Annotated in this window: 62 protein-coding genes and 2 pseudogenes (2 of these 64 only partly in view); 26 read left to right on the top strand and 38 right to left on the bottom strand. The window is 67.0% G+C overall.

From position 1 onward, the window contains the following. On the top strand, positions 1-509 hold the 3' portion of the coding sequence (locus tag AC4D2O_RS14535; RefSeq protein WP_490908048.1) for a universal stress protein. 334 nt of this gene lie to the left of the window's left edge; the window shows 509 of its 843 coding nt (coding positions 335-843); the start codon falls outside the window, past its left edge; it ends in the stop codon at positions 507-509. 226 nt (positions 510-735) lie between these two features. Here the strand turns inward: AC4D2O_RS14535 and AC4D2O_RS14530 are convergent, their stop codons facing one another. From AC4D2O_RS14530 to AC4D2O_RS14520, 3 genes are all read right to left on the bottom strand, one after another. Continuing rightward, the gene (locus AC4D2O_RS14530) at positions 736-1,713 is read right to left on the bottom strand and encodes a class I SAM-dependent methyltransferase (protein WP_490908047.1); all 978 of its coding nucleotides are present in this window, start codon (positions 1,711-1,713) and stop codon (positions 736-738) included. Between the two features lie 244 nt (positions 1,714-1,957). After that, a complete protein-coding gene (locus tag AC4D2O_RS14525) occupies positions 1,958-2,527 on the bottom strand; it encodes a hypothetical protein (protein ID WP_490908046.1) in 570 nt (189 codons plus the stop codon). Then, positions 2,527-3,177: a recombinase family protein gene (locus tag AC4D2O_RS14520; RefSeq protein ID WP_490908045.1), complete on the bottom strand. Its 651-nt coding sequence runs from the start codon at positions 3,175-3,177 to the stop codon at positions 2,527-2,529. The genes AC4D2O_RS14525 and AC4D2O_RS14520 overlap by 1 nt, the downstream gene beginning before the upstream one ends. A gap of 247 nt (positions 3,178-3,424) precedes the next feature. On the opposite strand from AC4D2O_RS14520, the gene AC4D2O_RS14515 reads away from it, so the two are divergent. Further along, positions 3,425-3,838 (top strand): ASCH domain-containing protein, encoded by a 414-nt coding sequence (locus AC4D2O_RS14515; protein WP_490908044.1) that lies wholly within the window; start codon positions 3,425-3,427, stop codon positions 3,836-3,838. Between the two features lie 79 nt (positions 3,839-3,917). Next, complete coding sequence (locus AC4D2O_RS14510) at positions 3,918-4,559, top strand: hypothetical protein (protein ID WP_490908043.1); 642 nt, start codon at positions 3,918-3,920, stop codon at positions 4,557-4,559. An 80-nt stretch (positions 4,560-4,639) separates the two neighbouring features. Here the strand turns inward: AC4D2O_RS14510 and AC4D2O_RS14505 are convergent, their stop codons facing one another. Both AC4D2O_RS14505 and AC4D2O_RS14500 read right to left on the bottom strand, forming a co-directional pair. Further along, complete coding sequence (locus AC4D2O_RS14505) at positions 4,640-4,990, bottom strand: VOC family protein (protein WP_490908042.1); 351 nt, start codon at positions 4,988-4,990, stop codon at positions 4,640-4,642. A 132-nt stretch (positions 4,991-5,122) separates the two neighbouring features. Beyond that, on the bottom strand, positions 5,123-5,308 hold the full coding sequence (locus AC4D2O_RS14500) for a hypothetical protein (RefSeq protein ID WP_490908041.1): 186 nt from the start codon (positions 5,306-5,308) through the stop codon (positions 5,123-5,125). Between the two features lie 441 nt (positions 5,309-5,749). Between AC4D2O_RS14500 and AC4D2O_RS14495 the strand changes: the two genes are divergently transcribed. Both AC4D2O_RS14495 and AC4D2O_RS14490 read left to right on the top strand, forming a co-directional pair. Next, complete coding sequence (locus AC4D2O_RS14495) at positions 5,750-6,364, top strand: hypothetical protein (protein WP_490908040.1); 615 nt, start codon at positions 5,750-5,752, stop codon at positions 6,362-6,364. Positions 6,365-6,504: 140 nt separating this feature from the next. Further along, on the top strand, positions 6,505-6,747 hold the full coding sequence (locus AC4D2O_RS14490) for a hypothetical protein (protein ID WP_490908039.1): 243 nt from the start codon (positions 6,505-6,507) through the stop codon (positions 6,745-6,747). Between the two features lie 288 nt (positions 6,748-7,035). Here the strand turns inward: AC4D2O_RS14490 and AC4D2O_RS14485 are convergent, their stop codons facing one another. Then, the gene (locus AC4D2O_RS14485) at positions 7,036-7,632 is read right to left on the bottom strand and encodes a dihydrofolate reductase family protein (RefSeq protein ID WP_490908038.1); all 597 of its coding nucleotides are present in this window, start codon (positions 7,630-7,632) and stop codon (positions 7,036-7,038) included. A 305-nt stretch (positions 7,633-7,937) separates the two neighbouring features. Between AC4D2O_RS14485 and AC4D2O_RS14480 the strand changes: the two genes are divergently transcribed. Together AC4D2O_RS14480 and AC4D2O_RS14475 are read left to right on the top strand one after the other, a co-directional pair. Then, the gene (locus AC4D2O_RS14480; RefSeq protein WP_490908037.1) at positions 7,938-8,462 is read left to right on the top strand and encodes a GNAT family N-acetyltransferase; all 525 of its coding nucleotides are present in this window, start codon (positions 7,938-7,940) and stop codon (positions 8,460-8,462) included. 101 nt (positions 8,463-8,563) lie between these two features. Then, positions 8,564-8,887, top strand: coding sequence for a hypothetical protein (locus AC4D2O_RS14475; RefSeq protein ID WP_490908036.1), 324 nt, complete (start codon positions 8,564-8,566; stop codon positions 8,885-8,887). A gap of 63 nt (positions 8,888-8,950) precedes the next feature. Here AC4D2O_RS14475 and AC4D2O_RS14470 read toward each other — a convergent pair whose 3' ends face one another. After that, positions 8,951-10,081 carry a serine hydrolase domain-containing protein gene (locus AC4D2O_RS14470; protein ID WP_490908035.1) on the bottom strand — a complete coding sequence of 377 codons (1,131 nt, stop codon included), beginning with the start codon at positions 10,079-10,081 and terminating at the stop codon, positions 8,951-8,953. A gap of 289 nt (positions 10,082-10,370) precedes the next feature. Between AC4D2O_RS14470 and AC4D2O_RS14465 the strand changes: the two genes are divergently transcribed. The 6 genes from AC4D2O_RS14465 (at position 10,371) to AC4D2O_RS14440 (ending at position 13,223) form a co-directional block, all read left to right on the top strand. Continuing rightward, positions 10,371-10,670: a dihydrofolate reductase family protein gene (locus AC4D2O_RS14465; RefSeq protein WP_490908034.1), complete on the top strand. Its 300-nt coding sequence runs from the start codon at positions 10,371-10,373 to the stop codon at positions 10,668-10,670. A 26-nt stretch (positions 10,671-10,696) separates the two neighbouring features. Further along, entirely contained in the window at positions 10,697-10,927 is a 231-nt protein-coding gene (locus AC4D2O_RS14460) for a dihydrofolate reductase family protein (protein WP_490908033.1), read from the top strand. Positions 10,928-11,263: 336 nt separating this feature from the next. Beyond that, on the top strand, positions 11,264-11,932 hold the full coding sequence (locus tag AC4D2O_RS14455; RefSeq protein ID WP_490908032.1) for an alpha/beta fold hydrolase: 669 nt from the start codon (positions 11,264-11,266) through the stop codon (positions 11,930-11,932). Between the two features lie 256 nt (positions 11,933-12,188). Next, positions 12,189-12,476, top strand: a complete 288-nt coding sequence (locus tag AC4D2O_RS14450; RefSeq protein ID WP_490908031.1) for an alpha/beta fold hydrolase — start codon at positions 12,189-12,191, stop codon at positions 12,474-12,476. Positions 12,477-12,568: 92 nt separating this feature from the next. Beyond that, on the top strand, positions 12,569-12,976 hold the full coding sequence (locus tag AC4D2O_RS14445) for a winged helix-turn-helix transcriptional regulator (protein ID WP_490908030.1): 408 nt from the start codon (positions 12,569-12,571) through the stop codon (positions 12,974-12,976). Then, entirely contained in the window at positions 12,858-13,223 is a 366-nt protein-coding gene (locus AC4D2O_RS14440) for a DNA/RNA non-specific endonuclease (protein WP_490908155.1), read from the top strand. The genes AC4D2O_RS14445 and AC4D2O_RS14440 overlap by 119 nt, the downstream gene beginning before the upstream one ends. On the opposite strand, the pseudogene AC4D2O_RS14435 reads toward AC4D2O_RS14440, so the two are convergent. Then, positions 13,195-13,686 (bottom strand): annotated as a pseudogene (locus tag AC4D2O_RS14435) (molybdopterin-dependent oxidoreductase); the annotation flags it as partial. The gene AC4D2O_RS14440 and the pseudogene AC4D2O_RS14435 overlap by 29 nt on opposite strands. Positions 13,687-13,710: 24 nt before the next feature. On the opposite strand from AC4D2O_RS14435, the gene AC4D2O_RS14430 reads away from it, so the two are divergent. Together AC4D2O_RS14430 and AC4D2O_RS14425 are read left to right on the top strand one after the other, a co-directional pair. Then, a complete protein-coding gene (locus AC4D2O_RS14430; protein WP_490908162.1) occupies positions 13,711-13,974 on the top strand; it encodes a hypothetical protein in 264 nt (87 codons plus the stop codon). A 94-nt stretch (positions 13,975-14,068) separates the two neighbouring features. After that, positions 14,069-14,443 (top strand): histone-like nucleoid-structuring protein Lsr2, encoded by a 375-nt coding sequence (locus tag AC4D2O_RS14425; RefSeq protein WP_490908029.1) that lies wholly within the window; start codon positions 14,069-14,071, stop codon positions 14,441-14,443. Between the two features lie 192 nt (positions 14,444-14,635). Here the strand turns inward: AC4D2O_RS14425 and AC4D2O_RS14420 are convergent, their stop codons facing one another. The 3 genes and pseudogenes from AC4D2O_RS14420 to AC4D2O_RS14410 all read right to left on the bottom strand — a co-directional run bounded on the left by AC4D2O_RS14420 (position 14,636) and on the right by AC4D2O_RS14410 (position 16,607). Then, positions 14,636-15,205, bottom strand: coding sequence for a DapH/DapD/GlmU-related protein (locus tag AC4D2O_RS14420; RefSeq protein WP_490908028.1), 570 nt, complete (start codon positions 15,203-15,205; stop codon positions 14,636-14,638). A 176-nt stretch (positions 15,206-15,381) separates the two neighbouring features. Beyond that, a pseudogene (locus tag AC4D2O_RS14415) lies at positions 15,382-15,537 on the bottom strand (cupin domain-containing protein); the annotation flags it as partial. A gap of 44 nt (positions 15,538-15,581) precedes the next feature. After that, a complete protein-coding gene (locus AC4D2O_RS14410) occupies positions 15,582-16,607 on the bottom strand; it encodes a zinc-dependent alcohol dehydrogenase family protein (protein WP_490908027.1) in 1,026 nt (341 codons plus the stop codon). Positions 16,608-16,760: 153 nt separating this feature from the next. Between AC4D2O_RS14410 and AC4D2O_RS14405 the strand changes: the two genes are divergently transcribed. Then, positions 16,761-17,654 carry a helix-turn-helix transcriptional regulator gene (locus AC4D2O_RS14405; RefSeq protein ID WP_490908026.1) on the top strand — a complete coding sequence of 298 codons (894 nt, stop codon included), beginning with the start codon at positions 16,761-16,763 and terminating at the stop codon, positions 17,652-17,654. On the opposite strand, the gene AC4D2O_RS14400 is transcribed toward AC4D2O_RS14405, so the two are convergent. Then, positions 17,631-18,176 carry a GNAT family N-acetyltransferase gene (locus AC4D2O_RS14400; RefSeq protein ID WP_490908025.1) on the bottom strand — a complete coding sequence of 182 codons (546 nt, stop codon included), beginning with the start codon at positions 18,174-18,176 and terminating at the stop codon, positions 17,631-17,633. The genes AC4D2O_RS14405 and AC4D2O_RS14400 overlap by 24 nt on opposite strands. Positions 18,177-18,510: 334 nt before the next feature. Between AC4D2O_RS14400 and AC4D2O_RS14395 the strand changes: the two genes are divergently transcribed. Further along, entirely contained in the window at positions 18,511-19,011 is a 501-nt protein-coding gene (locus tag AC4D2O_RS14395; protein WP_490908024.1) for a tetratricopeptide repeat protein, read from the top strand. Between the two features lie 112 nt (positions 19,012-19,123). Here the strand turns inward: AC4D2O_RS14395 and AC4D2O_RS14390 are convergent, their stop codons facing one another. Then, entirely contained in the window at positions 19,124-19,717 is a 594-nt protein-coding gene (locus tag AC4D2O_RS14390) for an SGNH/GDSL hydrolase family protein (RefSeq protein ID WP_490908023.1), read from the bottom strand. Positions 19,718-19,808: 91 nt separating this feature from the next. Between AC4D2O_RS14390 and AC4D2O_RS14385 the strand changes: the two genes are divergently transcribed. From AC4D2O_RS14385 to AC4D2O_RS14360, 6 genes are all read left to right on the top strand, one after another. Continuing rightward, on the top strand, positions 19,809-20,390 hold the full coding sequence (locus AC4D2O_RS14385; protein WP_490908022.1) for an NUDIX hydrolase: 582 nt from the start codon (positions 19,809-19,811) through the stop codon (positions 20,388-20,390). A gap of 101 nt (positions 20,391-20,491) precedes the next feature. Continuing rightward, a complete protein-coding gene (locus tag AC4D2O_RS14380; RefSeq protein ID WP_490908021.1) occupies positions 20,492-21,031 on the top strand; it encodes a putative immunity protein in 540 nt (179 codons plus the stop codon). A gap of 132 nt (positions 21,032-21,163) precedes the next feature. Beyond that, complete coding sequence (locus tag AC4D2O_RS14375; protein ID WP_490908020.1) at positions 21,164-22,120, top strand: hypothetical protein; 957 nt, start codon at positions 21,164-21,166, stop codon at positions 22,118-22,120. Positions 22,121-22,163: 43 nt separating this feature from the next. Then, complete coding sequence (locus AC4D2O_RS14370; RefSeq protein WP_490908019.1) at positions 22,164-22,751, top strand: DUF7010 family protein; 588 nt, start codon at positions 22,164-22,166, stop codon at positions 22,749-22,751. A 174-nt stretch (positions 22,752-22,925) separates the two neighbouring features. Beyond that, positions 22,926-23,423, top strand: a complete 498-nt coding sequence (locus tag AC4D2O_RS14365; RefSeq protein WP_490908018.1) for a tetratricopeptide repeat protein — start codon at positions 22,926-22,928, stop codon at positions 23,421-23,423. Between the two features lie 76 nt (positions 23,424-23,499). Beyond that, on the top strand, positions 23,500-23,961 hold the full coding sequence (locus AC4D2O_RS14360; RefSeq protein ID WP_490908017.1) for a GNAT family N-acetyltransferase: 462 nt from the start codon (positions 23,500-23,502) through the stop codon (positions 23,959-23,961). Positions 23,962-24,030: 69 nt separating this feature from the next. On the opposite strand, the gene AC4D2O_RS14355 is transcribed toward AC4D2O_RS14360, so the two are convergent. Together AC4D2O_RS14355 and AC4D2O_RS14350 are read right to left on the bottom strand one after the other, a co-directional pair. Beyond that, entirely contained in the window at positions 24,031-24,618 is a 588-nt protein-coding gene (locus AC4D2O_RS14355; RefSeq protein WP_490908016.1) for a dihydrofolate reductase family protein, read from the bottom strand. A gap of 184 nt (positions 24,619-24,802) precedes the next feature. After that, positions 24,803-25,720 (bottom strand): MerR family transcriptional regulator, encoded by a 918-nt coding sequence (locus tag AC4D2O_RS14350; protein WP_490908015.1) that lies wholly within the window; start codon positions 25,718-25,720, stop codon positions 24,803-24,805. 282 nt (positions 25,721-26,002) lie between these two features. On the opposite strand from AC4D2O_RS14350, the gene AC4D2O_RS14345 reads away from it, so the two are divergent. Next, positions 26,003-26,839, top strand: a complete 837-nt coding sequence (locus AC4D2O_RS14345; protein ID WP_490908014.1) for an alpha/beta fold hydrolase — start codon at positions 26,003-26,005, stop codon at positions 26,837-26,839. Between the two features lie 135 nt (positions 26,840-26,974). On the opposite strand, the gene AC4D2O_RS14340 is transcribed toward AC4D2O_RS14345, so the two are convergent. Next, positions 26,975-27,562 (bottom strand): NAD(P)H-dependent oxidoreductase, encoded by a 588-nt coding sequence (locus tag AC4D2O_RS14340; protein WP_490908013.1) that lies wholly within the window; start codon positions 27,560-27,562, stop codon positions 26,975-26,977. 107 nt (positions 27,563-27,669) lie between these two features. On the opposite strand from AC4D2O_RS14340, the gene AC4D2O_RS14335 reads away from it, so the two are divergent. Continuing rightward, positions 27,670-27,963 carry a hypothetical protein gene (locus AC4D2O_RS14335; protein WP_490908012.1) on the top strand — a complete coding sequence of 98 codons (294 nt, stop codon included), beginning with the start codon at positions 27,670-27,672 and terminating at the stop codon, positions 27,961-27,963. A 40-nt stretch (positions 27,964-28,003) separates the two neighbouring features. Here the strand turns inward: AC4D2O_RS14335 and AC4D2O_RS14330 are convergent, their stop codons facing one another. The 13 genes from AC4D2O_RS14330 to pyrR form a co-directional block, all read right to left on the bottom strand. Next, positions 28,004-30,190: a primosomal protein N' gene (locus AC4D2O_RS14330; RefSeq protein ID WP_490908011.1), complete on the bottom strand. Its 2,187-nt coding sequence runs from the start codon at positions 30,188-30,190 to the stop codon at positions 28,004-28,006. A gap of 45 nt (positions 30,191-30,235) precedes the next feature. Continuing rightward, the gene (metK, locus tag AC4D2O_RS14325; RefSeq protein ID WP_490908010.1) at positions 30,236-31,447 is read right to left on the bottom strand and encodes a methionine adenosyltransferase; all 1,212 of its coding nucleotides are present in this window, start codon (positions 31,445-31,447) and stop codon (positions 30,236-30,238) included. A gap of 95 nt (positions 31,448-31,542) precedes the next feature. Continuing rightward, positions 31,543-32,775, bottom strand: a complete 1,233-nt coding sequence (gene coaBC, locus AC4D2O_RS14320) for a bifunctional phosphopantothenoylcysteine decarboxylase/phosphopantothenate--cysteine ligase CoaBC (protein ID WP_490908009.1) — start codon at positions 32,773-32,775, stop codon at positions 31,543-31,545. A 31-nt stretch (positions 32,776-32,806) separates the two neighbouring features. After that, a complete protein-coding gene (rpoZ, locus tag AC4D2O_RS14315) occupies positions 32,807-33,067 on the bottom strand; it encodes a DNA-directed RNA polymerase subunit omega (protein WP_334210087.1) in 261 nt (86 codons plus the stop codon). A gap of 43 nt (positions 33,068-33,110) precedes the next feature. After that, positions 33,111-33,680, bottom strand: coding sequence for a guanylate kinase (gene gmk, locus AC4D2O_RS14310; RefSeq protein ID WP_490908008.1), 570 nt, complete (start codon positions 33,678-33,680; stop codon positions 33,111-33,113). Positions 33,681-33,690: 10 nt separating this feature from the next. Beyond that, positions 33,691-34,029, bottom strand: a complete 339-nt coding sequence (mihF, locus tag AC4D2O_RS14305) for an integration host factor, actinobacterial type (RefSeq protein ID WP_104050637.1) — start codon at positions 34,027-34,029, stop codon at positions 33,691-33,693. Positions 34,030-34,218: 189 nt separating this feature from the next. Further along, a complete protein-coding gene (gene pyrF, locus AC4D2O_RS14300) occupies positions 34,219-35,070 on the bottom strand; it encodes an orotidine-5'-phosphate decarboxylase (RefSeq protein ID WP_490908007.1) in 852 nt (283 codons plus the stop codon). Further along, positions 35,060-38,368, bottom strand: a complete 3,309-nt coding sequence (gene carB, locus AC4D2O_RS14295) for a carbamoyl-phosphate synthase large subunit (protein ID WP_490908006.1) — start codon at positions 38,366-38,368, stop codon at positions 35,060-35,062. The genes pyrF and carB overlap by 11 nt, the downstream gene beginning before the upstream one ends. Then, positions 38,368-39,741 (bottom strand): glutamine-hydrolyzing carbamoyl-phosphate synthase small subunit, encoded by a 1,374-nt coding sequence (carA, locus tag AC4D2O_RS14290; protein WP_490908005.1) that lies wholly within the window; start codon positions 39,739-39,741, stop codon positions 38,368-38,370. Before carA ends, carB begins: the two co-directional genes overlap by 1 nt. After that, entirely contained in the window at positions 39,738-40,277 is a 540-nt protein-coding gene (locus tag AC4D2O_RS14285; RefSeq protein ID WP_490908004.1) for a PH-like domain-containing protein, read from the bottom strand. Before AC4D2O_RS14285 ends, carA begins: the two co-directional genes overlap by 4 nt. Continuing rightward, complete coding sequence (locus AC4D2O_RS14280) at positions 40,265-41,653, bottom strand: dihydroorotase (RefSeq protein ID WP_490908003.1); 1,389 nt, start codon at positions 41,651-41,653, stop codon at positions 40,265-40,267. The genes AC4D2O_RS14285 and AC4D2O_RS14280 overlap by 13 nt, the downstream gene beginning before the upstream one ends. Continuing rightward, positions 41,650-42,675, bottom strand: coding sequence for an aspartate carbamoyltransferase catalytic subunit (locus AC4D2O_RS14275; RefSeq protein WP_490908002.1), 1,026 nt, complete (start codon positions 42,673-42,675; stop codon positions 41,650-41,652). The genes AC4D2O_RS14280 and AC4D2O_RS14275 overlap by 4 nt, the downstream gene beginning before the upstream one ends. Next, a complete protein-coding gene (gene pyrR, locus AC4D2O_RS14270; protein WP_490908001.1) occupies positions 42,672-43,259 on the bottom strand; it encodes a bifunctional pyr operon transcriptional regulator/uracil phosphoribosyltransferase PyrR in 588 nt (195 codons plus the stop codon). The genes AC4D2O_RS14275 and pyrR overlap by 4 nt, the downstream gene beginning before the upstream one ends. A 96-nt stretch (positions 43,260-43,355) precedes the next feature. Between pyrR and AC4D2O_RS14265 the strand changes: the two genes are divergently transcribed. Next, a complete protein-coding gene (locus AC4D2O_RS14265; protein WP_490908000.1) occupies positions 43,356-44,648 on the top strand; it encodes a PrsW family intramembrane metalloprotease in 1,293 nt (430 codons plus the stop codon). Positions 44,649-44,822: 174 nt separating this feature from the next. Here AC4D2O_RS14265 and nusB read toward each other — a convergent pair whose 3' ends face one another. From nusB to alaS, 9 genes are all read right to left on the bottom strand, one after another. After that, positions 44,823-45,233 carry a transcription antitermination factor NusB gene (gene nusB, locus AC4D2O_RS14260; RefSeq protein ID WP_490907999.1) on the bottom strand — a complete coding sequence of 137 codons (411 nt, stop codon included), beginning with the start codon at positions 45,231-45,233 and terminating at the stop codon, positions 44,823-44,825. Further along, positions 45,230-45,793 carry an elongation factor P gene (gene efp, locus AC4D2O_RS14255; protein ID WP_104050627.1) on the bottom strand — a complete coding sequence of 188 codons (564 nt, stop codon included), beginning with the start codon at positions 45,791-45,793 and terminating at the stop codon, positions 45,230-45,232. Before efp ends, nusB begins: the two co-directional genes overlap by 4 nt. A 146-nt stretch (positions 45,794-45,939) precedes the next feature. Further along, positions 45,940-47,034 carry a 3-dehydroquinate synthase gene (gene aroB / locus AC4D2O_RS14250; RefSeq protein WP_490907998.1) on the bottom strand — a complete coding sequence of 365 codons (1,095 nt, stop codon included), beginning with the start codon at positions 47,032-47,034 and terminating at the stop codon, positions 45,940-45,942. Then, positions 47,024-47,647, bottom strand: coding sequence for a shikimate kinase (locus tag AC4D2O_RS14245; protein ID WP_490907997.1), 624 nt, complete (start codon positions 47,645-47,647; stop codon positions 47,024-47,026). The genes aroB and AC4D2O_RS14245 overlap by 11 nt, the downstream gene beginning before the upstream one ends. Further along, complete coding sequence (gene aroC, locus AC4D2O_RS14240) at positions 47,647-48,855, bottom strand: chorismate synthase (protein ID WP_490907996.1); 1,209 nt, start codon at positions 48,853-48,855, stop codon at positions 47,647-47,649. The genes AC4D2O_RS14245 and aroC overlap by 1 nt, the downstream gene beginning before the upstream one ends. 32 nt (positions 48,856-48,887) lie before the next feature. After that, on the bottom strand, positions 48,888-49,775 hold the full coding sequence (locus AC4D2O_RS14235) for a shikimate dehydrogenase (RefSeq protein WP_490907995.1): 888 nt from the start codon (positions 49,773-49,775) through the stop codon (positions 48,888-48,890). 12 nt (positions 49,776-49,787) lie between these two features. Next, positions 49,788-51,008 (bottom strand): endolytic transglycosylase MltG, encoded by a 1,221-nt coding sequence (gene mltG, locus AC4D2O_RS14230; RefSeq protein WP_490907994.1) that lies wholly within the window; start codon positions 51,006-51,008, stop codon positions 49,788-49,790. Next, positions 51,005-51,625 carry a Holliday junction resolvase RuvX gene (gene ruvX / locus AC4D2O_RS14225; RefSeq protein WP_490907993.1) on the bottom strand — a complete coding sequence of 207 codons (621 nt, stop codon included), beginning with the start codon at positions 51,623-51,625 and terminating at the stop codon, positions 51,005-51,007. Before ruvX ends, mltG begins: the two co-directional genes overlap by 4 nt. A gap of 5 nt (positions 51,626-51,630) precedes the next feature. Beyond that, positions 51,631-54,098, bottom strand: partial view of an alanine--tRNA ligase gene (alaS, locus tag AC4D2O_RS14220; protein WP_490907992.1) — the 3' portion only. 211 nt of this gene lie beyond the right edge of the window; the window shows 2,468 of its 2,679 coding nt (coding positions 212-2,679); its start codon lies beyond the right edge, outside the window; its stop codon occupies positions 51,631-51,633.

The raw sequence follows: 54,098 nt of genomic DNA, 5'->3' as shown, positions 1-54,098 counted from the left end.
TCGTCACGGGAACCCGCGGCCTGGGCGGTTTCGCAGGATTGCTCGTGGGGTCCGTCAGCCTGCACCTGGCAGCCAGTGCATCCTGCCCCATCATGGTCGTGCGCGAAGACCAGCCCGCCCAGGGCAATGTTCTGGTCGCCGTGGACGGATCACCCGAAAGCGACCGCGCAGTGCTTCGAGCCGCGGACCTGGCGGACACCCTGAACCAGTCCCTCAGCCTTCTCCATGTACTCCCCTACCGCCGTAACTTGGCGGACGTCGCCGCCGACGCAGAGCGGGACCCCATCATCCAGCAATCCTTGAACCTGCTGCCGACCGACACCACGCTCACCATCGCCGAGGAAGCCACGACGGCAACCTCGACACCGGGAGCGATCGTGGAACGAGCCCGCACCGCGTCCTGCGTCGTGCTCGGAGCGAAGGGCCGCAACACTCTCGGAGCCAGACTCGGATCAACAGTCCACGCCGTCCTGCACCACGCCAAGGGCAACGTCCTCATTGTGCGCTGACCCGCGTGGCCCGTCCGTCATCGAGTCATCGCGCTGACTCGTGACGGACCTGCGGAACGTCGACCTGCAATTGAGCGCCTGTCGACAGCTAACGACCTGCAGCAAAACACCCACCGATACTTCCCGTTCCCGCACCCCTGCACTCATCAAAGGCTCTTCTTGCTCTCCATGAGAACAATCGACATGAGACACATTGAGGAGACGAAGCAGAGCCAGCAACTCCGGGTCAAACGCCCACTGCTCGCCTTAGTGCTGGCGCGCACCACGTGTCGGCGTCGACGGCTGTGAGGGCGATGTCCTGCAGCTGGTCGTGCAGCTGCTCCGGTACGGCGGACAAATCCTCGTTGCGCACGGTGAGCGTCGCTGACCCGTACATGCCATTGCCCACCACGGGCTCACCCAGCACCCGCTGCGGATCCTCAACAAAGTAGGCATTCATCCGGGCCACATCCTGGCCCGGATCGAGCACAACATCCTGCGCGGCGTCCTGGTTGTCACCTACGGACAGGACGCGCGACTCCAGCCACTGCGGGCTGAGCGGTTCCTCTCCCGGGAGTCGTTTGCGGAAGATCAGGACGTCGGTGAGGGCGTCGGTGCCGGCGGCGCGACGGTGCGCACCGGTCGGTAGGCGGACTGCGCCGAGCAGGTCGGCTGTCTCGTGGATTTCACGGCGGGCTGCCGGGTTCTGGGCGTCCATCGTGAACGCAGACGAGATGACGCCGACGACGCCACCGGGTCGGGTGAGGTCGAGGGACTTGATGATGAAGTGGTTGTGCATCGAGTGGTTGCCCGCGTTGTGTCGCGGGTCGTGCAGCCTGGTCTTAGCGAACGGGACGTTGCCGACGGCAGCGTCGAAATGGCCAGTCGGCAGGCGCGTGTCAGCGAAGGACTCAGCGCGGATATCAGCGTCAGGGTAGAGGGCCTGGGAGATACCCGCGGTGATCGGGTCCAGCTCCACACCGGTCATGGTCACGGTCTCAGGCGCGAGGCCGATGAAGGTGCCCGCACCTGATCCCGGTTCGAGCACCCGGCCACCGGTGAAGCCCAAGGTGCCCAGCGTCTGCCACAGTTGCGTGGCCAGGGCGGGGTCGGTGTAGTGGGCGTTGATGATGGTTCGATTCGCGGCCCGGTACTCGCTCTCGCTCAGCAGCTCGCGCAGTTCGGCGCGGTCAGCTTCGTACTCGGTCCGGGTCTCATCGAACACCTCAGCCACACCTGTGGCACCCCAACTCCCCCACCGGGCCAGCACGGAACGCTCCTGTGCGGTGGCCGCACGATCCTGGTCCTGCAGCTCCCGCAGGACACGCAGGGCAGCAACGTTGGCCTGGAAGCGCGCCCGGGTACCGGACGGTGCAAGGTCCTCCTGACGTGCCGGTGGAATACTGGCCCCACCGTATCTAGCACCGACCGATCATCAGGAAGGATTCACGGACATAAGCCTCAGTCCTCTAATCACCACTGGTTTGACCCTTGTATCCGGTGCCGGCGAGTCCATCGGTGCGACGTCGCCGAACAGGTGGGCAATCCTTATAGGTGTAGGTGATATCGGTGACGTCCTCCCGCCTGACCCACACGCCGATGTCCCAGTAGGCGTCCGTCCTGTCGACCTTGATCACCCCTGGTTCCTCGCCACTGAGAGCGCGGGCGTAAAGGTCTTCGCCTACTTGGCCTGTAATCCAGACGTTCCCGTCACTATCGAAGTAGCCCACGTACATGCGCTTCCCGCGCCACATTCCGTAGATGGAGACCTTCACCTGTCCTTCTACGAGGTCCTCGGGGAGCACTTGCTTGCGGTAGTACCCCCATCCGGGTGGTTCGTTGCCGACCTCGTGCATCTCCCAACCCTCGCCTGGGTGCTGATGCCCGAACACCTCCAGATGCGTGAACGTAACTGGTCGCCAGTCCGTGACGGTGTGCAGGCTTCCTTCGAACACGACGTACCGACCTGAGCTGCGGGTGCCGTCAGCGTGCAGTGGCGGACTGAAGGGTACGTGGGCGCGGGGAAGGTTGGGGTTCATCAGTTCGCTTTCTCCTTGGCTTGTTCCTTGTATCCGGTGCCTGCGAGACCATCGGTACGCAGTGCGCGGATGATCGTAGAGCGGTGGACCTTGAACTTCTTAGCGATGGCTTCAACGGTGAGCTTTTCCTGCTCCCTGAGCCGTCGCGCTTCCACGACGTCGTGAGGTTGAAGGCGGGGCGGGCGGCCGCCCTTACCGGTGGCGACGGCGAGGCCGGCCTTGGTCCGTTCCCGGATCAGCTCGCGTTCCATCTCTGCGACGCTGGCGATGATGTTGAACATCAGCCGGCCCGAGGCCGTGGTGGTGTCGATCCCCTCACCGAGGGATCGGAACATGATGCCCCGCTCGTGGAGTGAGTTCAGGAGTTCCACGAGTCCGCGCACTGTCCGGCCGAGCCGGTCGAGCTTGGTCACCACGAGAGTGTTACCTGGCTGCAGTGCCCGCAGGCACTGCTCCAGCTTGGGTCGCGTCATCGTCGCGCCGGACTTCCCGTGGTCCGCGTAGACGTCATAGCAACCGGCGTCGACCAGCTGACGGGTCTGTGCCTCGAGGTTCTGGTCCATGGTGGACACGCGGGCGTATCCGATCAGGACACCATTAGGCACCAGCCGCGGCTCCTCGACGCCTTCGAGACGTTCCGGTCGTTCCATGTGTCCTCCCCCGGTCCGGAGGGTCGCAGAATCCGTTTCACCGTCGCATTATGACAGTACACGTTTCGCACTTGGTTAGAGAGCCAGAAATCGCGCAGGTTCGAGTTGTGACTTTTCCTCGACATGGCGGGCTTCTTGAAGCCTCATTGGCGGGGTAGCCGCGCCAACGCCGTCACCCGGTCGAAGCGTCTAAGGACCGCTACAGCGTGAGGTGAAGCCCGGTTGGGTGAAGTGCGAGAGTGGGAGCATGACTGAGCCATCGCTACCTCACGCCGAGTTCGCGTTTCCTGGGCCGCTCCGAGACTCGCTCGTCGCGTCCATCCTCTCGGGCACAAAGACCACAACGACATCGCTGCTTGTCGAGCACGCCGTCGAAGACGATCCGCTACCAGCAGTGGGAAGGAGACAGGCAGTGATTGACTCGACAGGACGGCCCGTCGCGATCATCGAAACAGTGCATGTCGACCAGGTGCGATTGGATCAGGTGCCCCTCATCCACGTCGTTGATGAGGGAGAGGGACATGTCACCATCGCTCAGTGGCGCGCAGCTCACGAGCGGTACTGGCAGAGCGAAGAGATGCGCTCTTACCTAACGGATCCTGCGTTTACGGTCCGCGATGAGACTGCAGTGATTCTCGAACGCTTCCAACTCGTCAACTAGAAACTGCGAAGCAACCGCCCCGTAAGACGATGGCCGCGCGTGCACGGGCGGATGGACGTGATCTGCGAGGATTTGCACCATGCACAGTGGTGGCAACGAATGGGTCATGCCGTGGTTGAAGCGGAATCGTGGATGGCCGTGGCCCGAAAGCTCCTACGGGTTGAGTCCGATGTACGGCGACGATGGGTGGTGCCGTACATGCGGCATCCCTCTTCGGGAGCAGACGGGCGACCTCGTTCTGCAGCGTAACGGGATCTCCTCGGCGCAGGGCGCGTGGATGCCGTACTGGAGGTATGACGTCATCTGCGTCGAGACGACCTTGGCAAAGCAGATCGAGGAGTACTTCGGCGTAGCTCACCGCCCAATCCTTTGGTCTCGGGGGGAGTCCAGCCATGCTTCCCAGCTGGTCATCCCCGTCGTTGGTGACAAGTGGCATGAGAGCGAGTCACTACGCGAGCTCGCGATGGCGGAACACGGTGAGGTCGGAGGCGGTTGCCCGACTTGTGGGGCGTGGCGGTGGGCGCCGGTTTTTGTGAATGAGTTGACCGGCTTGGATCAAGGTGTCATGCAGTATGAGGGGGCGATTATGGTGAGCCCGGAATGGTTTGGTGGCGGCCTGCAGTCCTTCCGGCAGGTTGTCCTCCGGCGTGAACTGGCCGAATTGATCGTCGCCAGTAGCCCACGCGACTTCCGGATCGAACCCATCCCTAGTCCGTCCTGATCGCCGTACCCGATGGGAGCTGAGCACCCAGCTGTCCCTGTGAGGGATCGACATCCGGGCACTAAGAGAGAGCTTCTATATCAGGTCAGTTCTGTGACGAAGCCGATCTTATTGCCGTCCATATCCGTGAGTTCGAAGAAGTCGACGACATCTTCAATCCGCTGCAGCTCGCTGACGTGAAGGCCAAGCTTCGTGAACCTCGCGTGCTCTTTGGCGGCGTCTTCGATGCTGATGTTGACGGACAAACCCTCTTGACCAGCAAGTTGCGGAGCTAGCGCAAGCTGAAGCCAGAAAGGGCCGAGGTCGAATTCGATTAGACCTTCGAGGGGGATCTGCGCGGGCTCCCCAAGCTTGAAAGCTGATGTGTACCAGGCAACTGCTGTTTCCAAATCATGGACTGGCACCGCAATCGTCACTGCTTTCGCTCTCATTCGAGCAACCTAGCAATTCGCCCACGAAGTGGGAAGGGCCATCGTGGGCTTCAGCTGAAGGACGTGACCATGCGTGCCCGTAAGCGGGTCGCCCAGCGCGCAGCCGGACAAGATTCTTCCCTCGGCACCCTATCAATACGGTGTGTAGGTCGAGAGCTGGTATAGGACGAGTCCTACGAGGGCGGCGACTGTCAGCTGCAGGGCCGACATGAGGACGATGATGATTGTGGTCCAGAAACTACCGAATCGGTACCTGCGCCGTGTCGTCAGCCAGACGACTAGGTAGATCAACGAGATCAGGAGCATGAAAGGAAGCACGTATGGGATATATATGACGATGATGTAACCGGGGTAGTTACCCGACACTGCGCCCGCCAACAGGCAGAGCGGGGGCAGCAGGTAGGAGAGCAGAAGCGCGAGCCTCAACCAGCGAATTAGCCGGGGCGGGCGCGGCTTCTCTCCCTGGATCAGTGTCGCCGGAACGACAGGAGTCGCAGTAACGCCGCCTGGTTCAGGTAGGTTCTCGCGAGTTGTCATAATGACTGCTTCCAGGTTGTGTAGTTGGGCTTGCTGCCCGCGGCCTATTGAGCCGGCAGGAACATCTTCCGTTGAGCGATCCCCCAACGGGTGTTGGTTGTTGTGCGGATGGCTCTCTCGCCACGGTGGAATGATCAGCCTATGGGGCTGACTTCGCTGCACGCATCGGATGGAACACCGCAACGGCGGTTGCCTATCAGTGCGGCTGCTGAGGACATAAAGGTGCGCGTCATAGGCGCAACAATCATCCAGAGCATCGGCCTGCTATTGCTGATACATATAGGTGAAGTCGGCGGCCCCGACACCGACGTGCGGCTCGGCCTGGTCTACGGCGCCCTCCATATCGCAGTCGGTGCTGCCGTCCTTGGCATCCGGCCGTCCCTCCCAGCCGTGGGAATGTTCCTTGTGCCCGGAAGCGTCCTCGCCCTCATCGCCGCACTCGAAGGAGGGTACTGGGCCGGCGCATGGGCCTTTGGGCTCACCGCATGGGCCTTCCTATGCAGCGAACTAACCATGAGCTCACGGCCGCACCGTCTCGTCTCCCGACTACTCAGGCTGATCCTCGGCATCATCCCGGCGGCACCACTGATTGGCCTGGCCCTCTTCTGGCCCAACCCTGTCGCCTACCTGCTGGCCTTCAGCCCCTGGTGCCTGCTGCTCCTCGGCCACTACTCCCACATGCCCTGGCGCGCAGCCGCGGACTGCGCACTAGGGACCGGACTACTCGTCGTCCTCATCACCGTGCCGCAATATTGGCTTTCACCGGAAGGTTCCATTGCCGGGATATCCGCCATTAGCGGCTTCGGCATCACCTGGCTGACACGCCGACGAAGCTGATCCCTGTCCCGCGGAGGGATCCTCATGCGGGCGGACAGTGAGGCATCTTGGTCCACGTCGATCGGATTATGGTCCATCCAGTAAGGCGTAGCATCCATGTCTACGGGCTGCATTTGATTCGCCAGAGAGAGTCTCGCACCATGAATGATAAGTCGAGTAAGAGATTCCCGCAAAAGCGGTTCTTTCCCTCCAAGGGCGGCGTAATCCTTGGACTCATCTTCGGAGTCTCAGCTCTCCTCAACCTAACTGAACATACTTCGCCGTTCTGGATCACCTTTGACGTCATCCTATGCGTGATGACGTTCGGGTTCGCGGCCGCCAACATCGTGGGACTGGCCGTCGTCAAACGCCGCAAGTCGCCAAGGACCAAAGACTTCACCTAGTAGCGGATGAGGATCGGCGTGCGTGCACCCAGACACACTGACACTAACGCGGCCACAATCCATTCCGGCGACCTGCAGGTTTGTGCAGAGGAGTCCGAGAAACCGGATACTCACACTCCTCTGCACGAACCCAGAACGGCGCGGCAAGCTGTGCAAACGACTGCGAGAAATGACATTCCTCGGTGATCAAAGGCTTGTGTAGCGAATATTGTCCTTTGCGCACCATCACCAACGCAGTGAGGCCCATCTCCGCGCCCGTTGATGGCGGTCGAGGTCGTCGGGATCCACTCAGGCGTACTCGGGGCGGCCCGCTACACCGTACGTGAGGCCCAGGACGCCGGTGCCGAACACTTTCGACTCCAGCAACTGCAACCCGAAGTCCAGGCCGCTCAGTGGGAACAGGTGCTCACCTTCACCGACGATCACCGGGAACTGGACGAGGTTGATCTCGTCCACCAGTTCCTGCGCGAGTAGCCAGCGCGCCAGCGCAGCGCTGCCGACCACGAGAAGTTCCCCTCCCGGTTGCGACTTGAGGTCGCGGATTGCCGCGGCGACATCGCCGGAGATCACGGTGGAATGCTCCCAGGCCGGATTGGTCAGGGTGTTCGAGACCACGTACTTCGGCTTCGAACTGATCGCCTCTCCGAATCCGCCGTCGTCGGCGCGAGCCCCCCAGTAGCCCTCGAACATACCGAAGGTCTTGCGGCCAAGCAGGAACGCGTCGGGCCGCTGCCAGGTTTCGAGGATGTATTGCACGCCCTCGTCGTCGCCGAGTGGAAGCGCCCAACCGCCGCGCGTAAACCCGGGATCCAACTCCTGGTTATTGCCGCCGTTCGCCTGAGCGACTCCGTCGAGGGTGATCTGCAAGCTGATGGTGAGTTTCATAATGCATTCCTTCCTTTTGTCATCGCCACGAACAGGCGGCGACGATGTCGTCACCCCTGAGAATTCTCCACACCTTTATGACGATTCATCGTGAACCTCGAAGAAGCGTCGGCACCATTGCCCGCGATCTATTGGACCTTGTAACGCTCCTCGGTCCGCTCACAATCATCCTCGCCGGAACACCGGCACGTATGGCATACCTTATGTTCAGCCCCCACCTTCGGGAATGAACTCATCTACTGACCCCGTTCCGGTGAGGGATGGCCCTGCGGGCTGCCGCGTAGTCGTGTGGAACGATGATTTGCATGCCTTGGCTCCGCGCGGTCCAGCTCGACACATCCCGGCTCATCCTCGAACCGTTGGAACCTCGACACGCCACCGAGATGGTCCCAGTTCTCGCCGCACCCGAGCTCTACTCCTTCACCGGCGGCGAACCACCAACTGACCACGCTCTTCGCGCCCGGTATCAACGCCAATCGCTCGGGCACTCCCCTGCCCACGACGCCGGTTGGTTGAACTGGATCATGCGCACGAAGGAAACGGGAGTTGCGATCGGCAATGTGCAGGCAACTCTCACGGTCGACGACGACGTCCTTACGGCGGACATCGCATGGCTCGTTGCCCCACCAGCACAGCACCAGGGGTTCGGCACCGAAGCCACCAGCACCATGCTCGCCTGGCTCTTCGATCAACACGTCATGAAGGTAAGGGCCCTCATCCATTCGGGCCACGATGCCTCAGCTCATATCGCTCAGCGCCTCGGCCTCACCTCGACCTCGGTCGTGGTTGATGACGAGTTGCTATGGGTACGGACTAAGAACATCCACTAGCCCTCTCGAGAGATGCCTGTAGAAGGATCAGTGAACGAAAGGTCTTGTTGAAGAGGGAGTAGCTCTGGTCCTCCTTCGGCATCTCGGGCACGCTGGGGTCCATGCGGAACTATCCCGAGTTTGTGCAAGGCATGCAGGCCGCTCTGGTGTGGTGTGGCACTCTTCGTGTTGATACGGAGGCGCCGACGGGCCGTGCGTGGATTCAGGCAGCCGATGGCCGTCAGTTCTCCTTCAAGGAACCGCTGGCCGGTATCTGCGGTGTACTGACAACCTACGACTCAGAGGTCATGTCTGAGCCGGACGATGAGACGGCCCTCAGTGGGCAGCTTCGATTGTTCGCGATACACGTCCGGGAAGCCGTTGATACTTCAGTGGTCGATGGCCTCGTCTTAGTGTTCACCGCATGGGGCGTCGAAACGGAGTGAACGCGGACTGGTCAGCCAGGTTGTCCCGCAGCGGGATCCTCGTAGGGCATTCGTGCGGCCGTTTCAGGCCGGGTTCAGTGTTGTTTCGGCGGCATTCGTGAATGCGTCAAAGAGTTCGCTCGAGGGCGGTAGTAGCTGGGTCATCAGGACAACGCCAGCGCTGTGATCAGGCCAGCTGTACCAGAGTGTGCCGAGTCCACCTCCCCACCCGTACCGGCGCCCACACTGTCCATTGGTCACTCCAACGCCGTACCCCCATCCGCCTCCATTGAGGAAGGCTTGGGCCGAGGGGCCTGATCGTTGGTCCGCGGTGAGGTGATCGGACGTCATCGACGCCACGGATCCAGGTGATAGCAACCCGCCGCCGTCATCGAGCAGCATGCCCGCGAAGCGCAGCAGGTCACTCGCAGTGGACACCAGACCGCCGCGGGCGTCCGGGAAGGCCGGTGGTCTCGACCACCGGCTCTCCAGCGCGCTGTCGAAGAGGACCAAACCGTCCTCACTTCGAGCGAAGGACGGCACAAGGTGTTGCGGCGAGGCGACGAATCCGGTCTGCGACATGGCAAGGGGTGTGAACAGTCGCTCACGCAGGACCACATCGAGGGATGTTCCCGTCGCGCGTGCGAGCACGACTCCCAGCACCGCAAACGCCATCTCGTATCTCCAGACCGTACCTGGCTGCTCCAGCAGAGGAAGTGAGGCGAAGCCGGCCACCCATTCATCAGGCGACAGTATCGCCGCAGGGTCAGGCGGCCCGAGCCCCAGACCGGCGGCCTCGGCTTCCTGCACTGCGGGGCACGTGCTTTCGAACGCGAATCCGAAGCCCATCCGCATGGTCAGCAGGTCCTGGATCGTCATTGGCCGTCGAGCTGGGACGGTGTCTTCGAGTGGACCAGCAAGGTGCCGCAGGACACGGCGGTCGGTCAATTCCGGGATGAATCTCTCGACGGCATCATCGAGGCTCAGCACCCCGTCCTGATCGAGGAGCAGCGCTGCAGCAGCAATCAGTGGCTTCGTGTTGGAGCTGATGCGCATGACTGCATCAACGGGCATCGGGGTTGCCCCACCGGGTTCGGTTCCCCCCGCAGTGGCCAGCGATGTCCGGCCCTGGTGCACAACGCCCACGACAGCGCCCGGAACCTCGCCCATATCTACCAGCGGACGGATTGCCTCGATGAGCTGCTCGGCATTCATCGCTTGATGGTAGCAGCGGTCAACTCGAAGCATATTGAACCATAGAGGTGTGCTCAGCGCGTTGTAAATTTCGGGTCACTCGAGCTACTAGCCGCAGGTTCGGGCGACATGTGTTGTTCAAAGCACACCCGCTAGTGGGGTATGCGGAAATAGAGCATCCAATCGAAGACTGTGGATCACTCGATGTTCTCGACGTCCGATATGCGGGACAGTGGAACCGATGAGATCGACCTCCTGGGCGCGCCTACGTGAACGAAGGCAACGCCAACGAGAGAAGGAAGCAACGCACATGAAACTGACGAGCATGACACAAGTCACCGTGGATGGAGTGATGCAGGGAAACGGGCACGCGACTGATGAGGATCGCAAGAACGGATTCGAGCGCGCCGGATGGGCTATGGGCAGATTCGATGGCGAGACCGGAGCATTTATCACTCACGCCTACCAATGCGCCGATGCGTTCCTGTTCGGACGGAAGACATACGAGATGTTTGCCGGCACCTGGGGCACGATCGAAAATATGCGCACCCACCCCATTGGCGTGGCCTTGAATAACGCGACGGCTCGGCTGCGGCCATCCGCGAGCTGAAGGCAAACCCGGGAGGCGAACTGCAGGTGCACGGCAGCGGTGCCTTGCTCCGATGGTTGCTAGCGAAGGATCTTGTCGATGAGATAACTTTGCTTGTCGTTCCGGTCATCCTCGGTCAGGGAGCACGACTGTTCCCTAATGACGGCCCAGCCGTTGCGCTCGACTTGGTCGAATCACGATCCGATTCGAAGGGCGTAGCGATCCAGGTCTACCGGCCCGCTGGTCGCCCGCAGTATGCGCCGAACTTCGCTACCTGACAGCAGGAAAGCCCTCGATCACGAACGAGCGCAGCCTGGCCCACCTCGACAGCCTCCGGCCGATCCCCGACGAAGCGCCCCCTCCTTCGCCCACCGCCACCGGTGCACCTCCCGACGAGACCGGATCGCCTTGGTCCGGGTACGGACTACCGACCAACGACTGCACGCCGGCAGTCGATGGCAAAGAGTCACGCGAAAGCGACGATCAGTCACTTGATCTGCGGAGTGCCTTGATGCTTCCTGAGCGGTTGGGCCACCGATGACTCCCGGTGCCGAATTCCGTCTCCATGGGTATGACGTTGATCCGAGACGGCATGACCAGAGGAGTTGGGAAGCATGGCGACTTTCGTACTGATTCATGGAGGCGGATCAACGAGCTGGGACTGGCACCTGGTTACTCCGTTGCTGGAAAACTCGGGTCATGATGCCTTGGCAGTCGATCTGCCGATCGAGGACGAAGAAGCCAGCCTCAGCGATTACAGCGCCGTGGTGAGCGCTGCTGCCGGCGGCGCTCACCACCCCATCATTGTCGGCCACTCGTTGGGGGGTTTCACGGCACCGCTTGCGTGCGAGGAACTACAAGCAGGGGGCCTCGTGTACCTGGCAGGAATGATTCCCTTCCCCGGAGAGTCATTCAGCGAGTGGTGGACGAACACAGGCTACGACCGCGAAAGCGTCGATCAGAACGAGGATGCTGCTTTCTACAACGGTGTTCCCGATCATCTCGCCCGCGAAGCTCGTGCACGGACCCGCGACCAAAAAGGCGCATGGATGTCGATGGCCTGGCCCGCGAAAAGCCACCCCAATGTCCCCACCACCGCCATTCTCTGCCAGGACGACCGGTTCTTCCCCGCGCCCTTCATGAGGCGCCACATCATCGAGCGGCTCGGGACCGAACCAGAAGAGATTGCTGGTGGGCACTATGTCACTTTGAGTAACCCAACCGGTGTCGCTTCAGCGCTCGACGGTTTCGCTCGAGACGTCAGCATGCGGTGGAGTCGATAAGCTCCTGCACCTCCTGCACGTACAGGTATCAGCTGCTGGAACGGAGGAAGAGCGCGTAGCAGCGTCAGCATGGCGAAGGAGCTGATGGCGGACATCGTCGTGAAGGCCACCGATCCCGTTGGAACCCTCCCGGAGATAATGAGCGACGGATGCCGCGGAATTCCTCGCCGGCCTAAGGCAGCACACGAACAGCGGGGATCATGTTCGTGTCGTCGAGTATTTTATGCACGGGATGCCGAGGGAGTGGCTTGATTCCGTGCTGCAGAATCCCGCGATCGTTGCCAATGCTCCTAGCCTCGCAGCTGACTCGGAAGCCCTCGCCTGGACCCTGTCAGCACCAAGGACTGCCCTGTGGGGAGACATCGCCCAACCGATCGTGGTCATCCTTGGCGAGGAGACACTGCCGATGATGCCCGCCGCCGCAGAGGCGATCCTCACCGCGGTCCCGAACTCCCGCAAGGAGATCATCGGCGCCAGTGGCCACGGGTGGGAAGCTAGCGTCATGACCCGAACACTCAGCTCATTCCTGCACGATGAGAGCTAAATCTAAGCGACTTCCTCGCCTTGAGGGCAGCGCTAGCCCTCACCTTGTCGGTGCTAGGAAGCGAACCCGCCTGCGATGGAGAGCCTGCGCCGATGCGGTACTCAGGGCTCGCCCGAGTTCTTGCCGGGGTCAGCCCGAAGATGCTTACCCAGACGCTGAGGCCCCTCGAACACGACAGGATCGTCAATCGGACCGTAACGCCGATTGTCCCCGTCACAGTGACGTATGACCTCACAGACCTGGGACGGTCGCCGCATACGACGGTCCGCCTCATAAAGACCTGGGCCAGAACCATATGGACGACGTCTTCGCCGCCCGCGATAATCACGACAACCGACCCGAGGTCTGAACGATCCGCCCGCGGCCGTGAGTCAGTCCGGCATCCACTGGCGACTCGATCCGAGGATTGCCGAGGACCAGCAACCCGGCGAGAGGGTGTACGTCCGCAACGACACCGAACGCGGGCACCTCGTGCGCCGGGCCTCTGCCGTCGGGGGTAACACCCGGGTCGAAGCGGCCCGGGCGAACAAGGACACCTTCCATGACACCAACGCCGCCCCACAGGCCGCGAAGTTCAGCCAGGGCCTCGAGCTGCGGCTCGGCCTGGAAACCTATCTGCTGGAGAACGCCGCCAACAACGACCGGCGCCTGATCGTGTTCACCGGGCCCATCTTCAGCGCCGGACTGTTTCCGCTTCAATCGAAGTCACCGCTCGTCAGTTTTCCGGCCGTTGTGAATGCTGAGTGATCGGCATCCACCCCATACGGGTGGATTTGGCGATGACGTCGGCGGTATGGAGCCCTGCCAGGTGACCCTCCGCCAACGGGGGTTGCAGTGAGTCGGAGGAGTATCCGTCGGAACGGAACTGGTCGGTGTGCGTGAACCAGAACGCTGTACCGATCATGAACCGGGGTGGGCGGGTCCAATCAGTCGCACCAGCCATAGCCGCCCATCCAGTAATAGGACGTGCCTTTTCCTGGCCGAGGTAGCGCGCCCATCCGCCGCCGTTGCGCCCCTGGCACCCACAGAGAATCAACATCGCAAGGATGGCCCGGTAGGTGACGTCCCCGTGGTACCACTGACAGATTCCGGCATTCAGGATGATCATTGATCGGCCCTTTGACTTCCCCGCGTTGGCGGCAAACTCTCGAGCGATGCGGGTAACTGCTTGAGCCGGTACCGAGGTTGTTTCTTCCTGCCATGCAGGGGTGTACGGGGTGACGGTGGTGACGAGGTGGCCTGCTACCTCGATTATCGGCTCGACTTCGAGAACTGCCGTCCCATTTATTTCGCGGAGCCCCGGCGGGTGTACGCATGGGTCCGCTACCCCTCCAAAGCAGTACGTATCCAGGCCCAAGGAATCGCCCACGCCAGGATTTCAGTAAAGGTCCCTTTCCTGGAATCTCACATTCAGATTCAGCGTGAGGGCTGGGTGTGGCTCGACTGGGTCACGCCCGAGTTCGACTGCAATCAGCACGATGACGGCGACAAAAAGTAGAACAACAGGTTCGGTGAATGAAACCGGGACACTTCGCGGGTGTACACCACATTTTTCCGACACGATAGAGTGGAAGGCTGGGGATCATTGATTCATGTCCAATAACTCAGGAGTTGAAATGGCGCAGCGCGTACAGGTGGAATTGGTAGACGACCTCAACGGTGAGGTGGCACAGGAAACGGTCCGTTTCGGTATTGATGGCGACGAGTACGAGATCGACCTGACAACGGAGAACGCGCAGAAGCTGCGCTCAACCCTGTCCGACTACGCGGACAAAGCCCGCAAAGCCAAAACCGGCCGCAAAGCCCAGGGCGGACAGAAGTCCACCTCGCCGTCTTCCTCGACAGACCGGTCCAAGCGCGAGAACACTCAGCAGATCCGCCAGTGGGCGCAGGACAACGGCTACAACCCCAGCTCCCGGGGGCGCATCACCCAATCGATCATCGACGCCTACAACGAAGCCCACTAGCGGGGTCGCCCGCTAGCCAGAGTCCCCGCCCGTGGCGCTCAACCGCAGACTACGGCGGGCGGGGCCTGGCGCTCTCGCATAAGCCTGGAGGATTGCCGCGTAAGCGCCACGTGAATCTGATTTCCACGTTGGAGGAGCAGGTCGATGTCTGGACTTGCACCTCGTCCTCCACCTCGTGGTATCACCGCCGCATCAGTCGGAGACGTACCGAACGATTCTGGCCGGTGACCCGACGACGACCGCGTTGTCAGGCACATCCTTCGTCACGACCGCTGCCGCTGCCACCACTGCATTTCGTCCGATGGCGACCCCTGGGAGGATCGTCGCATTAGCTCCGATCCAGACATTGGTTCCGAGGAGGATCGGGGCCGGGAGGAGGTCCGTGCGGCGACTCGGAGCGAGATCGTGGTTGAGTGTTGCGAGCACCGCGTTGTGCCCGATGAGGCAGTCATCCCCGATGATGATGCCACCCTGGTCCTGGAACATGCACCCGGCGTTGATGAAGACCCGTCGTCCGATGGTGATGTTCCTGCCGAAGTCGGAATGGAACGGCGGGAAGACTGTCACCGAGTCGTCGACCGGCGTACCGATCAGCCGGGAGAGGAGCTGGCGGACCTCCGCCGGGTCCTTCCATCCGCTGTTCAACTCCCACGTGATGCGCAGGGCTTCCTGACTCGTTTCGTGCATGACCGCATGGAGTGGGGAGCCTCCCGGGATGGTCCTGCCGGCATTCAGTTCATCGAGCAGATCATTCAGTGTCATCTGATTCACTTTCGGCTGTGGCTGTGGCTGTGGACAGTCGTAGGGTCACTCGTCGACCCGGGTGGCGAGGGTGGTTCCGTCGGGGAGGCCCTCGATGGCCGGCGCGTCGTCGACATTGATGGTGTGTCCGACGGCGAAGGCACTCAGTCGCGGATTCATGGTGCACTTTTCGTTCGTCAGGACACGGCACCGTGCCATTGCCACTCCCCTGCCGGCGTGTAGACGGTGTCGCCCGGGTGCAGTTCGATGAGTTCCTCGCCGCGTGACTGGACATGGCCGCGGCCTTCGGTGACGTGGAGGGTCTGACCGACAGCGTGCTTGTGCCAGGCGGTGTGTGCGCCAGGAGAACCGCCTCAGAATGCCGACGGGGGTGCGATCAGCCGAGGGTCAGCAGGACCTTGGTGGCTCGGCGTTCAGCCATGGCCTTGTAGCCTTCTGCGGCGTCCTCGAGGGGCAGGGTGAGGTCGAAGACCCGGCCGGGGTCGATGGTTCGGTTCCAGATCAGCTCGATCAGGTGCGGCAGGTAGCGGCGCACAGGTGCGGGTCCGCCGAGGGTGTGGATGCCGGCGAAGAACAGTTCCATACCGGGGATCTGGACGTCATGGTTCACGCCGACGTAGCCGAGATGCCCGCCGCCGCGGGTAGCGCCGACGGCCTGCATGAATGACTCCTGGGTTCCGACGGCTTCGACGACCGAGTGGGCGCCCAGTCCCCCGGTGAGTTCCTTGATCCGTGCGACCCCTTCATCGCCGCGCTCCTCGACGATGTCGGTGGCACCGTAGAAGCGGGCGAGTTCCTGCCGGTCCGCATGCCGGGACATGGCGATGATGCGCTCGGCGCCGAACTGCTTGGCAGCGAGTATGGCCATGATTCCGACAGCGCCGTCGCCGACGACGGCGACAGTCTTGCCCGGGCCGGCCTGGGCGGCCTCTGCCGCGAACCAGCCCGTGCCCAGGACGTCGGAGGCTGCCAGCAGTGACGGGATCAGGTCGGCGTCAGGATGCCCTGGCGTGGCGACCAGTGTCCCGTCGGCGTAGGGGATGCGGGCCTTCTGGGCCTGGGTGCCGATTCCACCGGCCACGAAGGAGGCGTGCACGCACTTGGACTGGAACCCGGCCTGGCAGATCTCGCAGGTGTTGTCGGAGATGACGAAGGACCCGACGACGAAGTCGCCGACCGTAAGGGTCTTCACTTCCGCGCCGATTTCTTCGACGATGCCTACGTACTCGTGACCCATCAGGGTGTGGTCCACCGGCTCGATCCCGCGGTAGGGCCACAGGTCGGACCCGCAGATGCAGGTCGCGGTGAGGCGGACGATCGCGTCCGTGGGCTCGATGATGGTCGGGTCCTCGCGGTCCTCGACCCGGACGTCGCCCGGGGCGTGCATGATGACTCCACGCATGGTGGTACTCCTTTGCTAGCGCGACTACTTCTGGTTCGACTGGATGGTCATTGCATCCAGTCAAACCCCGATCCGTGAGGCGAGGGAGTCCCTGTCGAAGGGTGTACTGGCAGGGCACCCCACGCGCGGAAGCAGCGATCTACGCTGGATGGCATGGACAATCGAGCCGAGGTCCGCGCCTTCCTGATGTCGCGGCGCGCGAAGGTGACACCCAAGGAAGCAGGGCTGATCGCAGGCCTCAACCGGCGTGTGCCCGGGCTTCGCCGCAGCGAGGTGGCAACCCTGGCCGGTGTCAGCGTCGAGTACTACTCCAAGCTCGAACGCGGCGCCATCGCCGGTGCGTCGTCCTCTGTCCTGGACGCTCTAGCCCGGGCTCTTCAGCTCGATGATGCCGAGCGCACGCACCTGTTCGATCTCGCCCGCGCAGCCGACGGCATACCTACCTCCGGCCGCCCCCGCCAGCGCACTCCCAGAAAAGTACCAACGCGGGCGAGTCTGTTCTGGGCGCTGGAATCCATCACGGACGGCATCGCGTTCGTCCGCAACCAGGGTCAGGACCTCCTTGCCGCGAACGCCCTCGGTCGTGCCTTCTACTCCCCCATGATCGGGGACGGCGGAATGGTCCCGAACCTCGCACGCTTCCAGTTCCTCGACCCCGCATCCCGCGATTTCTACCCGGACTGGGACACCTTCGCCGGCATGTGTGTCGCCATCATGCGGGCTGAGGCCGGAAGGGACCCCCACAACCGCGCGCTGCAGGACCTCGTGGGGGAACTCTCTACCCGCAGCGATACCTTCCGCACCCTCTGGGGCGCCCACGACGTCCGCCAGCACGCCACGGGAACCAAGCGCTACAACCATCCCATCGTCGGCGAACTCACCCTGGCCTATGAGGAACTGCTCCCTACTGCCGAGCCGGGACTGGTCTTCATGATCTACACGGCCGAGCCCGGATCGCCGTCGGCGGAGCGACTACGACTGCTCGCTTCATGGGCTGCAGAACACCGGTCGCCGCGGACGATGTCAGGTGCTCGCATCACGGAATGACCGTTGCAGCGATATCACATCGGTGAACATGGATGTCTTCGACGTCACCCTGACCGGCTTTCTCATCTGCACGGCAGTGGTCTCATACCCTAGAGACTCATAGAGATTGCGGGCGACGGCGTTGTAGCCGAACACATTGAGCCCCAAAGTCGCGGCGCCATGCTCCGCCGCAGCGACCTCTGCAAGCTGCATCGCGGCACGACCATAGCCCTCGCCCCGGTAATTCTCATCGATCCTGAGGTCGGACACCCACCACGCGTCACCTCCGTCGAGTTGTGAGATCCAGAGATACCCGACAACGACGCTCCCGGCGTCCTTGTCCGTAGCCACCACGTCGTACACGAACTGCCCTGATCCAGCGACTCCATCGGGGAACGACGTGTCAGTCGACGCTCGGGCCCTCTCAGTAGCCGCCTCAACGGAATCACCTGAGCTGATACGGGACTGCTCATAGTCACGACGCACCGCCTCGATCCATGCTGGAAAGCTTTCGGCCGGCATCGGACGTAACTCGATAGTCATCCGCTCCCTGTAAGCGGCCCTCAACCTGGCGTCCTCACTTCGGGCCCGTCATTTGATCCCCGGACCGCCACCACTGATGGCGACCCTTGACCGAGCCGCTTGTGGCCATCGCCCTCCATGACGTGATCAACCGACGAGGTGCCGAATAACTGTGCCTCGGCGGTCGCGGAGCTGGACGTCCACAAGGGCGCCATGGACTAGAAGGTCGGCTTGGGAACGACGCCGCTGACCACGTCTTTTCGGCATAGCGACACCGTAGTGCCGCTGTGAAGGACCGCCCCGTAGCAGGATCTGCCTGCGAGCGCTGAAGTGCTTCACGTGCGAGGGTGTCGCCATGACTCTGAACGATGAGCTCGACCTGATCGTCGAGCGCCGCGACCGCGATGACATGCAACCGACCATCGATGCTTTGCTGCCGTTGTACGCGGCGCATCCTGAGAACGCGCGGGTGCTCTATGAAGTCGGCGGTGCTTACGACACTGCGGGACAGGAAGACATCGCGAGAGGCTTTTATGAGGAGGCTCTTGCTGCCGGGCTCGAAGGTGACTTGTTGCGCCGATGCTATCTCCAGTACGGGTCGACACTGAGGAACCTGGGCGCGTATGACAAGTCGTTGGAGGTCTTCCGAGCAGCTCGTACTGCGTTTCCTGACTCGCTGGCACTCGGCGCATTCGAAGCCATCACCCTGCATGCAGCGGGCCGATCAGACGAATCGGTCGCGTCCTTGCTTGACCTGGTGGTGAGCTTCGCCAGCACTCCCGACATCGAGCGATACAAGCCGGCGCTCAGCGGCAATGCGGCCTACATCCGCACACTGGCAGGCCAACTCGAGTGAACGGCTGTCTCCGCCAGGGACTCCCGTGCGCTGATGGACCCGACGCTACCTGTGCCTCGCCGCGCTCCTACCCACAGCTAGCGACCAGATCCTCGGCCCGCTAGCCGATCCTTCAGTGGGAGGATTTGGCTTGTTGGACGTAGGGCGACAGAGCGGCTGTCATGACGGCGGCCAGGACGGCGTGCCCTTGATCGTTGGGGTGAAGCTGGCCCTCTTCGGGGCAGAGGTACGGCAGGTAATCCCTTCCGAAAACGCCCCGTTGCCCTTTGATGAACGGCAATCCAGCTTCCAGTGCACATTCACCGTGCAGGTCGAAGATGCGCCGGCCCTTCGGCGGTTCCTGAAGCGTGGAGGGCCAGTACGGCTCCGCGACGAGCACCTGGGACTCCGGCAAGGCATCCCGCAGCGTGATCATGTCCTGCATCATCACGCGGCGAAGTTCATTCTCCCGATCGGGGATGCACTCGTAGTCGTTCTGCCCCAAGGCAATCAGGGCTATCTGAGGCTGCACGTCGATAACCATCTGCAACGGATGCAGGGGGAACGCGTCGGTATCGCGTCTACGGACGAAGCCCAGACCGTCCACCGAGAAGTTGTGCTCCTCCAGGTTGAGATTGGCACACGTGATGCTCGTCCAACGCCTACTGCGGTTCGAAATCCCTCGCCAGCCCGTGCCGATGCTGTCTCCGTAGATCCCCAACTTCATAGTCACAGGCTCACGGTAGCAATGCCCCAGTCGTTCCTCGGGCTCTTCGAAGGATCTTCGACCGGCAGCATGGCTGGCCTAGATTGATCTAATGAGTGCAGATCTGGCAGGAATTGTCTTGGCCGAGGTGGAAGCAGCTCGAACTCGTGAAGCTGACCCTGTGCAGCAGGCCACCCTGCAACGGGTGTCGCTGCACCTCGAGGAGCACGGGGCTGCTGCACTTGCGAAGGCCCGTCACCCGGTCCACCTGACTGCCAGTTGCTTCGTCTTCGAGGAAGGGCTCGAACACACCCTCCTGAGTTTCCATCGCAAGGGCCAGTTCTGGGTTCAGCTGGGTGGTCATATCGAGGTCGACGACCTGTCCCTCCGCGGTGCCGCCCAACGTGAATTGCGCGAAGAATCCGGTATATGTGCCGGCGTGCAGCTGTCCGCCCTTCCACTTGATGCAGACATTCACGATGTCTCCTCAGCCTTCGGAGCTTGTAGGACTCACCTCGATCTGGCATTCGCGGCTGTGGTGCAACGAGGCACGGTAACCGCGCGGAGCGAGGAAAGCGAAGACCTGGGGTGGCATCCCCTCGATGGCCTACCGTCGGGGTCTGTGGCTGGGCTCGCCGAACGTGCTGGACGCATCCGGCGTCAGCTCATGGTCCATAAGTACCACCGGGCTTAGGACCGGCACGGCCCAGGCATCCGATCCGGCACCCTCTACCGCGCGTACAGGCAGGGTGGTGTGTTGCCGTCCGGGTCGGGTGGGGAGTAAGAAACAGTCTTATGATCCTTCCTGCTGTTCGCGATCCTCGTCTCGTGTCCATCCGGCGCGGCGGGCTGCTGGCAGAAGCTGATCATCAGCTCCTGGCATTGTGGGCGGCCACCTGCGCCGAGCACGTTCTAGGGATGTTCGAGAATTCTTGTCCTGCGGATGACCGGCCTCGCGCGGCAATCGAAGCGGCGCGAGCCTGGACGCGTGGCGAAGTGAAGATGATGGTCACCCGGGCAATCGGAGGACACGCGATGGGCGCTGCGCGTCCTTTGCGTGGTGCTCCACGGTTTGCGGCGTACGCCGCCGGCCAGGCGGCCTGTGTCGCGCATGTTCCCGAACACGACCTAGGAGCGGCCGCTTATGCCATCAAGGCTGCTGCAGCTGCAGCACCCCGCGATCAGGAACGGGACGCCGCGCGTGCTGAGCGCGACTGGCAGCGTCAGCAGATTCCCGGCCACCTCCACCCCCTTGTCCTCGAGGACCAAAGCCGCAGGAACAGCATCTGCTGGTCCGTCTTCGAGGACGAAACTCCGCTGAGGAGCAGTCCGTGACCCAACGCCCTGCGGGTACGACCATCAGTGTCTGCGGCAGACGCGGTCGAAGCTCCCGTCCTTTCGATCCATGGCGTCGGTCGGAGGGGCTGACGCGATTTCTCACCGGGCGAATGTCGCTGAGCGTCCTGCGTGCCGGGTCTTCAGGAAGGCGATGAGCCCTGTCAGGAGGAAAGCGGGTATGCCGATGACGCTGAGCAGGATCAAGGTTTCGAGACAGGACCCGGCTCGCTTGGCGACGGCTTCCGGTCCGATAACAAACCTGTGCCCGCTCTCGACGCGGCTTGTCATCCCGGGCAGGGTGAAGACATGCGCGCGATGCGACCGACGGGCGAGTTCCCGATTTCCGGCCAGATGCTACTCGGCGCCATGACCATGTCGATGCTGCTGAGCGGATGCGCCGGCGCCCCTGGCGGTGATACATACGGCAGGGAGGCTGCCGAGGTCGTCGAAGGTTACAACTGTCTCGCCCCGAATCTCAGCGAGTGGGCGCAGCCTGCCGACGCGTTCGGTTCTCCCGATCCCCAGCATTCGAATGCGCCGGATGCCGGCCGGGTACCCGTCGGTTTCACTCCGGCCGCGGCTGTTCGCTGTGATCAAACGGGCAGTATTGAGGACGCCGAGGGGCGATGGAGCGGCGTCACCGCTGTCACTCTCACCGGTGACCTGACACCACTTCTGGCGTCCTTGGCCGAGCCGGATGATGCGGTTGGAGGTGGGCCATGTACAGCGGACATGGAGATCGTGTCGCCGTTATGGCTCGTTGATGCGACCGGCCGTGCGATCCTCGCGCACTACCCCCGGGACACGTGCGCAAAGACGAAGCCTGGTGTGCACGCCGCTCTCGCCGAGTTGTCCGTCGAAAAAACGACGGTACTGAAGCGAATCCTGGACACACCGCGGGCTGCACTGGCAAGTGGATGTGCAGCTACGCGGGCTCTTCCCATCAAGGCAGACACACCGCAGTCGATCCCGTCGGCGGATTCCTCCTCAGGCGTCATCGGGGCGTTGCCGGCTTTACCTGCACCCCTAGCCGACAGCGTACTGGCCGACATGACAGACCTGCTCACCACACGAACCAGCCCGTGACCGCCATCCGACCGCCGAGAACCTCATCGAACAGGACGACACCATGGTGACCGCCGACAGCACGGCCGACGCATCGACGAACGCCGCTCCTCCGCGGTTCGCGGATCCACGACGGACGGGAACCTTGATCGGGCTGGTCGGTGCGTGCGTTTTCGTCTTCTCCTATACGCCCGGGTTCACGGACGTGCTGTCCGTCGCAGCGCGCATCCTTGTCATCGCTGCCGTCAGTGCGACCCTCTGGTTTCTCTTCGTCGCACCCCGCTTCCTCGGCCGCTTCACACCCCCGCGCACGTGGCATATCGGCGTATACGTCCTCTGCGTCGTCGCGGAGTTCGCGCTGATCGCGGCTGGTGCCCGGTGGCTTGAATCCCTCGGGAGACCAGAGCTCCGGCCTGCGTTGATCGCTCTAGTTGTGGGTCTGCATTTCCTCCCGTTCGCCTGGGCCTTCAAGGAGCGGATGTTCTACACGCTAGGCGGAACGATCATCCTTCTCGGTGCTGCGGGCCTGCTCATCGCCACCCCGACCAGCGCCCTCGGAGCAGCCGTTGGATCAGGGGTGGCCATGTCGTTCATCCTGCTCACCTACAGCCTGGGCCTCTTCGCTTCCCGTCGAGAGAGTGCAAGCCCCTGACGACTACGGCAGGAGGCTCGAGCGCGGCAGCACACGAGCGCCGGCGAGCTGGTCGGGTACGTCGATCTTCATGGCTCGAACCTGGGCGTTCCTGGGCGAGGACAGTCCCTACCTGCAATTCAGTATCAGCCGCCCAGCATGGGTGCATGAGGGTGACCGTGCCAAGCTGATGAGATGGCAGATACAGCGTGGCAGCAGAAGATCGATCGCTTCTATGAGCAGGACTTCGACGACGACGACCCGCTGGGTTCCCTGACGAGGATGCGCGAAATCCTTTCCGAGCGCCTTGAGGGGGACCCGGAAGCCATATTCGAGTTGGCCGGCGTGCACGATGCCCTGGGACTCGAGGACGACGCGATCCCGCTGTACAGGCGAGCCATTGAAGCAGGGCTGGAAGGGACGAGCGCCCTGCGCGCGTCCATCCAACTGGCGAGCACTCTACGTAACGTCGGCCGGTCGACCGAGGCCGTGTCGATCCTTGAGTCCATGCCGGACGCCGGTGTCGACGAAGGGGCGCGCAAAGCCTTCCTCGCTCTGGCGCTGCATGACGAAGGTAGGCACGGGGAGGCTCTGAAGACGGCGCTGCTGGCCCTCATTCCGACGCTCAATGGTTACCAGCGATCCCTCCGCGCCTATGCAGCAGAACTGCCGAACCCTGCCGGCAAGCCCTGACCCCCCCCGACAGAGGTGTTGCACCGACCACCGCCCGGAAACGTTCATGAAATAGGGGGCCACTATCCTCCTGCCCATGACCTGCACCATTCAACTCGCCGACTTCGAGGATCCCGCCCTCGAGGCCTTCCTGCGTGCCCACTTGGCGGACATGGCACCGCAGTCCCCGAAGGAGAGCCAGCACGCGCTGGACATGGCGGCCCTGCGGCAGCCGGGTGTCAGGCTTTGGGTCTCCTGGCACGAACGACGCATTGCGGGCACGTGTGCACTAGCGGTGCTGGAGCCAGGGCACGAGGAGCTCAAGAGCATGCGGACGGAACCCGAGTTGCGGGGGCGGGGAATAGCGTCCGAGTTGCTGGATCATGTGCTCGCGGATGCCCGAGCACGTCACGTCACGCGCATCTCCCTGGAGACCGGAAGCATGGAGTTCTTCGCGCCCGCCCGAGCACTCTATGTCAGGCACGGCTTCCATCCGTGCCCACCCTTTGGCTCCTACAAGGAAGATCCACACAGCTCATACATGACGCGCGCAGTATAGACCCCTGGCCATCCAGCTCAGGCATGAAAACATCTACCAGCCGTGACTGGCCCTGATCCTCGCGGCCCCCTAAGCGCGTACGGGGTTCGGTCGAGGATCGCGTTTCGGGTGGTATGTCCGGCCGAAGCTGCGCTCGGCGCCGTCGTATGTCTCCGCAAGTTCCCAGTGGTATCGGTGGCCGCCCGGTACATCGAAGATGCGGATGCCGTCGCCCAGAAATACAGGGGCGACGAAGACCTGCAACTCATCGATCAGGTCATGCTCGAGAGCCTGGCGGGCGATGTCCGCGCTGATGATCTGTATGTCCCGATCACCGGCGATCTGCTGAGCACATTCGATTGCCTCAACTATTCCGCAATTCATCGCGACGATCGAATGATCGTCGGATATCTCGTGGGGCCGGTGAGTGAGGATGATCTCGGTCCCTGACCAGGCGCCGCCGTACGCCTCGGATGTCATCTCGTCCCGCTCGCCGCGTTGGGCTTGTGCGGCGTCGTAGCCGTTTCTGCCGGCGATGATGACGGCGACCTTCCCTGCCAGTCGCTCGGTGAAACCATCGGCTGTCGGCTCTGCAGCAGCCAACCAGCTCATGTCATGATCAGGTCCAGCGATGAAGCCGTCCAGTGAACACGTGAAACCCCAAGCGACTTTGCCCATGATCATCCTCATCGGTATCGGCAACCACTGAGTCGATGCTACCCACCCCGTGATTCGAAGCGGAATGGATGGACCGACAGCGAGGCTCCAGCGGTACCAGTGCTCCATGGACTTCCCCTGATGTGTCGTGAGGTATGGCGCGGGGAATGTGTTCTTCAGCCTGTGTACACCTCGACCTTGGTTGTCATCCACCTGGGAGGAGGTGCTGTGTGTCGGTCCCCACTGGAGGCTGTACATCGAAAATGCTGACCGGCGAGCTGCCGCCGAGCAGCGAAGGGCCGTGCACGACCTGCCGTGCGGTGGGATGGATGGCGGTGAGCCCATGTCGCTCGAGATGGTCATGAAAAGCGAGGGCCTGCAGATAATCGCGGGCGGCTTCTTCAACACCGCCTGGCTCGCTCGGGCGGTCGTTGGTGAAAGTGATTTCGATGCGCCGGGGTAGCGTGTCGTTGGCCACGGTGACCGGCTGCCCGGTCCGTGCGAGCACGTGCGCCGCGATGGCATCGCGGCTTCGCTGGGTCGGGCACAGGGAGGTGGGGCGGGCGATGAGCATCTGGTTCATGCCGCTTCTGGATGCATTGGGGACAGCTGTCCAGACTGTTCCGGCCGGATCCTCGCCGAGCTCCGAGAGCACCTCCACGAAGGCCTGATCGATGGCGGGGACATTCGTCGCCAGTGTGGTGAATGCTTCGGCTCGGCCTTCGAGGTCCAGAGGAATTCCGAGGTCGATGATGACGCCCACCCAGTCCACGGGTGGAACAGGATCGCTGTGAGCGAGGAAGCTCCCGGGGACGAACGCAGCAATGCGCTCGGCGACGCCGAGGTAGAAATCCTCCAGTGCACGCCGCAGTGCAAGCGTTTCCCGCCAACCCTGGAAGTCGAAGGCCTGCGCGGTCGCCAACTCCGTCAACGGAACCTGCGCACGCCGTAGCAGATCGAGGGTGATGCCATGCCTGATCTGCGTGTGGTCATAGGCGCGGTAGCCGGTGAGCGGGTCCACCGAGACCGGCAGAAGGATCCCGCGTTCCCCGTAAAGGCGCAGCGCCTTGGCCGTCAGTCCGGTGACCGCCTCGAATTGTCCAGCAGCCAGTGCATCCCTCATTGCCTTCCCTCCCTCGGCTCATCGAATCGATATCAGCATGGACGGCGTCCTTGGGGCGAGGTCAAATGCGGCTGCGCGAGCCCCGCACCGCTGTCGACGTTACGGCGCACACAATGACCAGCTCGAGGGACCACGAAGTCGGCGTCCCGTGCAGCGGGCCGAGGACCACAGCTGGGCACGGAAGTGCCACTGGCCCCGTCCGTTCAAGGATCAGCTTACGGATGGACTGCAGGGACGAGTGATCTCTGTCATGGGACGCGGGTTTGAAGTAGGTTCGGGCCTATGGACGCTCAGCAACTCATGGTTACGCTCTCCGATGGCAGTCAGCTCGCCGTGACGAGATGGCCCGGGCAGGGGCCAGCGGTGGTCTTCCTGCACGCTGGTGTCGCCGACCGGCGGTCCTGGGTCGCGGTTGCGGAGGCGCTCCACCGCGATGGCTCTGATCTGATCGCGTATGACAGGCGAGGTTACGGAGACACTCCGGCCGCTGCGGAGGCATCCTCGTTCACGCACGTCGATGACCTGCTTCAGGCCATCGACGAACTTGGCCTCGACAGGGTTCTGCTCGTCGGCAATTCGATGGGCGGGGCACTGGCGCTCGATACGGCTCTGCTGCGTCCTGATCGGGTCAGCGGGCTCGTGCTCATCGGTGCTGCGGTATCAGGGATGACCGATGAGGACACGCCGTTCGATTGGCAGCCGGACGAGGCCTCTGCTGCTCTGATGAGACGGGCAGATGACCCGAACGTACCGGACGACGACAGGGTCCGGGCGCTTGCGCACCTGTGGTTGGAGGGCCCGGAATCAACGGAAGGCCGGGTCGCAGGTGAGGCGCGGGAGATGTTCGAGTCGATGAACCGGAGGATTCTCGCGATCGCTGCCCCCGATTCTGCCGGCGATGCCGGTGTTGATGCCTGGACCCGGCTCGGTGACATGAGCGTGCCGGTGCTGTGCACCTGGGGTGAGCTCGATGTACCCTGCGACGTGCCGTTCTATGAAGAGACCGCACGCCGTATAGGACAGGGGTCAGTACGCGTCCTCCCGGGCGCGGCGCATCTGCCGGGCCTCGAACAACCCGCACTCGTCGCAGAGCTGATCCGAAACGCCGCTCACCACTGAGGCATCGGCGTGCCGGCCTGTGGAGTGCGTAGTACCACCTGAGGGATATCCGATCTTGTTGCCCGCGAGGAACGCCTTGTGGGCCGGATTCGGGGCGTGGTACGCGTCGTTTTGCAGATCGCGGGATTCGCGTTCCTATTCGCTGATTGCCTGGCTGACGGCGTTGATGGCACTGAGGATGACGTGCTCACGGGCGCCGGCGTCGTCCCGCTCGGACTCATACACGAATGCCGTGACGCCGCGCCGGCTGCCGCAGTAGTCGATGATGCCGTGCTCGATCTGGGTCCGCAGCGCATGCTCGTACCCGTGCCGGTCGTACACGCCGGCGTCATCACCGGCGATGGGCACCAAATGTGTTGTCAGGCGCCCGAGGTTGCGGTTCATCCCACCCTCGGCGGCGATGTCGAACGCCCAACCATTGACGAACACGCGGTCGACCCACCCCTTGAGCAAGGCCGGCATCGACCACCAATAAACGGGGAACACCAGCACGAGATGGGCGGCCCTGTCGAGCCTGAGTTGCTCCACGGCGACGTCGGGGGCGAAATCGTCCCCGACCCGGTAGGTGTGCCGATCGGCGAGGGTGAACCTCGGATCGAAGCCCTCTGCTGCCAGATCAGCGAGCTCCACGGTCCCGGGCTGCAACACTCGCTCGAGCCGACGCGCTATGTCATGGGTCAGCGAGTTCCGGTCAGGGTGGGCGGTAACGATGAGTGTCTTCACGCTCAATCATGACCACAGCTCGCTGTTCATCATCGCTATCGCCCCGGGCGCGTTGCATCGGGATGCTTTCCGCCTAGACTGGCCACACCACGAGCCAGGAGGCCAGCATGGACGTCAGCGAGACTTCAGGCTGTGGGGCACCGCCCATCCGCTTGATGGCCGTGAGCCCCGCCGGCAGTGACCTTGCCACGTGGATTCCGACGGACGGACCCCACACGGACGAACCCGGTGAGGCAGGTATCGATGCCGGTCCTTTCACCGCCGATGTATCCGATGCTCCTGACTTCGAGAAGAACCTCGCCGTGCTGCGGGCCGGGGACTCGGGGCAGACATCCACCGCAACAGCCGAGCCGGCGCTGGGCCCCCAAGCCCTCGGAGCTGACGGCGCTGACGGCGAGTGACACCACCCCGAGGGAGCGTCGAACCGCCGGCCGAGACGGGTCAGAGCACGTCGAGGGCGTCGAGACGGATGTGCACCGGCTCTCCCGTCCGCCGGGCCGACAGGGCGGCGCGGCGTGCTCGTAGCTGGGCGGTGACGCCGGCAGCTGCCCGATAGGGGAAGAACAGCAGCACGCGGTGGCTCCCCTGGCCCGCGAGGGTATCCGGCGGCCCTGTCGGTGCTGCGCCCTTCACCGCCGCGGCAGCACTACGCGCGGCGAGCATCGCCTCGCGCCGTACGTCGGGCGGCACCGGGGCCGGGCCGACGACGCGCACCGAGCCCTCCGTCTGCACGCCCTCGAGGAAGTGGGTGAGGGCCTCGCGGGTCCCGGTGAGCACCGCGTAGCGCACGGCGGGCGGCAGGCCGAGTTCCTGCCGCTCGGCGAGTTCCCGTGACGCGGCGCCGGCTGGGTCCCACCGCACGAGGTGGCCCACCGCGACGTCGTCGTCGCCGGTGATCACCACCGTGCCGCCCGCCGCGGAGGGGCGCGCGAGGATCGCCGCCGAGAACCAGCGCCGGAGGGCGTCCTCACCCGCGCGCAGCGACTCCCTGCTCAGCAGCGCATTGCCGTCGAGGAGGATGACCGCAGCGTATCCTCCGGGAGCCACCGGTTCCGCGCCCGGCGTTGCGACGACGACCGCGGGTGCATCCCGCACGGCGTCGACGATGTGCTCCCCCGCCGAGGAGATGACGGGCACTCCCGGAAAAGCCCTGCCCAGTTCCTCGGCCGTGCGTGTGGCACCCGCGACCGTGGCGCGGATGCGGGTTCCCCCGCACTCGGCGCAGGACCAGGAGGTCTCGGGGCGCCCGCACCACCGGCATGCGAGCGGCGCCGACCGGCCCGCCTGCGCGAGCGGCCCGGCGCAGGCCGAGCACCGCGCCGGGTGGCGGCACCGGTCGCACGCCAGCGCCGGCGAGAACCCCGTGCGCGCGACCTGCAGCAGCACGGGGCCGTGCTTCAGGCCCGCCTGTGCTGCGGCCCAGGCCGCGTGCGGGATCCGGGCCTGCGCGGCCAGGGGGTCCCGCTCCATCTGGTAGGCGTCTGCAGCATGGACGACGCGCGGCGTGGCCCGGCGGACCTCTGCGCGGTCGGCCTGGATGGCGCGCGCCCAGCCCGTGTCGACGAGGCGCTGCGCCTCCGTGGTCCGCCCGACGGAGGAGAGCAGCATCGCCGTGCCCTCGTGCTCGGCGCGCAGCAGCAGGACGTCCCGGACGTGCTGGTAGGGAGCGCGCTGTTCGACGTGCTGGTCGTCGCCGTCGTCCCACAGGCACACGAGCCCGAGGTTCCGCACCGGAGCATAGGCCGCGGACCGGGTACCGACGGCGACGGTCGCGGTCCCGTGGAGGATACGCAGGAAGTTCCGGTACCGCGGCGTCGCGCCGTCTTCACCGGTAAGCCGTGCGACGGCGGGGGCGCCCAGCCGGGCGACGAGCGCCGCTTCCACGCGCGCAAGATCGCGCTGGTCGGGGACGACGACGACGGAGCCCCGCCCGGAGGCCGCCGTGGCCGTCACGGCGTCGGCGATCTCCTCCGCCCAGGCAGTGGCGCCGTACCCCCCGAGGCTCGTCAGGACGGCGCGCGGTGACTCACCGGCCCGGAGGTGCTGCAGGTAGGTACGCCCGTTGAGGTAGCGGGAGAAGCTGCCGGAGGCACGGGGTTCCACGTACACGGGCAGCGACGGCTCCCCCTCCTCGGCGGGCGCGTCCGGCGCGCCGATCCCATCGGGGAACTCCGTCTCGACGCGGGCCATGCGCGGCGGGACGGCCGAGCGCAGCACGTCACTGACCGTGCCGACGGAACGCGCGGCGACAGCGGTCGCGAGGGCGAGGATCTCGGGCCGGAGCACCTGCTGCGGCGACACGACCTTGCCGAGCGGAAGAAGCGTCGCCGTCGTGCTGGCCTCGTCGACCCGTTCGGCGAGGAATGCGGCCTGCTCGCGTCCGGCGAACCGCACCTTCACCCGGACCCCCGGCTGGGCCTCCGCGTCCATCGCCGCGGGCACCGCGTAGTCGAAGAAACGGTCGAGGTGTGGCAGCTGGGCGTCGAGGATGACCCGCGCGACGGGCAGGGACGACGCCCGCTCGGGGTCGGCCTGCGGCAGTTTCGCGGGTCCGAACCCGTGCAGGAGCGACAGCTGGCCGTCCGTACCCGGGCTCGGCCGCGTTCCGGGCCGTGTCGTCTCGGTCATGATGCTGCAACGGGTGGCCCGTGCCGCCCGCCGTCCCCTCCCGCCTCAGGCGTTGAAGTAGCTCCGCAGCTTGTCCACACGGTCCGTTCGCTCCCAGGTGAAGCCGTCCTCCTCGCGGCCGAAGTGGCCGTGCGCGGCCGTCCGCTGGTAGATCGGACGCTTGAGGTCGAGCGCATTGATGATACCGAGGGGCCGCAGGTCGAAGATCTCACGGATCGCCCTGCCGATGGCCTGCGGGTCGACGGTCTCCGTGCCGAACGTCTCGACGTAGATGCCGACGGGCTGCGCCATGCCGATGGCGTAGGCGATCTGGATCTCGGCGCGGCGGGCGAGCCCTGCGGCGACGACGTTCTTGGCGACCCAGCGCATCGCGTACGCGGCGGACCTGTCCACCTTCGAGGGGTCCTTGCCGCTGAAGGCGCCGCCGCCGTGGCGGGCCATGCCGCCGTAGGTGTCGACGATGATCTTGCGTCCCGTGAGGCCGGCGTCGCCCACGGGCCCGCCGATGATGAAGGCGCCGCCCGGGTTGAGGATGTGCCGCACGCCGGTGGCGTCGAGCTCGGACTCGGCCAGCACCGGGGTGATGACGTGCTCCACGAGGTCCGCGCGGAGCTCGTGGAGGGAGACCTCGGCCGCGTGCTGCGACGAGATGACGACGGAGTCGATGGACACCGGCCGATCGCCGTCGTACCCGATGGTGACCTGGGTCTTGCCGTCGGGGCGCAGGTACGGGAGCGTGCCGTCCTTGCGGACCGTGGTGAGCCGTTCGGAGAGGCGGTGGGAGAGCCAGATGGGCGCCGGCATCAGCACCGAGGTCTCGTCGCTCGCATAGCCGAACATGATCCCCTGGTCCCCCGCGCCCTGCGCGTCGTACGGGTCCACGCCCGTGCCCTCGCGCGTCTCGAGGGAGGTGAAGACGCCGGAAGCGATCTCCGCGCTCTGCTGGCCGATGGACACGGAAACGCCGCAGCGGGCGCCGTCGAAGCCGTTGGCCGAGGAGTCGTAGCCGATGCCGAGGATGGTCTTTCGCACGATGTCGGGGATCTCCACGTACGCCTCGGTGGTGACCTCCCCCGCCACGTGCACGAGGCCCGTCGTGACCAGCGTCTCGACCGCGACGCGGGAATCGGGATCCTGCTCGAGGAGTCCGTCGAGGATCGCGTCACTGATCTGGTCGCAGATCTTGTCCGGATGACCCTCGGTGACCGACTCCGACGTGAAGAGGCGCAACGAGGACTCAGGGCTGGGAGAATTCACGTGCTCACTCTACTTGGTCGGACGGACGGTCCGGCTCGATGCCGGGTCCTGCGCCGCCATGGGACGTTCCCGCGCTGGGCCCTCCGCCGTGCGGCTCAGCGCGAGAGCAGGCCGGCCGCATGGCCGATGACCGCGTCCGCGACGACACGCTTCGACCCTCGCACGGGAGCCGATTCGCTGCCGTCGGCGCCGATGATGGTGACCTCGTTGGAGTCCTCCCCGAAGACCAGGTCCGATCCGACCACATTGAGGACGAGGAAGTCGCATCCCTTCCGCGCGAGCTTCGCACGGGCGTGGGTGAGGGGGTCGGCCGTCGCGTCGCCGGTCTCGGCGGCGAAACCGGCGATGACCAGCGGCCGGGCGTCGTCCGTGCCCGCGGGCACGGCGTCGCGGGTGAGCACCGCCTCACGGAGCACGTCGGGGTTGCGGACGAGCGTGAGCACGGGATCCGTCCCGTCGTCGTTCTTCTTGATCTTGGTGCCGATCACTTCGGCGGGACGGAAGTCCGCCACGGCCGCGGCCATGACGAGCACGTCCGTGCCGGGCAGCGCCGCGAGGACGGCGTCGCGCAGCTGGAGCGCGGACTCGACCCGCACGACGTCGCACCCGCGGGGCGGGGCGACCTCCGCGTGGGCGAGGACGAGGGTCACGTGCGCGCCCTGGGCGAGCGCGGCCTCGGCCAGCGCCATGCCCTGCTTACCGGAGGACCGGTTCCCGAGGAACCGCACGGGGTCGAGGGCTTCGCGGGTGCCGCCGACGGAGATGGTGACCCGCTTGCCGTGCAGTGCTCCGCCGGCATGGGCGGCGGCATGGGCGGCGAGGGCGGCGGCATGGATCTCGGCCGGCTCGGGCAGCCTGCCGGGCCCGGTGTCCGCACCCGTGAGCCGGCCGGACGCGGGTTCGATGACGGTGATTCCGCGCGAGCGGAGGGTCTGGACGTTCGCGCGGGTGGCGGCGTGCTGCCACATCTCGGTGTGCATGGCCGGAGCCATCACGACGGGCCCGCGGGCCATCAGCAGCGTGCCGGTGAGGAGGTCGTCGGCGAGGCCGGCGGCCGCGCGGGCGAGCACGTCGGCCGTGGCCGGCGCGATGACGATGAGATCCGCCTCGTGGCCCAGGCGCACATGGTTCACCTTGTCGACGTCGTCCCAGACGCTGTTGCTGACGGGATGGCCCGAGAGCGCCTCCCAGGTGGCCGTGCCGACGAAGCGCGTGGCGGCCTCCGTGGGGATGACGGTGACGTCATGGCCGGACTCCGTGAAAAGACGGAGGAGGGATGCTGCCTTGTAGGCCGCTATCCCTCCTCCGACACCAAGTACTATGCGCACCGGTTATCTGCCGCCTGCTGGATCGGTCGTGTTATTCGGACTGTTCGATGGGTGAGGAGACGAGCATGCCCTCGTTGATCTCGCGCAGGGCGATGGAGAGGGGCTTCTCGTTCAGCTTGGTGTCGACGAGGGGGCCGACGTACTCGAACAGGCCCTCGTGGAGCTGCGAGTAGTACGCGTTGATCTGGCGGGCGCGCTTGGCACCGTAGATCACGAGGGCGTACTTCGAGTCGGAGGCCTCCAGCAGAGAGTCGATCGGCGGGTTGATGATGCCTTCGGGCTGAGTTGACACAAATTCTCCAAAAAATAAGGCGGAACGGCTGGTGCGGGGCCTCTCAGCGCTGCAGCGGACGCAGTCCCATCAGTGATACGAGCTCGTCTGCCGCATGCTCCACGGAGTCGTTGACGACGGTGTGGTTGAATTCGGGCTCGGCGGCAAGTTCCAGTTTAGCGGTTTCCAGCCGTTGCTGCTGTTCCTCCAGTGTTTCGGTCCCGCGACCCACGAGTCGGCGCACCATCTCGTCCCAGGTGGGCGGAGCGAGGAACACGAAATTGGCCTCCGGCATGCTCTCCTTGACCTGGCGTGCGCCCTGCAGATCGATCTCGAGCAGGACGGTCCGCCCCTCGTCCATCGCGGCCTGGACGGTGCTGCGGAGCGTGCCGTACCGGTTGCGTCCATGGACCACGGCCCATTCCAGCAGCTGCCCGTCGGAGACGAGCCGGTCGAACTCCTCGGGCGAGACGAAGAAGTAGTGCACGCCGTCCACTTCGCCCGGGCGGGGAGGGCGCGTGGTCGCCGAGACGGAGAGCCACACCTCGGGGTAGTTGTCCCGGATGTACGTCGAGACTGTTCCCTTGCCGACCGCGGTGGGGCCGGCGAGGACTGTCAGCCGGGGCTGTGACACTACTGCTTCCTTACTTGCCGGCCGGGCCGGCGTGATGTTGTTCCAGGTACAGGACCAGGGCCTTGCGCTGATGGACGCCGAGGCCGCGGACACGGCGCGTGGCGGCGATGCCGACCTCGGTCATGATCGCCGCTGCGCGCACGTCGCCGACTCCGGGCAGGGCCTTGAGGAGATCCAGGACCTTGAGGCGGCCCACGGCGTCGTCGCCGTCCGGGTTGTCGATGACCTCGGCCACCGAAAGCTTACCGGTCTTCAGCCGGGACTTGATGTCCGCCCGCACCGCACGCGCCGCGGTCGCCTTCTCGCGCGCCGATGTTCGCTCGTCATCCGTCAATGGCTTCAGGCTCACGGGTGCTCCCTGCACTGGGCGGCACCACGGGTGGCGGCGACCGCTCGTCGTCTGGATCGGTCAAGGGTCTCCCCGGGGAGGGGGGTGGGGCTGGAACCGAACCTACCGGGCGCGGGCCTCCTAAATCAATGCACCTGGCACTGCACCTGGCACTGCATCCGGCGCTGCACCCGGTGCCGGGCGGGCGTCTCAGGCGAGCTCGTCGCGCGTCCGTTCCGCGGCGACCCGCAGCGCGGACACGCCGGGGCCGGCCGCGAGGATGGCACGGCTGGAGGTCGGGAGCACGAACGGCAGGGCGTCTCCGAACGCGTCCCGCAGCTCGCGCGGCCCGGCCCCCTGCGCGCCGACGCCGGGGGCGAGGATGGGCCCGTTGAGGCCGGCCAGGCCGAGGCCGAGGGTGTGCGCGGCGTCGCCGACGGTCGCGCCGACCACCAGGCCGACGTGCCCGGGAGCGGGCCCGGCGTTCTCGGTCGCTGCTGCACGGGCGATGGACCGCGCAACCGAGGCGTGCCCGCCGGCGTGCTGCACGGAGCGGCCCTCGGGGTTGGAGGTCAGCGCGAGGACGAACACACCCCGCCCGGTCGCCGCGGCGAGGTCGAGGGCGGGCCGGAGGGACTCGAAGCCCAGATAGGGGTTGAGGGTCACGGCATCCGCCGCGAGCGGCCGCCCCTCCCCCAGCCATGCCTCCGCATAGGCCTGCATCGTCGAACCGATGTCACCGCGCTTCGCATCGGCGATCGTGAGGACACCGGCGTCGGCGGCCCGCGCCAGCAGGCCCTCGAGGACCGCGAGACCCCGGGAGCCGTGCCGCTCGTAGAGGGCGACCTGCGGCTTGAGGGCCGCCGACACGGGCCCGACGGCGTCGAGCACCGCGAGCGAGAAACGCTCGAGTCCCTCCGGCGAGTCCGTGAGCCCCCAGGCGTCGAGCAGTGCAGGGTGCGGATCGATCCCGACGCAGAGGCTCCCCTTCTCCGCGCGTGCCGCCGCGAGGCGCTCCCCGAAGGGAGCCCGCGGCGCGGCGGCCGGCACCTCAGGAGGCATCGCGGGCCTCTGTGGAGGCGCGGAGGTTGGCGGCGTGCTCCTGCAGGCTCGTCACCGACCATTCGTAGGAGCGCATGGCCTCGATGGCCTGCACGGCCGCCCCGACCTCCGGGATGGTGGTGATGACGGGCAGCCCGTAGGACGTCGCCGCCGCCCTGATCTCGTAGCCGTCACCGCGTGCCTGACCGCCAGACGGCGTATTGATGATCATGTCGATGCCGCCCGCGGTGATGAGGTCGACGACGGTGCCCTCGCCCGCGGCGCCGGCGCCCTCGGCGACCTTGCGGACCGTCGTCGCCTGGATGCCGTTGCGGCGCAGCACGTCGGCGGTGCCACCCGTGGAGACGATTTCGAAGCCGAGGTCCACGAGGCGCTTCACCGGCATGACGATGGCGCGCTTGTCCCGGTTGGCGACGGAGACGAAGACCTTGCCCTCGACGGGCAGGGCCGCGTTCGCGGCCGCCTGGCTCTTCGCGAATGCCGTGTCGAAGTACTTGTCGATGCCCATGACCTCGCCGGTGGAGCGCATCTCAGGGCCGAGCAGCGAGTCCACCACGGTGCCCTCCGGTGTGCGGAAGCGGCTGAAGGGCAGCACGGCCTCCTTGACGGACACGGGGGCGTCGAACGGCAGGGACCCGCCGTCGCCCTGCGCCGGCAGCAGCCCGCGCCGGCGCAGTTCGGCGACGGTGACGCCGGTCCCGATCAGCGCGGCTCCCTTGGCCAGCTGGACACCCGTGGCCTTGGAGACGAAGGGCACCGTGCGGGAGGCGCGCGGATTCGCCTCGAGGACGTAGAGCACGTCCGAGGCGAGGGCGAACTGGATGTTGATCAGTCCACGTACCCCGACGCCCTGCGCGATGGTGAGCGTGGCCTCGCGGACGCGCTGCAGGACGTCGGCGCCGAGCGTGATGGGCGGCAGCACGCACGCGGAGTCGCCGGAGTGGATGCCGGCCTCCTCGATGTGCTCCATGATGCCCCCGAGGTACATCTCGGTGCCGTCGAACAGGGCGTCGACGTCGATCTCGATGGCGTCCTCGAGGAACCGGTCGATCAGCACCGGGTGGGCCTCGGTGATCTCCGTGGCGTTGGCGATGTAGCGCGAGAGGTTCGCCTCGTCGTAGACGATCTCCATCCCGCGCCCGCCGAGGACGTAGGAGGGGCGGACGAGCACGGGGTAACCGATCGTGTCGGCGATGCGCTTCGCGTCCTCGAAGGACACCGCGGTGCCGTTCTTCGGGGCGATGAGGCCGCCGGCGTCGAGCACGCGGCTGAAGGCGCCGCGGTGCTCGGCGAGGTCGATCGCCTCCGGCGACGTGCCGAGGATCGGGATGCCGGCGTCGGCGAGCTCCTGCGCGAGCTTCAGCGGGGTCTGCCCGCCGAGCTGCACGAACACCCCGAGCACGCCGCCGGTGCGCTGCTCGGCCGCGATGACCTCGAGGACATCCTCCAGGGTCAGCGGCTCGAAGTAGAGGCGCGTGGAGATGTCGTAGTCCGTGGACACCGTCTCCGGGTTGCAGTTGATCATGACGGTCTCGTAGCCGGCCTCCCGCAGCGCCATGGTGGCGTGCACGCAGGAGTAGTCGAACTCGATGCCCTGCCCGATCCGGTTGGGACCGGACCCGAGGATGATGACGGAGGGCTGCTCGTGCGCCTCCACCTCGTCCTCCTCGTCGTAGGACGAGTAGTGGTAGGGCGTGTAGGCGGCGAACTCCGCGGCGCACGTGTCGACGGTCTTGAACACCGGACGGATGCCGAGGGCGTGGCGGACGCCGCGCACCACGGCGTCGGGGGTGTGGGTGAGTGCACCGATCTGCTCGTCCGAGAAGCCGTGGCGCTTGGCGTGCCGCAGCACCTCCTCGGTGAGGTTCGGCGCTGTGCGCACCTCCTCGGCCACCTCGTTGAGCAGCACCAGCTGGTCGAGGAACCACGGATCGATCCCGGTCGCCTCGTAGAGCCGCTCCACGCTCGCGCCTCCCAGCAGGGCACGCTGCACCTGGGCGAGGCGTTCCGTCGTGGGGCGCCTGGCGGCCTCCACGAGCGCGTCGACCTCGTCGGCGCCGACGGGCGCGAAGGAGAGCTGCGAGCCCTTCTGCTCGAGCGACCGAAGGGCCTTCTGCAGGGCCTCGGTGAAGTTGCGGCCCATCGCCATGGCCTCGCCCACGGACTTCATGGTGGTGGTGAGGGTGGGGTCAGCCGCGGGGAACTTCTCGAACGCGAACCGCGGCACCTTGACCACCACGTAGTCGAGGGTCGGCTCGAAGGACGCCGGGGTCTTCAGGGTGATGTCGTTGGGGATCTCGTCGAGCGTGTAGCCGAGGGACAGCTTCGTGGCGATCTTCGCGATCGCGAAGCCGGTGGCCTTGGACGCCAGCGCCGAGGAGCGGGACACGCGGGGGTTCATCTCGATGACGACGACGCGGCCCGTGCCGGGCTCGACGGCGAACTGGATGTTGCAGCCGCCCGTGTCCACGCCGACCTCGCGGATCACGGCGATCGAGATGTCGCGCAGGCGCTGGTACTCGCGGTCGGTCAGCGTCAGGGCGGGGGCCACGGTGATGGAGTCGCCGGTGTGCACGCCCACGGGGTCGAAGTTCTCGATGGAGCAGACCACCACGACGTTGTCGTTCTTGTCGCGCATCATCTCGAGCTCGTACTCCTTCCACCCGAGGATGCTCTCCTCGAGGAGGACCTCGCTCGTGGGGCTGTACTGCAGGCCCTGGCCCACGATGCGGCGCAGGTCCTGCTCGGTGTACGCGAGCCCGGAGCCGAGGCCGCCCATCGTGAAGGAGGGGCGGACCACCATGGGGTAGCCGAGGTCCTCTGCGGCGGCGAGGGCCTCGTCGATGGTGTGGATGATGGCGGAGCGGGCGGACTCGGCGCCGCAGCGCTCGACGACGCCCTTGAACTTCTCGCGGTCCTCGCCGAGCTCGATGGCGGCGATGTTCGCGCCGATGAGCTCGACCCCGAACTTCTCCAGCACGCCGGCCTTGTCGAGGGCGATCGCCGTGTTGAGCGCCGTCTGGCCTCCGAGGGTGGGCAGGAGCGCGTCGGGGCGCTCCTTCTCGATGATCTTCGCGACGACGTCGGGCGTGATGGGCTCCACGTAGGTGGCGTCGGCGAACTCGGGATCGGTCATGATGGTCGCCGGGTTCGAGTTGACGAGGATGACGCGCAGGCCCTCCTCGCGCAGGACGCGCAGCGCCTGCGTGCCGGAGTAGTCGAATTCGGCGGCCTGCCCGATGACGATCGGGCCGGAGCCGATGACCAGGACGCTCGTGAGGTCGGTTCTGCGGGGCATCAGTTCTCTTCCTGCGTGCTGCCGGTGGATGCGCCGTGGGCGCTGTCGTGGCGGGGCTGCGTGCCCGTCACCTTGGATCCGTGCGTGCCGAGTTCGGCGGCGGCCGCACGGGCGAGCGCCGCCGATTCCGACGGTGCGTCGAGGGCGGAGGCCAGGACGGCGTCGCCCGATCCGGGGTTGGCCTTCTCGGCGGCCATGAGCTCGATGAAGCGGTCGAAGAGGTACGCCGAGTCGTGCGGGCCGGCGGCCGCCTCCGGGTGGTACTGGACCGAGAAGGCGGGCAGGTCCAGGCAGGCGAGGCCCTCGACGACGTCGTCGTTGAGGTTCACGTGGCTCACCTCGACTCGGCCGTACGAGCCCGCAGGCGCTTCGACGGGACCGTCGAGGGGTGCGTCGACGGCGAACCCGTGGTTGTGCGAGGTGATCTCCACCTTGCCGGTGCGGCGGTCGAGGACGGGCTGGTTGATGCCGCGGTGGCCGTAGCGCAGCTTGTAGGTGCCGAAGCCGAGGGCCCGTCCGAGGATCTGGTTGCCGAAGCAGATGCCGAAGAACGGCATCCGCGCGTCGAGGACGCGGCGCAGGAGATCCACCTGGGCGTCCGCGGTCGCCGGGTCACCGGGTCCGTTGGACATGAAGACGCCGTCGGGCTCGGTCCGCACGATGTCCTCGAAGCTGGCTCCCGCGGGCAGGACCACCGTGCGCACGCCGCGCTCCGCGAAGTGCTTGGGCGTCATGGCCTTGATGCCCAGGTCGAGGGCCGCGATGGTGGCCACCGTCCCGCCGGTCCAGCCATGGTCGGCGGGCTCGACGACATAGGCCTCGCCGATGCTGACCTCCTCCGCGAGGCGGGCCCCCGCCATGGACGGCTGGGCGAGGACCTGCTCGAGGAGCCGATCGTCGCCGGGGGCGGCGTCCGCGCCGGAGAAGATCCCGGCCCGCATGGCGCCGCGCTCGCGGAGGTGACGCGTGACGGCGCGCGTGTCGACGCCCTCGATCCCGACGACGCCCTGCTCGCGCAGCTGCTCGTCGAGGCTCTGCTCGGAGCGCCAGTTCGACGGGCGGCGGGCGGCGTCGCGGATGATGTAGCCGGCCACCCAGATGTGGCGCGACTCGGCGTCGTCGGCGTTCACCCCGGTGTTGCCGATGTGCGGAGCGGTCTGCACCACGAGCTGGCGCGCGTAGGACGGGTCGGTGATCGTCTCCTGGTAGCCGGTCATGCCGGTCGCGAAGACGGCCTCGCCGAGCGCGGTACCCTCGGCGCCGTAGGCGCGGCCGCGGAAGGTCCGTCCGTCCTCGAGGACGAGCACCGCGGGTGCCTGCGGTCGGACCGGTGCCGTCGATGGAGCGTGGGCGGTGGATGGAGCGCTGCTCACAGCTGTTCCCTGCCTTCGGGGGTCGGTGGAGTTCGGTTCTCGGGTGGAGCGGAGGGCACGAGCGCGGCGATCGCGGCGACGAGCTGGGCCTTGTGCGCGGCGTGGCGGGTGCGGAAGCCGGTGTCGACGCGCAGCGCGCCGAGGCGCCAGGTCACCACGACGAGGCCTTCCTTCTCGACGAACTTGCCGGTCATGCCGCTCGCCAGCTGCACCGAGACGAGGTCGGTGCGGGGGATGAAGACGGCGCGCGCCCCGGTGCGGGCGAAGAGCACGCCGTCGGGGTGGACGGCGGCGACGGCGTTGCCGCGGAGGCCGAGCCCGTGCACCGCGATGCGGTCCAGCCAGTCCCCCGCCGTCGTCGTCGCGACGTACTGGCCCTCGGCCTCGTAGAGGACGGGCCCGGGGTCGGCGGGCGTCTCCGGCGGTGCCGGGACGTTGGACTGCCGGCGGAGCCGGTTGCGCCATCCGAGCGCCATGAGCGCGACGATGACGACGATGATGCCGATCGTCATGGCGACCCAGCCTAGATATTCCATGCGGGGGCCTCCCTGCCCGCCCCGTGGGCTGCCGGGCGCGGCGTGGAGAGACGGCCGTCGAGGACTGTCGCGTGGCCGCCGAGGAACGTCGCCCGCACGCTGCCGGGCAGTTCCAGTCCACGGAACGGGCTGTTGCGGCCCTTCGTGGCCATGGTCGAGGGGTCGACCGTCCAGCGGGCGGCGGGGTCGACGAGGATCAGGTTAGCGGGCTCGCCGGCGGCGAGCGGCCTGCCCTGGTGGGCGAGCCGGCCGATCCGCGCCGGCGTCACGGAGGTGACGCGCGCGAAGCCCTCCCAGTCGAGCAGCCCCGTCTCCACCATGGTGTGCTGCACGACGGACAGGGCGGTCTCGAGACCGGTCATCCCCATCGCGGCCTGCGCCCACTCGCACTCCTTGTGCTCGCTCGGGTGCGGCGCGTGGTCGGTCCCGACGACGTCGATCGTCCCGTCGGCGAGGGCCGCGCGGAGGGCCATGACGTCGTCGGCGGTGCGCAGCGGCGGGTTGACCTTGTAGACGGGGTCGTAGCTGCGGACCAGCTCGTCCGTGAGGAGCAGGTGGTGCGGGGTGACCTCGGCGGTGACGTCGATGCCGCGCGCCTTGGCCCAGCGGATGATCTCCACCGAGCCGGCGGTGGAGACATGGCAGACGTGCAGGCGCGAGCCGACGTGCTGGGCGAGGAGGACGTCGCGGGCGATGATGCTCTCCTCCGCGACGGCGGGCCAGCCGGTGAGTCCAAGGACCGCGGAGACGTCGCCCTCGTTCATCTGGGCGCCCTCGGTGAGGCGCGGTTCCTGTGCATGCTGGGCGATCACGCCGTCGAACGCCTTCACGTACTCCAGGGCGCGGCGCATGAGCACCGGGTCCGAGACGCAGATGCCGTCGTCGGAGAACACCCGCACGGAGGCCGGTGATTCCGCCATGGCGCCGAGCTCGGCGAGCCGTTCCCCGCCGAGGCCCACGGTCACGGCGCCGACGGGCCGCACCTCGACCCACCCGGCCGCGAGGCCCAGGCGGTACACCTGCTCCACCACGCCGGCGGTGTCGGCGACCGGGGAGCTGTTCGCCATGGCGTGCACGGCGGTGAAACCGCCGAGGGCGGCGGCCCGGGAGCCGGTCTCGACGGTCTCGGCGTCCTCCCGTCCGGGCTCGCGGAGGTGGGTGTGGAGGTCCACCATGCCGGGCAGGGCCACGAGGCCGGCGGCGTCGACGGTCACGGCCTCCGCCGAGGCCTCGCGGGAGGCCTCGGCGCCCAGCGCGGCGATGACGCCGTCGCGGACGAGGACGTCCTGGCCGCCGCGTCCGAGCAGCGAGGCGCCGCGGATGAGGTACTGGGTCGAGGTCCCGGATGAGGCGCCGGGGGTACTGGGGGTGGTCACGGGGTGCGGCCTTCCGGGATGAGGTCGGTCAGGTCGGCGTGCTGGTCGTGCCCGTCGTCGTGCGGGTCACCGGCGAGCAGCAGGTACAGCGCGGCCATCCGCACGGACACGCCGTTGCGGACCTGCGCGAGGACGGTAGAGCGCGGGGAGTCGGCCGCGGCGGAGGAGATCTCCAGCCCGCGGTTCATCGGACCGGGGTGCATGATCACGGTGTCGTCGAGGCCCAGTGCGTCGAGCAGGGCCAGGCGCCCGTCGTCGAACCCCCACCGCCGCGAATACTCGCGCATGGACGGGAAGAACGCCGCGTTCATGCGCTCGGCCTGCAGGCGGAGCATCATGACGGCGTCGGGCCGCTGGGCGAGGGCTTCGTCGAGGTCGTAGAAGACCGTGCAGGGCCAGGACCCGACACCGACGGGCAGCAGCGTGGGCGGCCCGGCGAGCAGCACCTCGGCACCGAGGGTGGTCAGCAGCCATACGTTGGAGCGGGCCACGCGGGAGTGCAGCACGTCGCCGACGATCAGCACCGTCATGCCGGTGAGGTCCGTGCCCGCCGATCCGGTCCCGCCGACCCCCGCCCAGTGCCTGCGCAGCGTGAACGCGTCGAGCAGTGCCTGCGTGGGGTGCTCGTGCGTGCCGTCGCCGGCGTTGATCACGGCGGCGTCGATCCAGCCGGACGCCGCGAGGCGGGCCGGTGCGCCGGAGGCGGGATGGCGGATGACGACGGCGTCCGCACTCATGGCCTCGAGCGTCTGCGCGGTGTCCTTCAGCGACTCGCCCTTGGAGACCGAGGATCCCTTCGCCGCGAAGTTGATGACGTCCGCGGAGAGCCGCTTCGCTGCCGCCTCGAACGAGATGCGCGTGCGGGTGGAGTCCTCGAAGAACAGGTTCACGACGGTGCGCCCGCGCAGCGCCGGCAGCTTCTTGATCTCCCGCTCCCCCACCGCCGCCATCTCCTCGGCGACGTCGAGGAGGCGCAGCGCGTTCCGGGCGGAGAGGTCCTGCGTGCTGAGCAGGTGTTTCACACGCGGTCCTCGATGACGACCTCGTTCACGGCCGAGCCGCCGATCAGGTCGATCTCCGCGAGGTGGACACGGACGCGCTCCCGCGACGAGGTGGGGAGGTTCTTGCCCACGTGGTCCGCGCGGATGGGCAGTTCGCGGTGCCCGCGGTCCACTAGGACGGCGAGGCGGACCGTGCGGGGCCGCCCGAGGTCGGCGAGGGCGTCCAGGGCCGCGCGGACGGTGCGCCCGGAGTAGAGCACGTCGTCGACGAGCACCACCACCTTGTCGTCGATGCCCGACGGCGGCAGCTGGGTCGCGAGCGGCGAACGGGTGGGGTGGCGACGGAGGTCGTCGCGGTACATGGTGACGTCGAGCTGCCCGGTGATGAGGTCCGGGTCGACGGCGGGATCGACGGCCGCGATCTTCTGCGCGAGGCGCTGCGCGAGGGGGAATCCCCTGCGCGGGATGCCGAGGAGCACGAGGTCGCTGGATCCCTTGTTCGCCTCGAGGATCTCGTGGGCGATGCGCGTGAGTGCGCGGTCTATGTCTGCTTCTGCGAGAACAACGCGCTTGTGCGGGCCGGATTCCGGGGGTTGCACGGTCATAACACGCTTCCTCCTTCCCCGCCTCACCGGACGGAACTTAAAGGTTGGTTGCGGTGTCAAAACTACCACAGCGCCGCCTGCCCCTAGGGTTGCCTCATGGCTATGAACACCCCCGGAACGGGCCCAGGCGGTCCGCAGCGGACCGGCCCCCAGGGCTACGGGCACCGACCGCAGGACCACGACCAGCAGCACGAGGGCTGGTGGAGCACGACGACGACGCGCCGCCACCAGCCCGCCCCCGCCCGGTCCGCAGGGCCGCCGTTCCAGCCCGTGTGGAACCAGCCCCCGCCGCGGCGGGGTGGCGTGCTCAACGTCATCCTCGTGATCCTCGCGGCCCTCGTGGTGGCGGGCGTGCTCCTGTTCCTCTCCCTGTCCCTCGGACCGTCCGCGTTCCTGCTGTGCGGGATCCTCGCCCTCGTACCGCTGGGCATCTGCCTGCTCGGCCTGCGCTGGATCGACCGGTGGGACCCCGAACCGCGCGGCGCCCTGCTCTTCGCGTTCCTCTGGGGCGCCGGGACCTCCGTGGTGGTCACCCTGCTGCTCGGCACCTACGTGGTGGATCTGCTGGGCAGCGCCCTCAGCACCACGTCCCCCGAGGTGATCGGGCCCGTCCTGCAGGCACCGCTGGTCGAGGAGTTCGCCAAGGGCCTCGGGGTCCTGATCCTCGTCTACACGCGCCGCAGCCACTTCGACGGGCCCGTGGACGGCATCGTCTACGCCGGGACGATCGCGGCGGGCTTCGCCTTCACCGAGAACATCCTGTACTTCGGTTCGGCCGTCATGGAGACCGGCACCGTCAGTGCCGTCGTGGGCGTCTTCATCCTCCGGGGCCTGTTCTCCCCCTTCGCGCACGTCATGTTCACCGCGCTGCTCGGCTTCGTGGTCGGCCGGGCGGTGAGCCGCGGCGGCGGCAACGCAAGGATCCTCGGCGCGTTCGGGCTGGGGCTCATCCCGGCCCTGGCGGGCCACATGCTGTGGAACGGCGGCGCCCTCGTCCTGTTCGACAATTTCCTGCTCTTCTACCTCGTGGTGCAGGTGCCGCTGTTCGTCGCCGCCGTCGTCGCCGTCGTCCTGCTCCGGCGCTCCGAACGGCGCCTCACGGAGGCCCGGCTCGGCGACTACGCGCGCGCGGGCTGGTTCACCCCGGAGGAGGTGCGCATGCTCGCCACGCGCCCGGGCCGGTCGCAGGCACTCGCCTGGGCGGACTCGGTGGGCGCGAAGAACGACATGCGCGAGTTCATCCGCACCGGCTCACGCATCGCCTTCACCCGCCAGCGCGTGCTCGGCGGGCGGAGCGACGCCGACTACGCCGCGGAGGAACGCGCCCTGCTCGAGGAGGTCACCCGGCGGCGGGCCCGGATGTTCCAGCTGGCGTCCGCGGCCCGCTGACCGCCGTCGCGTCCGGACGTGGGGCGGGCGTCCCTCGGCGGTACCCGCCTGCGCGCGCGACGAGCGGGTCCCGTGCCGCCCCCGGCACGGCAAAGCCCCGGACAGACGGCGAAGCCCCCGCGGTCCGCATGCGGCGGACCACGGGGGCTTCTCGGCAGGGGCTTCCCGGCAGGGTCAGGCGAGCAGCGTGGGCTTGAGCTGCTGCAGGCGCCCGAGGAGCCCGTTGATGAACTTCGGCGACTCGTCGGTGGACAGAATCTTCGCGAGCTCCACGGCTTCGCTGACCGCGACGCCGTCGGGGACGTCGTCGTTGTACAGCAGCTCCCAGCAGCCGATGCGCAGGAGCATCAGGTCGACGGCCGGCATGCGGTCCAGCGTCCAGCCCTGCGAATAGGTGCTGAGGAACTCGTCGATCTGCTCCTGGTGCTCCAGGACGCCTTCCACGATGTCCACGGTGTAGTCCGCGATGACCATGTCCGTCTTCTCACGGCGCGCGCGGATGACCTCGAGTGCCGCCATGCCGCGCTGCGCGGATTCGAAGAGGATGTCCAGGGCCCGGCGTCGGGCCTTGCTGCGTGCGCTCACTCGTTGACGCGTCCCAGGTACTCGCCCGTGCGGGTGTCGACCTTGACCTTGGTGCCGGTGCCGAGGAACAGCGGGACCTGGATCTCGTGGCCCGTCTCGACGGTCGCGGGCTTGGTGCCGCCGGTCGAGCGGTCGCCCTGGAGGCCCGGCTCGGTGTAGGTGATCTCGAGCGTCACGGAGGCGGGCAGCTCGACGTAGAGCGGTGAGCCCTCGTGCATGGCGATGGTGGCCATCTGGCTCTCGAGCATGAAGTTCGCGGCGTTGCCGACGGTCTTGCCGGGCACCGTGATCTGGTCGTAGTCCGTGGTGTCCATGAAGACGAAGTCCTCGCCGTCCTTGTACAGGTACTGGTAGTCGCGGCGGTCCACGGTGGCCGTCTCGATCTTCAGGCCCGCGTTGAACGTCTTGTCGACGACCTTGCCGGAGAGGATGTTGCGGAGCTTGGTGCGGACGAAGGCGCCACCCTTGCCGGGCTTGACGTGCTGGAACTCGAGGACGTTCCAGAGGTTGCCCTCGAGCTTCAGCACAGTGCCGTTCTTGATGTCGTTCGTGGTCGCCACAGATTCACTTTCGTCGGTTTCGCTGATGGATGGGCCGGCCGGGGCGCGGCGGGCGCGGGGAAGCCCGCTAAAAGTCCAGTGACCAGTCTACCCTGCGCGGCGCGGCGGCCCGCTGGGCCCGTCCGACGCCCGGCGGGGTGGACAGGTCAGGAGGCGATCTCCTGGTATGCGGCGAACAGGAGGGAGGTGTCGGGGACCTCGAGCATGCCGGGGCGGCCGATGCCGTCGAGGACCACGAAGCGGAGCAGGTCTCCGCGAGACTTCTTGTCGCGGCGCATGCCGTCGAGGAGGGAGGCCCACCGGTCCCGGCGGTAGGTGACGGGCAGGCCGAGGGACTCGAGGACGGTCCGGTGACGGTCGGCGTCCGCGTCGCTGAGACGCCCGACCATGCGGGAGAGCTCGGCGGCGAACACGAGGCCGACGGAGACGGCCGCGCCGTGCCGCCACGAGTACCGTTCGGCGAGTTCGATCGCGTGCCCGAGCGTGTGCCCGTAGTTGAGGTACTCGCGGCGGCCCGCTTCGCGCAGGTCCTCGGAGACGATGTCGGCCTTCACGCGGATGGCGCGCTCCACGAGGTCCCGCAGCACGGGAGACGTGCCGTCCGTCGCGGCGTCGGTGTCCTGCTCGATGATGTCGAGGATGGCCGGGTCGGCGATGAAGCCGCATTTGACCACTTCGGCGAGCCCGGTGACGAGCTCGTTCTTCGGCAGCGTGGCCAGCGCGTCGAGATCGGCGAGCACGGCGGCGGGCGGATGGAAGGAGCCCACGAGGTTCTTGCCCTCGGCCGTGTTGATGCCGGTCTTGCCGCCCACGGCGGCGTCGACCATGGCGAGGAGGCTCGTGGGCAGGTGCACTACCCGGACGCCGCGGAGCCAGGTCGCCGCGACGAAGCCGCCGAGGTCGGTCACGCCCCCGCCGCCGACCGTGACGACGGCGTCGGAGCGGGTGAAGTCGTTCTGGCCGAGCACCTGCCAGCAGAACGCGGCCACCTGGATGTGCTTGCCCTCCTCGGCGTCGGGGATCTCCGCCGTGACGGCGGTGAAGCCCGCGTCGGCGAGTTCGGCGCGGACGGTGTCCCCGGTGGCGCGGAGCGCCCGCGGGTGGATGACCAGGACGCGGCGCACGCGTTCGCCGAGGATCGCGGGGAGCCGGCCGAGCAGTCCCCGGCCCACGACGACGTCGTAGCTGCCCTCGACGGTGCTGCCGGTCACCGGGATGATGGTTGGTTCGTCAGTCGCCATGGGGGTCGGTTCCGCTCTCGTCGTTCGGGGTGTCGTTCGGGGTGTCGTTCGGGGTGTGGTTCGGGGTGCCCGTCTGGCTGTCGTTCGGGCTGTCGTTCGGGGTGTCGTTCTCGGCCAGGGCGCGCAGCACAGCGTCGGCCGCCGCGGCCACGGTGAGGCCGCGGGTGTCGACGACGGCGGTCGCCACCGCCGCGTACACAGGTCGCCGCGCGTCGTACAGTTCCTGCCACCGCTCCGCCGGCCGGCCCGCCAGCAGCGGCCGTCCCGTGTCCGCCCTGATGCGCGGCAGCACGGTCGCGAGGTCGGTGTCGAGGAAGACCACGACGGCGTCCGCCAGGAGCGCCCGGGTGCCGGGATGGAGCACGGCTCCCCCACCGAGGGAGACCACGACCCCGTCCGCGGCCAGGGCCTCGCCCACCACCTCCGCCTCGAGGGCGCGGAACGCCTCTTCGCCGCCGCGGGCGAAGATTTCGGGGATGCTGCCGTGCCGCTCCGCGATGACGCGGTCCGTGTCGACGAACCGTGCCTCCGTGCGCCGCGCGAGCGCGCGGCCGACCGCGGATTTGCCCACGGCCATCGGGCCCACGAGGACCACCCGACGGTTGCCCGGCATCAGACTCCGGCGGAGTCCAGGAACTCCGGGATGCTCTCGAGGTAGCCGCGCAGGTTACGGGCCGTCTCGGCGAGGGAGTCGCCGCCGAACTTCTCGGTGACGGCCTCCGCGAGCACCAGCGCCGTCATCGCCTCGGCCACCACACCGGCCGCGGGGACCGCGCACACGTCGGAGCGCTGGTGGTGGGCGCGGGCCGCGGCGCCGGTGCTGACGTCCACGGTGCGTAGCGCGCGGGGCACCGTGGCGATCGGCTTCATCGCGGCGCGGACGCGCAGGGCGTCGCCGATGCTCATGCCGCCCTCGATGCCGCCGGCGCGGTTGGAGAGGCGAACGATCTTGCCGTCGTCGTTCCGGACGATCTCGTCGTGGGCGGCGGTGCCGCGGCGCGCGGCAGTGAGGAAGCCGTCACCGACCTCCACGCCCTTGATGGCCTGGATACCCATGAGGGCCGCGGCGAGGCGGGAGTCGAGCCTCCGGTCCCAGTGGACGTAGCTGCCGAGTCCGGGTGGGAGCCCGTAGGCGACCACCTCGACGACGCCGCCGAGCGTCTCGCCCTCCTTGTGGGCGGCGTCGACCTCCGCGACCATGGCGTCGGAGGTGTCCCGGTCGAAGCAGCGCAGCGGGTCCGTGTCGAGGGCGATCACGTCGCTCGGCACCGGCAGGGGTGCGTCCTCGGGCACGGAGACGGAGCCGATCGACACCGTGTGGCTGACGAGGTGGATGCCGAGCCCGGCGAGGAACCGCGCGGCCACGGTCCCGAGCGCCACGCGGGTGGCGGTCTCCCGGGCGCTGGCCCGCTCGAGGACCGGACGGGCCTCGTCGAAGCCGTACTTCTGCATGCCGGTGAAGTCGGCGTGCCCGGGCCGGGGTCGGGTGAGGGGCGCATTGCGGGCCGAGGCGGCGAGCTCGGCGGCGTCCTCACCCTCGAGGGGGTCGGCCGCCATGATCTTCTCCCACTTGGGCCACTCGGTGTTGGCGACCTCGATGGCCACGGGCCCGCCCTGCGTGAGCCCGTGGCGGACGCCGCCGAGGATGCGGACCTGGTCCTGTTCGAACTTCATGCGGGCCCCGCGACCGTAGCCGAGGCGACGGCGGGCGAGGGCCTCCTGCACGTCGGTGCTCGTGACGGCCACGCCCGCGGGCATCCCCTCGATGATGCCGACCACGGAGGGGCCGTGGGATTCTCCTGCCGTCAACCAACGCAACATGGCTTCCATACTGCCATGCGGCGGCACGGGGATCAGCGCCGCGCCACCCCTACCGCGTCACACATCACATCGAGGACGGCGGCGCGGCCGTGTGCGGTGTCGGGGAAGGCGTCGGGGAAGAACAGTCGAACCTGCTCCACGGCCTGGTGGAGCAGCATGTCGAGGCCCGGCACGATCCGCCCGCCGGCCCGCTGCCACGCCGACGCGAGGGCGCTGGGCCACGGGTCGTAGGCGACGTCGAGCAGGACCCCCCGGGTGCGGAATCGCGGGTCCGCCAGGAGCGTGGCGGCCAGGGGGTCGGCAGCCCGCGGGGGGAGCGTGGAGACGACGACGCCGGCCTCCGCCACCGCGTCTGCGGCACCCGGCCAGGGCACCAGCACGACGTCGACGCCGAGCGCACCCCCGAGGCGCAGGAGGTCGGCCGCAGCCTCGGGCCGCCGGACGGCCACACGGACCGTGGAGGCGCCGAGCCGGGTGAGACCGGCGACGGCGGCCGCCGCCGTGCCGCCGCCGCCGAGGATCACGGGAGCGTCCGGATCCTGCACGCCGGCGGCGGCCAGCGCGTTCGCCACACCGACGACGTCGGTGTTGTGCCCGGTGAGGCCGGTGCCAAGGCCGACGGCGGGGCCGACGACCACGGTGTTGACGACGCCGAGGACGGCGGCCGGTTCCGTCACGACGTCTACGAGCCGCGCCACGCCGCTCTTGAGGGGCATGGTGACGGACAGGCCGCGCCAGCCGGGCGTGGTCCTCACACCGGCGATGAACGCGTCGAGGCTCGCCTCAGGGACGTCGACCGCCGTGTACGAGCACCCGATGCCGAGGGCCCGGTAAGCGGCCGCGTGCAGCAGCGGGGACTTCGAGTGCCCGATGGGCGACCCGATCACGGCGGCCCGGGAGGGCGCCGCCGGAACCGTCACCTACCCGCCCACCTACTCGCACCGTCCGGGGTGGTCGGTGCACCACGCGAGGTACTCGTCGACGTACTTCAGGTGCTCCGCGTACGTCTCGGAGAACTTCGTCTCGCCGGTGTCGAGGTCCACCGTCACCCAGAAGTAGAAGGGCACGTCCGCCGCGTTGACCGTCGCGTCGATGGCCTCGTCGCCGGGCGAACCGATGGGGCCCTTCGGCAGGCCCGGGTTCGCGTAGGTGTTGTACGGGTTGGAGGTGTCCCGCTTCTCCTCGTCCGTGAGCTGGTAGCTGCGCTTGTCGAGACCGTAGGTCACGGAGGCGTCGGACTGGATGAAGCCGCTGGTCTCGGTGTTGCCCGGGGTGAGCCGATTGTTGATCGCCCCCGCCACCGTGGCGTAGTCCCCCTGCTGGGCCTCGGCCTGCACGATACTTGCGATGGTGAGGATCCTGTACTGCTCGGACGGGTCGGTCACCCCGTCCTCGGCGAGGCGGTCGGTGGTCGCCGTGACCATCTCGGTGATGATGTCCGTGGCGGTCGCCTCGACGTCGAACCGGTACTCCCCCGGGTGCAGGTAGCCCTCGAGCGAGAGTGCCTGCGGCGGGAGGCCGAACTGCGTGGGGTCGGCGGCAAGGGCGTCGAACTCGGTGCGCGGGATGCCGGTGGAGGTGCTGAGGATGTCGAAGACCTCGCCCTGGCGCAGGTCACGCGCGACGGCGGCGTAGGACACCATCGTGGGGTCCTCGCCGAGGAGCGCCTCGGCCGCGGCGGCCGCGGGCATCTGGAGGCGCATCTCGTACTCGCCCGGCTGGACCTCGCGGCCGTCGGCGATCACCGCGAGGGCCTCCACGAAGGTGGCGGAGTCGGCGACGATATCGGCGCTCTCGAGCCCGTTACCGATGGCCAGGGCACCGGCGCCCTCGGTGACGGAGAAGACGGTCTCCTCGCCTCCGGGACCGGCGTAGTCGGTGACGTCGTTCAGGCCGAGCATGTCGCGCAGCATGAGTGCCACACCGTAGACGGTGCCCGCGAAGAGCATCAGGACCACGAGCATCACGACGGTGCGCCTCAGGCGCCTGCGCCGCTTGGTGTTCGACGGCTGGGGGCGGCGGCTACGGCGGGGCGTGTCCTGGTCCTCGAAGAACTGCTCGACGGGGTCGGGGTGCGCGTAGCCGTCGTCGTAGGCGGGGTTCTGCCCGCCGGATCCGTGGGCGGCAGGGGAATGGCGGGTGCGGTCGTTCACGACTCCGGATCCCTCCTGCTGGGTGAACTGTCCTTGATAACCGGCTCCTCTGTAGGGGTCAGCAATGGGCTCTGGGCGCCCTCTGCGTCACGCACAGGAACCGGATCCCCCACGTCCCGTCCGCGTGAACGTTGCGTGTCGATGGCATGCTGGAGAATTTCGACGGCTGCCACCTGATCTACAACCTTACGATGCTCACGGCTGCTCAGACCAGCCGCGTGGAGCGAGCGGTGCGCCGACACGGTGCTCAGCCGCTCGTCCACCAACCGTACCGGTACCGGCTGGGCCTGTCGCTGGAGCTCCTCGACGACCAGCGCCGCATACGTCCTCGCCATCTCGGCCGAGGAGCCCTCCCGCCCGCTGAGGTTCTTCGGCAGCCCGATGATGATCTGCACCACTTCACGCTCGAGGGCCTCGTTCACGAGGATCCTCACGTCGCTGTTCCGGCGCGCGTCACGCTTGAGGGTACGGATGGGGGTGGCGAGCAGCCCGTCCCGGTCGCAGCCGGCGAGGCCCACGCGGACCTGCCCGACATCGACGCCGAGTTTCGGCCCGTGAGGGTAGGGGGCGGACCCGCTCGTGTCGGGGTCCGCTCCCCCGCCTTCGCCTGCCGTCACGGCGGTCAGCGTTCCGCCACGGCAGTGCGGATGGCGGTGAGCGCATCGGGGATGCGTGAGGCGTCCGACCCGCCGCCCTGCGCGACGTCATCCTTGCCTCCACCACCGCCGCCGAGGATCTTCGCCGCGGTGCGGACGAGCGCCCCGGCCTTCACGCCGGCGGCGCGGGCGGCCTCGTTGGTGGCGACGAGGACGAGCGGGCGGTCCTGTGAGACTGCCGTCGCCGCGACGACGGCGGCCTCCGACCCGAGACGGCCGCGCAGATCGAGGACCAGCGTGCGCAGGTCGTCGGCGCCGCTGACCTCTCCGGCGTCGTGCGCGATGAGTCGCACGCCGTCGACGTCGACTGCCGTGTCGACGAGCGACCCGGCGGTCACGGCGAGCTGCTCCCTGCGGAGCCGCTCGAGGTCCCGCTCGGCGGTCTTGAGCTTGGCCAGGGTCGCGGAGATCCGTTCGGGCAGCTGCGCGGACGGCACCTTCAGCATGTCGGAGAGCTCCGAGACCAGTGCGCGTTCGGCGGCGAGGTGCCGGAACGCGTCCAGACCCACGAGGGCCTCGACGCGCCGGTTGCCCGAGCCGACCGACTGCTCACCGAGCAGCGTGAGGCTGCCGATGAGCGACGTGGACGCCACGTGCGTGCCTCCGCAGAGCTCCCGGGAGAAGTCGGCGTTCATCTCGACCACGCGGACCGTGTCACCGTACGCCTCGCCGAAGAGGGCGGTCGCTCCGAGTGCCTTCGCGTCGGCGAGGGACATGATCTTCGTCTCGACCTCGTAGTTGTTGCGGATCGCGATGTTGGAGACCTCCTCGATCTCCGAACGCGCCGCGGCGCTGATGCCTTCGCCCCAGGAGAAGTCGAAGCGGAGGTACCCGGCCTTGTTGAAGGACCCGCGCTGCAGGGCCTCGGGGCCGAGGATCTCGTGGAGGGCGGCGTGGACGATGTGCGTGCCCGAGTGGGCCTGCTCCCCCGCGTGGCGGCGCTGACGGTCGACGGCGGCGGTCACCGTGGCGCCCTGCACCACCTCGCCCTCGCGGACGACGGCGCGGTGCACGCTGAGTCCCTTGATGGGCCGCTGCACGTCGAGGACCTCGACGACGAAGCCGTCGCCGGTGATGAGCCCGACGTCGGCGGCCTGGCCGCCCGCCTCCGCGTAGAAGGGGGTCTGGTCGAGGACCAGCTCGATCTCGTCGCCCTGGAGCGCGCTGGGGATCGACTGCCCCTTGGTCAGCAGGCCGAGGATGGTCGCCTCGGAGGTGAGCTCGTCGTAGCCGGTGAACACGGTCTGTCCGCGGCCGAGCAGCTCGGTGAAGACCGAGAGGTCGGCGTGGCCGGCCTTCTTCCCGCGGGCGTCGGCCTGGGCGCGCTGACGCTGCTCGAGCATCAGGGAGCGGAAGCCGTCGGCGTCGACGGCGAGGCCCGCCTCCTCCGCCATCTCGAGGGTCAGGTCGATCGGGAAGCCGTAGGTGTCGTGAAGGGTGAAGGCGTCCTGACCGGAGAGCGGCCGCTCCTCGGCGAGGGACTCGCGGACGGCTTCCTCGAGCCGAGCGGTGCCCGAGGCGATGGTGCGCAGGAACGCCTTCTCCTCGGCGTAGGCGATGCGGCTGATGCGCTCGAAGTCCTGCTCGACCTCGGGGTAGACGCCCTTCATCGCGTCGCGTGACGCGGGGAGGAGTTCCGGCAGGCAGGCCTTCTCGACGCCGAGCAGGCGCATGGCGCGGACGGCCCGGCGGATGAGGCGCCGCAGTACGTAGCCGCGGCCCTCGTTGGACGGGGTCACGCCGTCGGCGATGAGCATCAGCGAGGAGCGGATGTGGTCGGCGACCACGCGCATGCGGACGTCGTCCGTGTGGTGCGGGTCGTCGGGCGACTCGGCGCTGGTGTAGGTCTTCCCGCTGAGCGCCGCGGCCCGGTCGAGGACGGGACGCACCTGGTCCGTCTCGTACATGTTCTCGACGCCCTGCAGGATCATGGCGAGGCGCTCGAGCCCGAGCCCTGTGTCGATGTTCTTCTTCGGCAGCTCGCCGAGGATCTCGAAGTCGTCCTTGCCGGTGCCCTGGCCGCGCTGGTACTGCATGAAGACGAGGTTCCAGATCTCGACGTACCGGGTGTCGTCCGCCTCGGGGCCGCCGTCGACACCGTAGGAGGGCCCGCGGTCGTAGAAGATCTCCGAGCAGGGACCGGCCGGGCCGGGCTGGCCCGTGGACCAGTAGTTGTCCTTCTTGCCCATCCTCTGGATGCGTTCGGCGGGTACCCCGATGCTGTCGCGCCAGATCTGCAGGGCTTCCTCGTCCTCGTGGTAGACCGTGATCCACAGGCGCTCGGCAGGCAGGCCGAAGCCGCCGTCGGCCACGTCGCTGGTGAGGAGGTTCCAGGCCATGCGGATGGCCTCGGCCTTGAAGTAGTCGCCGAAGGAGAAGTTGCCGCACATCTGGAAGAACGTCCCGTGGCGGGCGGTCTTGCCGACCTCCTCGA

This window comes from Arthrobacter sp. TJ-238 (assembly GCF_058269215.1).
The sequence above is the reverse complement of the archived record's forward strand: the minus strand, read 5'-3'. Positions and strand labels throughout refer to the sequence as shown.

What these genes read in the sequence shown, in the direction of transcription:
- AC4D2O_RS14525 (WP_490908046.1), bottom strand. Translation starts at nt 2,527, where the DNA reads ATGAACCCCAACCTTCCCCGCGCCCACGTACCCTTCAGTCCGCCACTG.
- AC4D2O_RS14520 (WP_490908045.1), bottom strand. Translation starts at nt 3,177, where the DNA reads ATGGAACGACCGGAACGTCTCGAAGGCGTCGAGGAGCCGCGGCTGGTG.
- AC4D2O_RS14515 (WP_490908044.1), top strand. Translation starts at nt 3,425, where the DNA reads ATGACTGAGCCATCGCTACCTCACGCCGAGTTCGCGTTTCCTGGGCCG.
- AC4D2O_RS14510 (WP_490908043.1), top strand. Translation starts at nt 3,918, where the DNA reads ATGCACAGTGGTGGCAACGAATGGGTCATGCCGTGGTTGAAGCGGAAT.
- AC4D2O_RS14505 (WP_490908042.1), bottom strand. Translation starts at nt 4,990, where the DNA reads ATGAGAGCGAAAGCAGTGACGATTGCGGTGCCAGTCCATGATTTGGAA.
- AC4D2O_RS14490 (WP_490908039.1), top strand. Translation starts at nt 6,505, where the DNA reads ATGAATGATAAGTCGAGTAAGAGATTCCCGCAAAAGCGGTTCTTTCCC.
- AC4D2O_RS14485 (WP_490908038.1), bottom strand. Translation starts at nt 7,632, where the DNA reads ATGAAACTCACCATCAGCTTGCAGATCACCCTCGACGGAGTCGCTCAG.
- AC4D2O_RS14480 (WP_490908037.1), top strand. Translation starts at nt 7,938, where the DNA reads ATGCCTTGGCTCCGCGCGGTCCAGCTCGACACATCCCGGCTCATCCTC.
- AC4D2O_RS14475 (WP_490908036.1), top strand. Translation starts at nt 8,564, where the DNA reads ATGCGGAACTATCCCGAGTTTGTGCAAGGCATGCAGGCCGCTCTGGTG.
- AC4D2O_RS14470 (WP_490908035.1), bottom strand. Translation starts at nt 10,081, where the DNA reads ATGAATGCCGAGCAGCTCATCGAGGCAATCCGTCCGCTGGTAGATATG.
- AC4D2O_RS14465 (WP_490908034.1), top strand. Translation starts at nt 10,371, where the DNA reads ATGAAACTGACGAGCATGACACAAGTCACCGTGGATGGAGTGATGCAG.
- AC4D2O_RS14455 (WP_490908032.1), top strand. Translation starts at nt 11,264, where the DNA reads ATGGCGACTTTCGTACTGATTCATGGAGGCGGATCAACGAGCTGGGAC.
- AC4D2O_RS14445 (WP_490908030.1), top strand. Translation starts at nt 12,569, where the DNA reads ATGCGGTACTCAGGGCTCGCCCGAGTTCTTGCCGGGGTCAGCCCGAAG.
- AC4D2O_RS14425 (WP_490908029.1), top strand. Translation starts at nt 14,069, where the DNA reads ATGTCCAATAACTCAGGAGTTGAAATGGCGCAGCGCGTACAGGTGGAA.
- AC4D2O_RS14420 (WP_490908028.1), bottom strand. Translation starts at nt 15,205, where the DNA reads ATGACACTGAATGATCTGCTCGATGAACTGAATGCCGGCAGGACCATC.
- AC4D2O_RS14410 (WP_490908027.1), bottom strand. Translation starts at nt 16,607, where the DNA reads ATGCGTGGAGTCATCATGCACGCCCCGGGCGACGTCCGGGTCGAGGAC.
- AC4D2O_RS14405 (WP_490908026.1), top strand. Translation starts at nt 16,761, where the DNA reads ATGGACAATCGAGCCGAGGTCCGCGCCTTCCTGATGTCGCGGCGCGCG.
- AC4D2O_RS14400 (WP_490908025.1), bottom strand. Translation starts at nt 18,176, where the DNA reads ATGACTATCGAGTTACGTCCGATGCCGGCCGAAAGCTTTCCAGCATGG.
- AC4D2O_RS14395 (WP_490908024.1), top strand. Translation starts at nt 18,511, where the DNA reads ATGACTCTGAACGATGAGCTCGACCTGATCGTCGAGCGCCGCGACCGC.
- AC4D2O_RS14390 (WP_490908023.1), bottom strand. Translation starts at nt 19,717, where the DNA reads ATGAAGTTGGGGATCTACGGAGACAGCATCGGCACGGGCTGGCGAGGG.
- AC4D2O_RS14385 (WP_490908022.1), top strand. Translation starts at nt 19,809, where the DNA reads ATGAGTGCAGATCTGGCAGGAATTGTCTTGGCCGAGGTGGAAGCAGCT.
- AC4D2O_RS14380 (WP_490908021.1), top strand. Translation starts at nt 20,492, where the DNA reads ATGATCCTTCCTGCTGTTCGCGATCCTCGTCTCGTGTCCATCCGGCGC.
- AC4D2O_RS14370 (WP_490908019.1), top strand. Translation starts at nt 22,164, where the DNA reads ATGGTGACCGCCGACAGCACGGCCGACGCATCGACGAACGCCGCTCCT.
- AC4D2O_RS14365 (WP_490908018.1), top strand. Translation starts at nt 22,926, where the DNA reads ATGGCAGATACAGCGTGGCAGCAGAAGATCGATCGCTTCTATGAGCAG.
- AC4D2O_RS14360 (WP_490908017.1), top strand. Translation starts at nt 23,500, where the DNA reads ATGACCTGCACCATTCAACTCGCCGACTTCGAGGATCCCGCCCTCGAG.
- AC4D2O_RS14355 (WP_490908016.1), bottom strand. Translation starts at nt 24,618, where the DNA reads ATGGGCAAAGTCGCTTGGGGTTTCACGTGTTCACTGGACGGCTTCATC.
- AC4D2O_RS14350 (WP_490908015.1), bottom strand. Translation starts at nt 25,720, where the DNA reads ATGAGGGATGCACTGGCTGCTGGACAATTCGAGGCGGTCACCGGACTG.
- AC4D2O_RS14345 (WP_490908014.1), top strand. Translation starts at nt 26,003, where the DNA reads ATGGACGCTCAGCAACTCATGGTTACGCTCTCCGATGGCAGTCAGCTC.
- AC4D2O_RS14335 (WP_490908012.1), top strand. Translation starts at nt 27,670, where the DNA reads ATGGACGTCAGCGAGACTTCAGGCTGTGGGGCACCGCCCATCCGCTTG.
- AC4D2O_RS14330 (WP_490908011.1), bottom strand. Translation starts at nt 30,190, where the DNA reads ATGACCGAGACGACACGGCCCGGAACGCGGCCGAGCCCGGGTACGGAC.
- pyrF (WP_490908007.1), bottom strand. Translation starts at nt 35,070, where the DNA reads ATGCCTCCTGAGGTGCCGGCCGCCGCGCCGCGGGCTCCCTTCGGGGAG.
- carB (WP_490908006.1), bottom strand. Translation starts at nt 38,368, where the DNA reads ATGCCCCGCAGAACCGACCTCACGAGCGTCCTGGTCATCGGCTCCGGC.
- AC4D2O_RS14285 (WP_490908004.1), bottom strand. Translation starts at nt 40,277, where the DNA reads ATGGAATATCTAGGCTGGGTCGCCATGACGATCGGCATCATCGTCGTC.
- pyrR (WP_490908001.1), bottom strand. Translation starts at nt 43,259, where the DNA reads ATGACCGTGCAACCCCCGGAATCCGGCCCGCACAAGCGCGTTGTTCTC.
- AC4D2O_RS14265 (WP_490908000.1), top strand. Translation starts at nt 43,356, where the DNA reads ATGGCTATGAACACCCCCGGAACGGGCCCAGGCGGTCCGCAGCGGACC.
- aroB (WP_490907998.1), bottom strand. Translation starts at nt 47,034, where the DNA reads ATGGCGACTGACGAACCAACCATCATCCCGGTGACCGGCAGCACCGTC.
- AC4D2O_RS14245 (WP_490907997.1), bottom strand. Translation starts at nt 47,647, where the DNA reads ATGCCGGGCAACCGTCGGGTGGTCCTCGTGGGCCCGATGGCCGTGGGC.
- aroC (WP_490907996.1), bottom strand. Translation starts at nt 48,855, where the DNA reads ATGTTGCGTTGGTTGACGGCAGGAGAATCCCACGGCCCCTCCGTGGTC.